At 37.7% G+C, this 57,105-nt stretch carries 57 protein-coding genes and 2 tRNA genes (1 of these 59 only partly in view); 42 read left to right on the forward strand and 17 right to left on the reverse strand.

The genetic code is table 11. From position 1 onward, the window contains the following. Positions 1-90: 90 nt before the first annotated feature. The 4 genes from DUT68_RS00005 (at position 91) to DUT68_RS00020 (ending at position 3,597) form a co-directional block, all read left to right on the forward strand. Positions 91-969, forward strand: a complete 879-nt coding sequence (locus DUT68_RS00005; protein ID WP_113634614.1) for a DUF5017 domain-containing protein — start codon at positions 91-93, stop codon at positions 967-969. Positions 970-1,087: 118 nt separating this feature from the next. Further along, complete coding sequence (locus DUT68_RS00010) at positions 1,088-2,491, forward strand: sialate O-acetylesterase (protein WP_157960731.1); 1,404 nt, start codon at positions 1,088-1,090, stop codon at positions 2,489-2,491. A gap of 30 nt (positions 2,492-2,521) precedes the next feature. Next, a complete protein-coding gene (locus tag DUT68_RS00015; RefSeq protein ID WP_113634618.1) occupies positions 2,522-3,403 on the forward strand; it encodes an SGNH/GDSL hydrolase family protein in 882 nt (293 codons plus the stop codon). 5 nt (positions 3,404-3,408) lie between these two features. Further along, positions 3,409-3,597: a hypothetical protein gene (locus DUT68_RS00020; protein WP_113634620.1), complete on the forward strand. Its 189-nt coding sequence runs from the start codon at positions 3,409-3,411 to the stop codon at positions 3,595-3,597. A gap of 81 nt (positions 3,598-3,678) precedes the next feature. Here the strand turns inward: DUT68_RS00020 and DUT68_RS00025 are convergent, their stop codons facing one another. After that, positions 3,679-4,371, reverse strand: coding sequence for a Dph6-related ATP pyrophosphatase (locus tag DUT68_RS00025; protein WP_113634622.1), 693 nt, complete (start codon positions 4,369-4,371; stop codon positions 3,679-3,681). 156 nt (positions 4,372-4,527) lie between these two features. Between DUT68_RS00025 and DUT68_RS00030 the strand changes: the two genes are divergently transcribed. Then, positions 4,528-4,974: a DUF1572 family protein gene (locus DUT68_RS00030; RefSeq protein WP_198659502.1), complete on the forward strand. Its 447-nt coding sequence runs from the start codon at positions 4,528-4,530 to the stop codon at positions 4,972-4,974. A gap of 174 nt (positions 4,975-5,148) precedes the next feature. Next, the gene (locus tag DUT68_RS00035) at positions 5,149-6,003 is read left to right on the forward strand and encodes a fumarylacetoacetate hydrolase family protein (RefSeq protein WP_113634625.1); all 855 of its coding nucleotides are present in this window, start codon (positions 5,149-5,151) and stop codon (positions 6,001-6,003) included. Between the two features lie 22 nt (positions 6,004-6,025). Here the strand turns inward: DUT68_RS00035 and DUT68_RS00040 are convergent, their stop codons facing one another. After that, complete coding sequence (locus DUT68_RS00040) at positions 6,026-6,640, reverse strand: hypothetical protein (RefSeq protein WP_113634627.1); 615 nt, start codon at positions 6,638-6,640, stop codon at positions 6,026-6,028. Between the two features lie 253 nt (positions 6,641-6,893). On the opposite strand from DUT68_RS00040, the gene DUT68_RS00045 reads away from it, so the two are divergent. Then, the gene (locus DUT68_RS00045) at positions 6,894-7,259 is read left to right on the forward strand and encodes an SPW repeat domain-containing protein (RefSeq protein ID WP_113634629.1); all 366 of its coding nucleotides are present in this window, start codon (positions 6,894-6,896) and stop codon (positions 7,257-7,259) included. 16 nt (positions 7,260-7,275) lie between these two features. On the opposite strand, the gene DUT68_RS00050 is transcribed toward DUT68_RS00045, so the two are convergent. Further along, entirely contained in the window at positions 7,276-8,394 is a 1,119-nt protein-coding gene (locus DUT68_RS00050; protein WP_113634631.1) for a sensor histidine kinase, read from the reverse strand. 162 nt (positions 8,395-8,556) lie between these two features. On the opposite strand from DUT68_RS00050, the gene DUT68_RS00055 reads away from it, so the two are divergent. The 4 genes from DUT68_RS00055 (at position 8,557) to DUT68_RS00070 (ending at position 15,028) form a co-directional block, all read left to right on the forward strand. Continuing rightward, positions 8,557-8,961: a response regulator gene (locus tag DUT68_RS00055; RefSeq protein WP_113634633.1), complete on the forward strand. Its 405-nt coding sequence runs from the start codon at positions 8,557-8,559 to the stop codon at positions 8,959-8,961. A 62-nt stretch (positions 8,962-9,023) separates the two neighbouring features. Then, positions 9,024-9,425, forward strand: coding sequence for a hypothetical protein (locus DUT68_RS00060; protein ID WP_198659503.1), 402 nt, complete (start codon positions 9,024-9,026; stop codon positions 9,423-9,425). Positions 9,426-9,538: 113 nt separating this feature from the next. Continuing rightward, positions 9,539-13,870, forward strand: a complete 4,332-nt coding sequence (locus DUT68_RS00065) for a CusA/CzcA family heavy metal efflux RND transporter (protein ID WP_113634636.1) — start codon at positions 9,539-9,541, stop codon at positions 13,868-13,870. Positions 13,871-13,897: 27 nt separating this feature from the next. Continuing rightward, positions 13,898-15,028: an efflux RND transporter periplasmic adaptor subunit gene (locus DUT68_RS00070; RefSeq protein WP_113634637.1), complete on the forward strand. Its 1,131-nt coding sequence runs from the start codon at positions 13,898-13,900 to the stop codon at positions 15,026-15,028. A gap of 78 nt (positions 15,029-15,106) precedes the next feature. On the opposite strand, the gene DUT68_RS00075 is transcribed toward DUT68_RS00070, so the two are convergent. Both DUT68_RS00075 and DUT68_RS00080 read right to left on the reverse strand, forming a co-directional pair. Continuing rightward, positions 15,107-15,652, reverse strand: coding sequence for a M15 family metallopeptidase domain-containing protein (locus DUT68_RS00075; protein ID WP_113634639.1), 546 nt, complete (start codon positions 15,650-15,652; stop codon positions 15,107-15,109). A 225-nt stretch (positions 15,653-15,877) separates the two neighbouring features. Beyond that, positions 15,878-16,549, reverse strand: a complete 672-nt coding sequence (locus tag DUT68_RS00080; RefSeq protein WP_113634641.1) for a response regulator transcription factor — start codon at positions 16,547-16,549, stop codon at positions 15,878-15,880. A gap of 235 nt (positions 16,550-16,784) precedes the next feature. Between DUT68_RS00080 and DUT68_RS00085 the strand changes: the two genes are divergently transcribed. Genes DUT68_RS00085 through DUT68_RS00095 form a run of 3 tightly spaced genes read left to right on the forward strand, consistent with a single transcriptional unit; the run spans position 16,785 to position 18,673 of the window. Further along, positions 16,785-17,195: a hypothetical protein gene (locus DUT68_RS00085; protein WP_113634642.1), complete on the forward strand. Its 411-nt coding sequence runs from the start codon at positions 16,785-16,787 to the stop codon at positions 17,193-17,195. Further along, positions 17,192-17,857 carry a hypothetical protein gene (locus tag DUT68_RS00090; protein WP_113634643.1) on the forward strand — a complete coding sequence of 222 codons (666 nt, stop codon included), beginning with the start codon at positions 17,192-17,194 and terminating at the stop codon, positions 17,855-17,857. The genes DUT68_RS00085 and DUT68_RS00090 overlap by 4 nt, the downstream gene beginning before the upstream one ends. Positions 17,858-17,893: 36 nt before the next feature. Further along, positions 17,894-18,673: a sensor histidine kinase gene (locus tag DUT68_RS00095; protein ID WP_113634645.1), complete on the forward strand. Its 780-nt coding sequence runs from the start codon at positions 17,894-17,896 to the stop codon at positions 18,671-18,673. Between the two features lie 4 nt (positions 18,674-18,677). On the opposite strand, the gene DUT68_RS00100 is transcribed toward DUT68_RS00095, so the two are convergent. Continuing rightward, complete coding sequence (locus DUT68_RS00100; protein ID WP_113634646.1) at positions 18,678-19,799, reverse strand: trans-sulfuration enzyme family protein; 1,122 nt, start codon at positions 19,797-19,799, stop codon at positions 18,678-18,680. A 144-nt stretch (positions 19,800-19,943) separates the two neighbouring features. Here DUT68_RS00100 and DUT68_RS00105 point away from each other — a divergent pair, with 144 nt between their 5' ends. Together DUT68_RS00105 and DUT68_RS00110 are read left to right on the forward strand one after the other, a co-directional pair. Then, entirely contained in the window at positions 19,944-20,435 is a 492-nt protein-coding gene (locus DUT68_RS00105; RefSeq protein ID WP_113635424.1) for a lipocalin family protein, read from the forward strand. A gap of 158 nt (positions 20,436-20,593) precedes the next feature. Further along, positions 20,594-21,478, forward strand: a complete 885-nt coding sequence (locus DUT68_RS00110) for an SDR family oxidoreductase (RefSeq protein WP_113634648.1) — start codon at positions 20,594-20,596, stop codon at positions 21,476-21,478. Here the strand turns inward: DUT68_RS00110 and DUT68_RS00115 are convergent. After that, positions 21,471-21,962 carry a CinA family protein gene (locus DUT68_RS00115; RefSeq protein ID WP_113634650.1) on the reverse strand — a complete coding sequence of 164 codons (492 nt, stop codon included), beginning with the start codon at positions 21,960-21,962 and terminating at the stop codon, positions 21,471-21,473. The two genes, DUT68_RS00110 and DUT68_RS00115, sit on opposite strands and share 8 nt — an antisense overlap. A 188-nt stretch (positions 21,963-22,150) precedes the next feature. Here DUT68_RS00115 and DUT68_RS00120 point away from each other — a divergent pair, with 188 nt between their 5' ends. From DUT68_RS00120 to DUT68_RS00130, 3 genes are all read left to right on the forward strand, one after another. Continuing rightward, the gene (locus DUT68_RS00120; protein ID WP_113634652.1) at positions 22,151-22,687 is read left to right on the forward strand and encodes a DUF892 family protein; all 537 of its coding nucleotides are present in this window, start codon (positions 22,151-22,153) and stop codon (positions 22,685-22,687) included. A 129-nt stretch (positions 22,688-22,816) separates the two neighbouring features. Beyond that, the gene (locus DUT68_RS00125; RefSeq protein ID WP_113634654.1) at positions 22,817-23,935 is read left to right on the forward strand and encodes a sensor histidine kinase; all 1,119 of its coding nucleotides are present in this window, start codon (positions 22,817-22,819) and stop codon (positions 23,933-23,935) included. After that, positions 23,922-24,614 (forward strand): response regulator transcription factor, encoded by a 693-nt coding sequence (locus tag DUT68_RS00130; RefSeq protein ID WP_113634655.1) that lies wholly within the window; start codon positions 23,922-23,924, stop codon positions 24,612-24,614. The genes DUT68_RS00125 and DUT68_RS00130 overlap by 14 nt, the downstream gene beginning before the upstream one ends. Here DUT68_RS00130 and DUT68_RS00135 read toward each other — a convergent pair. Next, complete coding sequence (locus tag DUT68_RS00135) at positions 24,611-24,856, reverse strand: hypothetical protein (RefSeq protein ID WP_113634657.1); 246 nt, start codon at positions 24,854-24,856, stop codon at positions 24,611-24,613. The genes DUT68_RS00130 and DUT68_RS00135 overlap by 4 nt on opposite strands. 200 nt (positions 24,857-25,056) lie before the next feature. On the opposite strand from DUT68_RS00135, the gene DUT68_RS00140 reads away from it, so the two are divergent. Continuing rightward, the gene (locus tag DUT68_RS00140; protein ID WP_113634659.1) at positions 25,057-26,535 is read left to right on the forward strand and encodes a glycoside hydrolase family 130 protein; all 1,479 of its coding nucleotides are present in this window, start codon (positions 25,057-25,059) and stop codon (positions 26,533-26,535) included. 67 nt (positions 26,536-26,602) lie between these two features. Here DUT68_RS00140 and DUT68_RS00145 read toward each other — a convergent pair whose 3' ends face one another. The 3 genes from DUT68_RS00145 to DUT68_RS00155 form a co-directional block, all read right to left on the reverse strand. Beyond that, positions 26,603-28,876 (reverse strand): glycosyltransferase family 4 protein, encoded by a 2,274-nt coding sequence (locus DUT68_RS00145; RefSeq protein WP_113634661.1) that lies wholly within the window; start codon positions 28,874-28,876, stop codon positions 26,603-26,605. A gap of 61 nt (positions 28,877-28,937) precedes the next feature. After that, complete coding sequence (locus tag DUT68_RS00150; RefSeq protein ID WP_113634663.1) at positions 28,938-29,516, reverse strand: DUF4142 domain-containing protein; 579 nt, start codon at positions 29,514-29,516, stop codon at positions 28,938-28,940. 289 nt (positions 29,517-29,805) lie between these two features. Then, positions 29,806-30,318: a ferritin-like domain-containing protein gene (locus DUT68_RS00155; protein ID WP_198659504.1), complete on the reverse strand. Its 513-nt coding sequence runs from the start codon at positions 30,316-30,318 to the stop codon at positions 29,806-29,808. A gap of 186 nt (positions 30,319-30,504) precedes the next feature. Here DUT68_RS00155 and DUT68_RS18435 point away from each other — a divergent pair, with 186 nt between their 5' ends. Then, positions 30,505-30,678 carry a DUF6496 domain-containing protein gene (locus DUT68_RS18435; RefSeq protein ID WP_198659505.1) on the forward strand — a complete coding sequence of 58 codons (174 nt, stop codon included), beginning with the start codon at positions 30,505-30,507 and terminating at the stop codon, positions 30,676-30,678. Between the two features lie 36 nt (positions 30,679-30,714). Here DUT68_RS18435 and DUT68_RS18260 read toward each other — a convergent pair whose 3' ends face one another. Beyond that, positions 30,715-30,879, reverse strand: coding sequence for a hypothetical protein (locus tag DUT68_RS18260; protein ID WP_157960735.1), 165 nt, complete (start codon positions 30,877-30,879; stop codon positions 30,715-30,717). 113 nt (positions 30,880-30,992) lie between these two features. Here DUT68_RS18260 and DUT68_RS00160 point away from each other — a divergent pair, with 113 nt between their 5' ends. From DUT68_RS00160 to DUT68_RS00180, 5 genes are all read left to right on the forward strand, one after another. Further along, the gene (locus DUT68_RS00160) at positions 30,993-31,193 is read left to right on the forward strand and encodes a KTSC domain-containing protein (RefSeq protein ID WP_113634666.1); all 201 of its coding nucleotides are present in this window, start codon (positions 30,993-30,995) and stop codon (positions 31,191-31,193) included. 212 nt (positions 31,194-31,405) lie between these two features. Further along, entirely contained in the window at positions 31,406-31,534 is a 129-nt protein-coding gene (locus DUT68_RS18590; protein ID WP_262510286.1) for a hypothetical protein, read from the forward strand. 23 nt (positions 31,535-31,557) lie between these two features. Next, the gene (locus tag DUT68_RS00170; RefSeq protein WP_113634669.1) at positions 31,558-31,926 is read left to right on the forward strand and encodes a hypothetical protein; all 369 of its coding nucleotides are present in this window, start codon (positions 31,558-31,560) and stop codon (positions 31,924-31,926) included. After that, positions 31,916-32,368, forward strand: coding sequence for a ferritin-like domain-containing protein (locus DUT68_RS00175; protein WP_237088220.1), 453 nt, complete (start codon positions 31,916-31,918; stop codon positions 32,366-32,368). The genes DUT68_RS00170 and DUT68_RS00175 overlap by 11 nt, the downstream gene beginning before the upstream one ends. 17 nt (positions 32,369-32,385) lie before the next feature. Beyond that, positions 32,386-32,640 carry a hypothetical protein gene (locus DUT68_RS00180; protein WP_113634672.1) on the forward strand — a complete coding sequence of 85 codons (255 nt, stop codon included), beginning with the start codon at positions 32,386-32,388 and terminating at the stop codon, positions 32,638-32,640. Between the two features lie 62 nt (positions 32,641-32,702). On the opposite strand, the gene DUT68_RS00185 is transcribed toward DUT68_RS00180, so the two are convergent. After that, the gene (locus tag DUT68_RS00185; RefSeq protein WP_113634674.1) at positions 32,703-36,215 is read right to left on the reverse strand and encodes a PAS domain S-box protein; all 3,513 of its coding nucleotides are present in this window, start codon (positions 36,213-36,215) and stop codon (positions 32,703-32,705) included. Between the two features lie 295 nt (positions 36,216-36,510). Here DUT68_RS00185 and DUT68_RS00190 point away from each other — a divergent pair, with 295 nt between their 5' ends. From DUT68_RS00190 to DUT68_RS00205, 4 genes are all read left to right on the forward strand, one after another. After that, positions 36,511-37,161 (forward strand): response regulator transcription factor, encoded by a 651-nt coding sequence (locus DUT68_RS00190; protein ID WP_237088221.1) that lies wholly within the window; start codon positions 36,511-36,513, stop codon positions 37,159-37,161. A 91-nt stretch (positions 37,162-37,252) separates the two neighbouring features. Then, positions 37,253-38,017, forward strand: a complete 765-nt coding sequence (gene ku, locus DUT68_RS00195; RefSeq protein WP_113634678.1) for a non-homologous end joining protein Ku — start codon at positions 37,253-37,255, stop codon at positions 38,015-38,017. A gap of 1 nt (position 38,018) precedes the next feature. Beyond that, on the forward strand, positions 38,019-40,460 hold the full coding sequence (gene ligD / locus DUT68_RS00200) for a DNA ligase D (RefSeq protein ID WP_113634680.1): 2,442 nt from the start codon (positions 38,019-38,021) through the stop codon (positions 40,458-40,460). Between the two features lie 4 nt (positions 40,461-40,464). Next, on the forward strand, positions 40,465-41,511 hold the full coding sequence (locus DUT68_RS00205) for a glycoside hydrolase family 130 protein (protein WP_113634681.1): 1,047 nt from the start codon (positions 40,465-40,467) through the stop codon (positions 41,509-41,511). Positions 41,512-41,559: 48 nt separating this feature from the next. Here the strand turns inward: DUT68_RS00205 and DUT68_RS00210 are convergent, their stop codons facing one another. Further along, positions 41,560-41,820: a hypothetical protein gene (locus DUT68_RS00210; RefSeq protein WP_157960736.1), complete on the reverse strand. Its 261-nt coding sequence runs from the start codon at positions 41,818-41,820 to the stop codon at positions 41,560-41,562. A gap of 77 nt (positions 41,821-41,897) precedes the next feature. Between DUT68_RS00210 and DUT68_RS00215 the strand changes: the two genes are divergently transcribed. From DUT68_RS00215 to DUT68_RS00270, 12 genes are all read left to right on the forward strand, one after another. Further along, positions 41,898-43,934: a vWA domain-containing protein gene (locus tag DUT68_RS00215; RefSeq protein ID WP_113635426.1), complete on the forward strand. Its 2,037-nt coding sequence runs from the start codon at positions 41,898-41,900 to the stop codon at positions 43,932-43,934. Positions 43,935-44,025: 91 nt separating this feature from the next. After that, entirely contained in the window at positions 44,026-45,285 is a 1,260-nt protein-coding gene (locus DUT68_RS00220; RefSeq protein ID WP_113634685.1) for a dihydroorotase, read from the forward strand. Positions 45,286-45,439: 154 nt separating this feature from the next. Then, a complete protein-coding gene (locus tag DUT68_RS00225; protein ID WP_113634686.1) occupies positions 45,440-46,114 on the forward strand; it encodes a hypothetical protein in 675 nt (224 codons plus the stop codon). An 8-nt stretch (positions 46,115-46,122) separates the two neighbouring features. Then, positions 46,123-46,695 (forward strand): DUF4199 domain-containing protein, encoded by a 573-nt coding sequence (locus DUT68_RS00230; RefSeq protein ID WP_198659506.1) that lies wholly within the window; start codon positions 46,123-46,125, stop codon positions 46,693-46,695. 169 nt (positions 46,696-46,864) lie between these two features. Beyond that, positions 46,865-47,815, forward strand: a complete 951-nt coding sequence (locus DUT68_RS00235; RefSeq protein ID WP_113634690.1) for a glycosyltransferase family 2 protein — start codon at positions 46,865-46,867, stop codon at positions 47,813-47,815. A gap of 11 nt (positions 47,816-47,826) precedes the next feature. Then, the gene (locus DUT68_RS00240) at positions 47,827-48,792 is read left to right on the forward strand and encodes a glycosyltransferase family 2 protein (protein WP_113634692.1); all 966 of its coding nucleotides are present in this window, start codon (positions 47,827-47,829) and stop codon (positions 48,790-48,792) included. Positions 48,793-48,936: 144 nt separating this feature from the next. Further along, positions 48,937-49,827, forward strand: a complete 891-nt coding sequence (locus DUT68_RS00245; RefSeq protein WP_113634694.1) for a hypothetical protein — start codon at positions 48,937-48,939, stop codon at positions 49,825-49,827. A 79-nt stretch (positions 49,828-49,906) separates the two neighbouring features. Then, positions 49,907-51,409: a GH3 auxin-responsive promoter family protein gene (locus DUT68_RS00250; RefSeq protein ID WP_113634696.1), complete on the forward strand. Its 1,503-nt coding sequence runs from the start codon at positions 49,907-49,909 to the stop codon at positions 51,407-51,409. 49 nt (positions 51,410-51,458) lie between these two features. Continuing rightward, positions 51,459-52,604 (forward strand): 1-deoxy-D-xylulose-5-phosphate reductoisomerase, encoded by a 1,146-nt coding sequence (locus DUT68_RS00255; protein WP_113634698.1) that lies wholly within the window; start codon positions 51,459-51,461, stop codon positions 52,602-52,604. Positions 52,605-52,647: 43 nt separating this feature from the next. Then, positions 52,648-54,048, forward strand: a complete 1,401-nt coding sequence (rseP, locus tag DUT68_RS00260) for an RIP metalloprotease RseP (protein WP_113634700.1) — start codon at positions 52,648-52,650, stop codon at positions 54,046-54,048. Positions 54,049-54,112: 64 nt separating this feature from the next. Beyond that, a complete protein-coding gene (locus DUT68_RS00265; protein ID WP_113635428.1) occupies positions 54,113-54,634 on the forward strand; it encodes an iron-sulfur cluster co-chaperone HscB C-terminal domain-containing protein in 522 nt (173 codons plus the stop codon). Positions 54,635-55,100: 466 nt separating this feature from the next. Continuing rightward, positions 55,101-55,649, forward strand: coding sequence for a Riean_0653 family protein (locus DUT68_RS00270; protein WP_113634702.1), 549 nt, complete (start codon positions 55,101-55,103; stop codon positions 55,647-55,649). 328 nt (positions 55,650-55,977) lie between these two features. On the opposite strand, the gene DUT68_RS00275 is transcribed toward DUT68_RS00270, so the two are convergent. The 3 genes from DUT68_RS00275 to DUT68_RS00285 all read right to left on the reverse strand — a co-directional run. After that, positions 55,978-56,050 (reverse strand) — tRNA-Lys (locus DUT68_RS00275). Positions 56,051-56,714: 664 nt separating this feature from the next. Then, positions 56,715-56,794 (reverse strand) — tRNA-Leu (locus DUT68_RS00280). Between the two features lie 112 nt (positions 56,795-56,906). Continuing rightward, positions 56,907-57,105, reverse strand: the 3' portion of a protein-coding gene (locus tag DUT68_RS00285) for a DUF3817 domain-containing protein (protein ID WP_113634704.1). Its footprint extends 101 nt past the window's final position; only the last 199 of its 300 coding nucleotides appear in the window; its start codon lies beyond the right edge, outside the window; it ends in the stop codon at positions 56,907-56,909.

Consider the following 57,105-nt stretch of genomic DNA (forward strand, 5'->3'; position numbering starts at 1 on the left):
TACTGAACAGTTTGGAACGTACAGGGATGGATAGTATTTCCGAAATACACACTAAAATGGTTCAAAACCTAGGATATTAATTAATTAGAAATGAAAAAAATAAATTTAATAGCAGGATTAATTTGCGTTACAATTTTCGGATGTGAGAAATACAAGCTGGACGATCTTCAGTTTGAAGTTACCACTATAAAATCTAAGGTAAAAGTTGGTGAGGAAATAGTATTTAACTTTACGGGTAATCCGGATAACATTACTTTTTTCTCTGGAGAAGTTGGTAAACAATATGAATTTAAAGATCGTACGTCTGGTAATGGTAAAGCAGAGTTGCAATTTACCACCTATTTGCAGAACAATAAACCAAATACTTTAAAGTTCTTGGCATCAAAAAATTTTACGGGAATTGCGGATTCTTTAAATATAGTAAACGCTACTTGGGTAGATATCACAAATCGTGTAACACTATCTTCTGGGTTGGATAATACGCCATCAGGTGTGGTTGATGTAACTGATTTAAGAGAGCCCAATAAAAGTGTTTACTTTGCCTTTAAGTATACTGATAATACAAGTGCCACTGCGCAAGCTACTTGGACTATTAGAGATTTTGTGGTTAGAAATACGTTTAATAATAGAGTATTTGAAATATTAAACTTAGCTGATGCAGGTTGGGGACGATTTAATATGATTAATAAATCCAATGTGTGGACTGTTTCTGCAACCGGCTTAAGGTTTACTGGCGGTGGTGCAAACGCTCCAAGTAATGATACTTGGGTTATTGCCCGCCCGGCTGATTTGAGTTTTGTTACAAGGGACGCTGGGGAGGCTATCAAGGATATTAATCAGCTGCTAAATCCTAAAAAATATGTATTTACTGCGCCAGGAACGTACAAAGTTTCTTTCTTGGCCTCCAAAGGAAATATAGAAACTTTTAATACTGTGTTAAAAGAAGTTACAATTGTAGTCGAGCCTTAAATGCCTCATTGCATCGCTAATCCAATAGCGGCATAAGCATATTATATCAAAAGCATAATCAATCCACCTCATGGTATTTGTTAAAATCAAAGTGTTTCTACTGCTAATACTTTGTAGCATGGTTGTAGCTAAAGCTCAATTAGCTGTAAGTAGTATTTTTACTGACCACATGGTGTTGCAACAAAATGCGAAGGTAAAAATTTGGGGAAAAGCAGCAGCAAAGGAAGCAATCAAATTAAAACTTACTTTCCTTAAAAAAACGATCAATTTGGTTGCTGATGATAAAGGTAATTGGCAAACAGACATCGCTACACCACATCATGGTGGGCCTTATGAGATGGTAATTGAAGGAGCTAAAAATACCATTAAAATAGAAGATATTTTTTTAGGTGAAGTTTGGTTAGCATCGGGGCAGTCGAATATGCAATTTCCTTTAGATAGCAATTCTAAAGGATACAATGGCCCTTTTAATTTTAAAGAAGAAGTGAAAAATGCTAATTACCCCTCAATTAGACAATTTGTGGTGAAAGGCACAATTTCACGTACAACGAGTGATGCTCAGCAGGGCGAATGGCTGGTATGTAAGCCCGAAAATGCCAAAAAAATATCTGCTTTAGCTTTTTTTTATGCTCGTAATTTACAACAAAACTTAAAGGTGCCTATTGGTATTATTAACTCTAGTTGGGGTGGTACCAATATTGAGGCGTGGATGAGCGCTAAGGATTTGAATGCCTTTGAAAGCGAACATGAAAAGCTCAAAAATATCACTGTTGAAAGCGTAAAAGTCAATGAAAATTACCCTTCGGTATTGTTTAACGGGATGATTTTTCCATTTAGAAAATACAACATAAAAGGCGTGATTTGGTGCCAGGGAGAAAATAATATAAATGACCCTAGGAACTACGCTAAGAAAATGGAAAGCTTAATTAAAGGTTGGAGGATGATTTTTGAACAAAGAGATTTGCCATTTTTATATGTGCAAATTGCACCTTTCAACTATATGGGAAGATCAAAGCAATATTTCTGGGGAAAAGATAATTCATTAGGCTATTTAGTAGAGGAACAGGTGAAAGTTTTAAAGATAAGCGATGTATTTATGGCCAGAACGGGTGATATTGGAGATGTTAAAAATATTCATTACCGGAACAAACAAGAAGTTGGCCAGCGTTTGTCATCTATTGCGTTAAAAGAAGTTTACAATAAAAATATAGCCATAACAAATGGACCAAATGTAGTCAAGGTAAAATATCTGGCAAATAAGGCTATTGTTTATTATGATAATATTGGAAACGGTTTAATTATTAAAGGAAAAACTATAAACGGTTTTGAACTTAGTGAAGATGGAATTAATTTCTACCCAGCTGATGCAGTGTTGGAAGGGAAAAACATATCAGTTTCATGCAGTCAACTATCAAGGATTGCGGCGGTTAGATACTGCTTTAAAAATACTCAAGAAGTAAACCTTTTTAATTCTGCCAGCTTGCCAGCTTTGCCTTTCAGGACCGATCAGTTGGCCTACTAGCGTAAAATAGTTTATCAACTAAATACGATAATGAAGCGATATCTTATATTAACAATACTTCTATTTAATTTTGCTGCCAAAGCACAACTGAATATTAAACCCAACCATTCTGGAATATCATATCAAGGTAGGGTTGTCGTAAATTCGGATTCTGCTTCAATTTATTGGCCAGGTTCCAGTATAAGTTTGAACTTCAAAGGTGCTAGCGTAGACGCCAAACTTAAATCGGCAAAAGAGGATGCTTATTTTTATGTTATTGTTGATGATTCTATCCGAACCAAAATTGAAATTTTAAAAGATAAACCTACACAGTTGTATCGTTTGGTTTCAAATCTTGATGACAAGCAACACCGTTTAACACTGTTTAAATTATCCAACAGTACTTCGGCCAATAAGTTTTATGGATTTATTTTAAGTGGTGAGGCTAAAGTTTTGAAGACAAGTAAATTGCCAACGCGTAGAATTGAATTTTATGGCAATTCTATAACCGCCGGACATGGTGTTGACACGCCCACTGAACAAAAGGATTCAGGAGAACCTAAGTATTTTAATAATTATTACACCTACGCAGCAATTACAGCAAGGCATTTTAACGCTCAATATTACAATACATCACGTAGTGGAATAGGGGTTATGGTGAGTTGGTTTGCTGAAACTATGTCAGAAACTTATAATCGCATAAATCCGCTCGATAGTACCAATCGTTGGGATTTCAATAAGTACCAGCCTCAGGTTATTGTTGTAAATCTTTTTCAAAACGACGCTTGGTTAGTTAACAATCCAAGTAATCCGCAGTTTAAAGCAAGGTTTGGAGCACGAAAACCAAATGAAGAATTTATTGTCAACTCCTACAAATCTTTCATCGCAAAATTAGAAAATGTAATCCAAAAGCAACTATTATATGTGCACTAGGAAATATGGATACAACAAAAGAAGGTTCTAAATGGCCTGAATATATAAAAATGGCTACCAGTCAATTGAATGATCACAACATTTACAATTTGTTTTTTCCATACAAGAATACGCCTGGTCATCCAAAACGAAACGAACAATTGGCCATGGCAAAACAACTCATATCTTTTATCGAAGCTAATGTAAAATGGTAGTATTCTCTGTAAAAACAAAACGCCAAAATTTTAAATCTAAACCGGTTCCTTTTAGGTAAAAGCGAAAAAGGATAAAGGTTGCTATCCATCCACCAAATCTACGTACCAGTAGCCTTGTTCAGCATTTCCATCAGGTGAAGGGAAGCTTCTGAATACCTTTTCACCTAAGCTAAATTTAATAGGTTTTTTGAAAATTGGTCCATCAAATACAAAGGTGTGAAACTCGCCGTTTTCGCCACACGGATCTATACCTTCGGGCAAATCATCTATAAATTGTTCGTCAATAACACGTCCGCAAAAGTCTTCCAGCCCTTGTTGAGCACATACCACAATCGTTTTGTAGCCTAGCGAGAGAAACTCATTCAATACTTCTGTTGTGTCTCTCTTCCATAGTGGAAACTCGGCTATCAGGCCTATTTCCGCTAATTTACTTTCGCGATAAGCCCTTAAATCCTCTAAAAACAGATCTCCGAAAATGGAATGCGTGATACCTTGCGCCTTAACTGCAGTTAACTGTGTATACATGGTGCGGTCATAAGTATCCATATCGGGCATCTCAGGTAAATTAACCTGATAAAGCGGAAGCCCAATGCTCTCCGTTTGTTGAACCAAAAGGCTGCTGCGTACACCATGCATACTTATCCTGTCGTAGGTTTCACTAACAGAGGTAAGTAAGTATCTGATATCGAAAAGTTGATGCTGCAAAATATGATGCAGTGCCAAACAGCTGTCTTTCCCGCCACTCCAATTAAATATACTTGGTGCAATGCTCATTTGATAACGATGATTGTTTTGTGGTAAAGATATTGATTGTACGGTTGTAAATAAGATTTATTTAACGATTGGCATTTCTAGATTTTTTACTCAAAACTATTTTCGATTATTTATAGTGAAAAATAATATGCCTAATTTTCCAAAAATGAATAACAAATGATCAGCAAAACCTTAACCACGCTTTTTTGTCGAGATCTTAATAAATTAAAAGATGAATTAGCATTGTACCAAAATGAAGAGAACATTTGGCTTATAGACAAGCACATATCCAACTCGGCTGGAAACCTTTGTCTGCATTTGATTGGAAATCTAAACACCTATATTGGTGCCGAGTTTGGCGGAACTGGTTACATTAGAAACCGACCTGAGGAATTCGCCAAAAAGAATGTGCCAAGAAGCGAGCTCACGAACGCTATAACGCAAACTATCTTGATGATCGAAAACACGTTGCCAACGCTTACGGAAACACAAATTAAAGGTGAATACCCCATAAAGGTGCTGGAAGATCATGTAACTACTGAGTTTTTTCTTGTGCACCTGGTGATGCATCTCAGTTATCATTTAGGCCAAGTAAATTACCACCGACGGATGTTGGATTGCTAATCATCAATTGATAAATTACTATTGTGGATTTGATAAGTTGAGCGTTTTTAAGTTTTAAACTCTATTTATAACTAATAATGGTTAATTTGTGGAGCCGATGCAAACAAAGCATTTCTGCTTTAGCTTGCTTAGGAAATCTTATTTGCATCAGTTCATCTTTAACCCAAACAACAAATGAAATTAATTCGTCACGGCGATTTTGGCAAAGAACTTATAGGCGTACAAATCGGGGATAAAAACTTTGATCTATCAGCTTTCAACGAAGATTTCAACGAAATTTTTTTCGCAAGTAACGGTTTGGATAGGCTGAAGCAATACATTGAGCAGAATAGAACAGGTTTGGCGGAAATTGCGGCTGATAGTAGGTTAGGAGCACCAATTGCTAGGCCATCTAAAATTGTATGTATCGGTTTAAATTATTTAGATCATGCGAAGGAAACGGGGGCAAGCATTCCTAAAGAACCGATTATTTTTTTCAAAGCTACTAGCGCTTTAGTTGGCCCTTTTGATGAAATTATGATCCCCTTAGGCGCTGAAAAAGTGGATTGGGAGGTGGAGCTTGGTGTGGTAATCGAAAAGAAGGCAAGGTATGTAGACCAATCTGATGCGATGGATTATGTAGCGGGTTACGTACTAGCAAATGATGTTTCGGAGCGTGAGTTTCAGTTGGAAAGGGGAGGTACTTGGGACAAGGGAAAGGGTTGCGATACCTTTGCGCCAGTTGGACCATACCTAGTTACCAAAGATGAAATTGCCGACCCGGCAAATATTAACCTTTGGCTGAAAGTAAACGGCGAAACTTACCAAAATAGCAGTACTAAAAACCTGATTTTTTCGATAGAAGCACTAGTTTCTTATGTATCTAAATTCATGACCTTGCTGCCAGGCGATTTGATTTGTACTGGAACGCCTGCTGGGGTGGGCCTAGGTTTAAAACCGCCAGTTTATTTGAAAGCAGGTGACGTAGTGGAGCTGGGTGCCGACGGTTTAGGCGTAGCACGCCAGCTGGTAGTGCCTTTTAGCTTGTAGTAAGTGTTTACTAAAACCTCCGTTAACTATTTGGAGGTATTAATTTAGTGATGTTTGGAGGATTGTTAAACCGCTGCCATATTTTATAAAGTATAAAGGCGGTAATGCCTCCACCAATTAGTAAAACACCTATTTCTCCTAGTAACTCAATGATGTTATAAAATGCCCTTCCCTTACCGCTAGTAGGCACGGAAGCAGTTCCGTTTGCTATAGCAACCGCTTCATAATGGCAGAAAACTGTAAACGCTAAGGTTATTGCCAACCCTAAAAAATAATTACTTGCTGCCGCCAATGGGGTTAGCGTCTCAAATCGTCTTTGATAATATCTTTGTTTTTCAAAAAAATCGAAGAAAATTTCATAATCGTTTTTGTTAAAAAAGGAAAACTCGCAAACGGTAACTATCCCTATTTTTGTTTTGTATCTGATCACTACATTCGTTTCATCTTCTTCTTTTTTAATCACTCTGATTTTCTCAAAATTGATTTTAGTTTTCGTAGCAAGCGATAGTTTTTTATCCCAAGCTTCTTTAAATTCATTGGAGGTGTGATATCTATTGCTAGAGAACTTAAGTGAATCGTGATCAATTAGTAGCGTGCTAATTTTGCTTCCACTCACTGGGAATAGGTTTTCGTTCATATGTTTAAAAGGTAAATGCCGCTAATGCTATTTTCAATTTGCTGGCCAAGTGAATAGTTGATGTTGTGAGCATTAAATAGTGTTTATGCAAGGCAATATAATAATGCTTTAGCTAATTCGCAACAGTAGCGTATATAGATTTTTTCATGCACATTATACCCAATAACAGGCAGTAAGTACTTGATTATATTGCTTGCGCCAACAGTTTGTGTTTATTGATGTTTCGAAGGTAGTTTAATCTTCAAAAAGAAATATGATGATAAGTAGAATAGCGCATGCTTGGTTGGATTATCTATCTGCATTAGTTTTAATTTTTGCGCCTTGGGCCTTTAAATTTAGTAACTCCGATGAGGCAACGGCAGTTTCAGTTGGTAGTGGGTTTGTGGTGCTTTTGCTATCGGTAGCAACTAAATATGAAGGTGGACTTTATCGAAGAGTTTCTATGTCAATGCATTTAAATCTAGATGTGTTTCTTGGTGTATTCTTAATTGCTTCACCCTGGTTATTCTCATTTAAAGATAAAGTATATCTACCTCATTTAGTAATAGGCGTTATTGCCATCATAGCGGGTTTATTTACTGAAAGACAATCTACCACAAAGCAATCAAGTTGGCAATAGCAATAAACAGCGCCTGCTACTTAGTTGAGATTGGGATGTTGATATCAATTTCTGTTCTTCCGGCTCTGGAGCTTACTTTCATAAAACCTTTAAGCAAGCTAATTTTATCCCTAATTGAACGTAATCCTATCCCTTTGTAGCCATTTTTGTTGATATCAAATCCAATTCCGTTATCGCAAACGTTGATATAGATGAGATGCGGTTTTACCTTTAACGTTATCTTGGCGTGAGTGGCTTTTGCATGTTTACCAATGTTTAGCACTAGCTCTTGTACCGTACGGTATACCGCTAATTCTAAATATTTCGGTTTTAGCAATGCCAAACCTTCAAAATCAAAGGAAAACATAATTTTTGCTTCCATTTTATGGCAAACATCCTCAATAGCGGCTCTAATCCCAAAATCGTTTAATACGGTAGGCATCAATTGATGTGATATTCTTCGAGTTTCCTTTATTCCTTCGTCTAACAATTGAGAGGTGTACTGTTTGGTGTCCAAAAAACTTTCTGGATTTGCTGCCGCCAGTTGTATATTCAATGTCGAAAGGTTCAGCTTTACCCCATAAAGCAGCTGGCCCAATCCATTATGTAAGCTCTCAGAAATTCGTTGCCGTTCCTCTTCTTGCGTACTCAATATTGCCCTAAAAATTTCTAGCTGTTTTTCTTCCTTCAATAGGCGTTTTTCCTCCTCTAATTGAGCTTTCAATTCCATCAGTTCCATTTCTCTGGACACATCTTGCGATAAGCTAATTACATGCGTAGGCTTGCCATGATCATCTGTTTTGTAGATGGTTCTCCTGGTACGCACCCATGTTGGTCGCCCGGCGGCATTAAGTAATCGGAAGGTAAGTTCTTTCACATCGCCAGGCTCTGATGACAACAAATCGCTAATGTGGGCATCAAACCTTTCTCTATCCTCATGAAATACAAATTTGTCGAAGAGTTTAACACCCATTTGGCTCAGTTCCTCTAAGGTTTTTCCAAAAAGACTCAACACTTTTTCGTTGGCGTAAACCATTTGCATGTTTTGCAATTCAATTACATAAAGCATTCCAGGAGCAGCGTCAACAATGCCCTGAATTAAATCGATATCTCCTAAAACGTTATCGTTATTAATAATATGGCCTTTGTTTTTCATAACCCATTACTTTACTTCAGTAAAGCATTTAAGCTCATCATTTTGTTTTAAATTGATGAAAATACTTGCCAACAATAAGTGTTTGACCATAGATATTAAGTAATTATCCTAATTCACGTATAAATCGCATTTGCCATATTTGATAAAATAGAAGTGGGGATTATGGCTGTAGCAAAGGCAAATACCATCGAAAGATTGGTAAAAGTATTAGTAGTTGAGAGTGATATTGACTTAAGGCATATCCTTTCAGAACTTTTCGATTTAGAAGGTTATGAGTTCGTAATCCATTCTCATTCTTGTGATATTGTAAATCAAGTTTCTAATTACCAACCAGATGTAGTATTGCTAGATTACCGATTACCTACAGTGGACGGAAGCGATTTATGTGATAGCCTAAAGCATGATCCGCAAACTAGCCAGGTTCCTGTTATCATTTATTCTGTTGCTCCAGTTTCGGTTTTCTCACAGTTAAAAATTAAATACGACGCTTTCCTCGCAAAACCTTTCGACTTAAACGAGCTTTTAACCAATATCGAAAACTTGATAAGATGGCGAGCCACCACGTAGTGGAAATGTAACATTTGAGCTTGCTGTTTGCAATTTTAACGCAATGTGCTAATTTTGGTGCGTTGAAAAAAGCTTTACACATACTACTATTAACGTTTTATTTGCTTTCTAGCACCGATATGCAGGAGCTTACCAAGCTTCCTGTGCTTTTTCAACACTACTTCGAGCACAAAAACTTAGATAATTCCATAACCTTTTTCGGCTATTTGGAACACCATTATAACGATTTAGGGCATGGAAATGATGGCGATGCGGCCAGAGATAAACAACTGCCGTTCAAAACACATGAGTTCTGCAATGTATCTTTCATCAGCCCTGCTTTGCCACCTACCACTGGACTAACTATTCAAAAATTTTCGCAGGTAATTGCTAAGCAGCAAATGCCTATCGTTAATGAGCCTAGTTCATATTCGGCCTATGCCGGAAAAATTTGGCAACCGCCAAAGATAATTACTGTTTCTTAGTAAATTTTCACTTGTAGCTGCTCTTATGTCATTGGTGTCCATCAACACTAATCGATTTTATTAAAAAGTAAGCTGCAATTAAATGAATTAGAAAACACTTATTATCATATTTCATGTTAAACAAAATCATTGAGTTTTCTATCAAGAATAAACTCATTATCGGACTGTTTACACTCAGTTTGATTATATACGGTAGCTTTGAACTCACCAAACTACCCATTGATGCCGTACCTGATATTACAAATAATCAAGTACAGATTATCACTATTGCTCCTTCTTACGGTGCCACGGATATTGAGCGTTTAGTAACTTTTCCTGTGGAACAAGCTAATAGTAACATTGCTGGAATTAAGGAAATTAGAAGCTTCAGCCGTTTTGGACTATCACTAGTAACTTTGGTTTTTAACGATGATGTGGACGTGTACTGGGCAAGGCAGCAGGTTGCCGAACGCCTACTGATTGTACAGGAACAAATACCTCAAGGCATTGGCAAACCCGAAATGGGACCTATTTCTACAGGTCTGGGAGAGATTTACCAGTATGCCGTAAAGCCCAAGAAAGGTTACGAGCATCGTTATGATATTACTGAATTGCGTACCATCCAGGATTGGATCATTAGGCGCCAACTTTTAGGCGTTAAGGGCGTTGCCGAAGTAAGCAGCTTTGGTGGTAAGCTGAAGCAATATCAAGTGACTATCGATCCTAATAAACTGGTGGCACACAACGTCACCATGTCTGATATTTTTGATGCTTTAGAAAGTAATAATCAAAATACTGGCGGTGCTTACATCGAAAAGCAGTCGAGTGTATTGTATATCCGTAGTGAAGGCTTAATTGGAAATAAAGAAGATATCGAAAACATTGTAGTGAGGAGCGAAGCTGGAGCTACTCCGCTACTAGTTAGAGATGTGGCCAATGTGGAAATAGGCTTTGCTACAAGATATGGTGCCTTAACTTTCAATGATGAAGGAGAAGTATCAGGTGCTGTGGTGATGATGCTAAAAGGTGCCAATAGCAACGTTGTGATTGATAACATCAAAGCTAAAATCAAGCAAATTGAACAAACCTTGCCAGAGGGCGTTGAAATTGTTCCGTTTTTAGATAGAACAAGCATGGTGAACAATGCCATTAAAACGGTAGAAACCAACTTGCTTGAAGGAGCGCTTATTGTGGTTTTTGTGTTGGTGATCTTCCTAGGTAACTTAAGAGCTGGTTTTATTGTAGCATCGGTAATCCCTTTGTCTATGCTTTTCGCCATTATCATGATGAATATTTTTGGCGTTAGCGGTAACTTGATGAGTTTAGGTGCTTTAGATTTTGGCCTGATTGTAGATGGTGCGGTGATTATCGTTGAAGCGGTGATGCACCAATTAAGTCACAATAAAAAGTTTGCCGGCATCAGCATACTGAAGCAAAACGAAATGGATTTGGAAGTAAAGAGTGCTTCCTCAAAAATGATGAACAGTGCCGTGTTTGGTCAAATCATCATCCTAATTGTTTACCTGCCTATATTCAGTTTACAAGGTATTGAAGGAAAGATGTTTAAGCCAATGGCGCAAACAGTAGCCTTTGCTTTATTGGGCGCATTTATCCTTTCGCTAACCTACATTCCAATGGTTTCCAGTCTGTTTTTGAGCAAAAAAATCAAAACTAAACCTAATATTTCTGATAGGGTGATGGCTAGGGTAGAAAAAGCTTACGCTAATACCCTTCAAAAAGTGATGGTTTTCCCGAAAACCATTATTGCTGTGGTATTGGGCATGTTTGTGGCAGCTATTATTTTGCTTACTCATTTGGGTGGTGAGTTTATCCCATCTATTGAGGAGGGCGATTATGCTGTAGAAACTAGGGTGCTTTCAGGAAGTAGTTTAACCACTACGGTAGAGAACGTACAAAAGGTAGCTGGCATTTTAAAAGCTCGTTTCCCGGAGGTTAAAAACATCGTCACTAAAATTGGAAGCAGCGAGGTGCCAACTGATCCTATGCCAATTGATGTTGGTGATATGATTATAAACTTAAAGCCTAAAAAGGAGTGGACTTCCGCAAAAACTTTCGAAGAGCTATCCGAGAAAATGGGTGAAGCAGCAAGCGAAATTCCTGGAGTTACCACGAGTTTTCAGTTCCCGGTACAAATGCGTTTTAACGAGTTGATGACTGGCGCTAGGCAAGATGTGGTTTGCAAAATCTTTGGAGAAGATTTCGATACCTTAGCGCTGTACTCTAAGAAACTTGGGAATATCGTCAGAAAAGTAGACGGCGCTACAGAGATTTATGTTGAACAAATTTCGGGGATGCCTCAAATTGTAATCAAATACAACAGGGCAATAGTAGCGCAGTATGGCTTAAACATTGCGGAAATTAACAGGAATGTAAATACGGCATTTGCCGGACAAAGTACCGGGCTGGTTTTCGAAGGTGAAAAACGTTTTGACCTGGTAGTGAGATTACAAAATGACAAGAGGTCTAGCATCAAAGACGTTCAAAATCTGCTGATTCCAACGCCTAACGGTGGCCAAATTCCTTTATCACAAGTGGCTGATGTATCGTTGGTTAATAGCCCAAGTCAAATTCAACGAGAAGATACCAAACGCCGAATTTTGGTAGGTTTTAACGTTAACGGAAGGGATGTGGAAAGTATCGTAAATGAGCTTCAAGCTAAAGTACAGTCGGAAATTAAACTTCCTACCGGTTACAGCATTACTTACGGTGGTTCTTTTGAAAATTTAAACGAAGCAAAATCTAGGTTGATGATTGCGGTTCCAGTATCGTTGGTGTTGATTTTTTTACTGCTTTATTTCGCCTTTGGCTCCATAAAATATGGTTTGTTAATTTACACGGCAATTCCCCTTTCGGCAATTGGCGGGATATTTTTATTGGCCTTGCGTGGTTTGCCATTTAGTATTAGTGCAGGTGTAGGTTTCATTGCTTTATTTGGTATCGCTGTGCTCAACGGAATTGTACTGGTGGCCGAATTCAATAACATCAAAAAATCAGGAGAACAAGACATGAAAAAAGTAGTGCTTAAAGGTACAAATACGAGGCTTAGGCCAGTATTAATGACTGCATTTGTAGCTTCGTTGGGCTTTTTGCCGATGGCTTTAAGCAACGGAGCAGGCGCTGCGGTTCAACGTCCGCTAGCTACGGTGGTAATTGGCGGTTTAATGATAGCCACATTGCTTACGCTTTTTGTACTTCCAATTTTATATGTGAGTTTTGAAAAAGGCTTAATTAGAGGTAAAAAAATTGCTTCAATTGCTACAATAGTGATATTAGTCTTCTGCTTTTCATCAGTTTCTGCGCAAAAGCCAATTACTTTAAATGCTGCGCTTGATAGTGCTTACCAGCATAACAGAAGTTTGAAAAGTGCACAACTTAAAGCAAGTTACGGCGAGCAATTGACAAAAACGGCCACTACCATTTCGCCAACTAATATCAGCGGCGAATATGGAAAGTTTAATAGTAACTTGATGGACAATAAAATTAGTGTTAACCAAAGTTTTAGCTTGCCTGGAGTTTATGCAAAACAGAAAGATAGATTGTTAGAGGAATGGAAAATTGCAGTAATTCAGCAAGAGTTGAGTAAAGCTGAAGTCACTAAACTTACCTCCGAGGTTTTTTACGAACTGCTTGCTATTCAGCAGTACGAACAATTGTATCAGCAGGCAGATAGTACTTATCAAAAGCTCCAAAAATTAGCAGAAGTAAGGCTGAAAACAGGGGAGAGCAGCATGTTGGAGAAAGCAAGTGCGCAAAACCAACTTCTTCAAATTGATACCAAGCTGAAAAATTTGTTGGTACAAAAGGCACTTAGACAACAACAACTTTCATTTTTGTTGAACACAGATGATATTTTGCAGCCGGTAGCCGAAAGTTTGATAGCTACTGTTAAAATGGCCGATACAATTTCGTGGGTCAATCATCCACTGATTAAAATACAACAACAGGAAGAAAAACTGGCGCAATCTCAAACTGCGCTTGAAAAAGCTAAACTACTGCCCGAATTTAACGTTGGCTATAATAATACAACGCTAAGGGATGGCGTCAATTTTACCCCAAGTGATCGGTTCCAATCTGTGCAATTGGGCTTAAGCATTCCATTGCTAGGTGGTTCGCAGCGCAATAAAGTGAAATCTGCCAAAGCCTATGAAGCTTATAGAAAAGCTGAAACGGCTCAGGTAACACAGCAATTGAGTACACAGCTAAAATCGGTTTACCAGCAGTACCAGCAGCAACGGGTATTGGTGCAAAACTTAAAAAGCAATGGTTTGGCTACAGCAAATGCCATCACTAATACTTTAAATCTGCAACTCAAAAACGGCCAAATCAATTATTTGGAATGGACAATGCTGAATAATGAAAGTATCGCAATTAAGGAAAGCTATTTTGAAGCCATCCGACAATTAAATAAAAGTGCAATAGAGCTTAATTACCTTTTGGCACTGTAAATCATTTATTGCTTTGATAAATTTAGAATGAAAAAGTATTTATATATAACTATGATAAGCGCTACCGTAGCATTAGCTTGCAGTAGCGATAAGCCTGAAGCCGAAACACCGCAGGCAGTAAATGAAAACGAGGTGTCCTTAACACAACAGCAGGCTAAAAACATTAACTTGGAAGTTGGTAAAGTTGGTTTTGGAAATGTTAACGAAACGCTGAAGCTACAGGGTAAAATTGATGTACCACCTCAAAATTTAGTGTCGGTGAGCATTCCTTTGGGCGGTTACCTCAAATCAACTAAAATGCTGCCAGGCACTCATGTAAATAAGGGCCAAGTAATTGCGGTGATGGAAGATCCGCAATACATTCAATTACAACAAGATTACTTGAACGTAAGCAATAAATTGAGCTATGCGTCAAAAGAATTGGCCCGTCAGAAAGAGTTGAATGTGAGCAAGGCAAATAGTGATAAAACCTTGCAACAGGCAGAAACAGAGTATAATAATTTGTTAGTGGAGCAAAACGCATTGTCCGAAAAACTTAAACTGATCAACATCAATGCGGCTCAGCTGAAGGGCGGAAAAATTTCTAAATCGGTAAATGTATACTCGCCAATTAACGGTTATGTTAGTAAAGTAAATGTAAACATTGGGAAGTATGTAACGCCATCTGATGTGATTTTGGAACTAATTAACCCAACTGACATTCATTTGAACTTAACTATTTTTGAAAAAGATTTGAGCAAAATTAGGGTTGGACAGCACGTAATTGCCTATACCAATGTGGAGCCTGCAAAAAAATACGATACCGAAGTAATTTTGATAAGCCACAACGTTAGCGAAGGTGGAAGAGGCGAAGTGCACTGTCATTTTGAACAGTACGACCAGCGTTTGATGCCAGGTATGTATATGAACGCGGAGCTACAATTTGGTAATCAAAAGGTGCAAGTACTACCTGAAGATGCCGTGGTGAGTTTCGAAGGTAAAGATTATGTTTTTGTGGAAAATAAGCCGCTGAACTTTACTTTAACGGCAGTAAATATTGGCGAAACTGCGGATGGTAAAATCGCTATACTTACCGATTTAAAAGGAAAGAAAATTGCCACTAAAGGTGCTTATTCTTTACTGATGAAACTTAAAAATGCTGGTGAAGACGAGGAATAGGATGTGTTAAAAAGTATAAAGCCCCGGAAGGGGCTTTATTTTGTTTCAGGCGAAACAAAGTGGAGAGCTAATCCAGGATCAATTAGTTGCAGTTGCCGTGAGTAAGCTGCAATTAGCCAATTTTCTACGGTATAATTCATTCATCATTTCATTGTCGCTAATGTTTCTAGCCCATTCAGGTCTAAATTCGAAGTACCTCAGGTTAGGCATAGAAGCTTGTCGGCCAGCCCAAGTAAACCCAATAGATTCTCCTAGTCTGGCTACTTGATTATAGATTACCTCGTGATCTACATATTTCAGCTTGCCAGAGGCAGAACTTTCATAAATGCCGATACCAAATGCTAGTCCGTGGTTGTGATAAGAAAGCCTAATTTGCTCACTAGCTTCCTTTGCAGCTACAAAATCAAATGCCAGTTGATCCATCAAAAACTTTCTGATAATGGTATTTCTGTTGATGATTTTTACGTAAAATCCATTTGCGGCACAAAGGCTAATTAATTTTTTCACCATCGGGATGATTTCCTCGGCAATGTTATTAAAATCAGAAGCTGAGGCGTAAAATTGTGTATCAACTGTCAGGTCCAATGTAGCATCGCTCAGTTGTGGGCTAGGGTAACTATTCACTTCGTTTTTGTTTAATGGTTTATGAGCACTGTTAATTCGACAATGCTAAGTGACAAAAAAAGTGAAGCAGTAAATAGGATGCTTTTGCTGATAATAACAATCAGGTAAAAACGCTTAGGTAACCAGGTATTTTTACCTAGTTTGTTTTTTGAGCTTTGGGGAAGTGTGAAAAGTTTGCGCCAATGCGCTACTGAACCAATAGTTTTTTAAAAATGCACTTGGTCTTTAATTGCTGAAATGATCAACTTCAATCAGTTTATGCTTAAGGGCATAAAGCACCAATCCTGCGGTGTTTCTGCTGCCGGTTTTCAGTAAAAGGTTATTCCGATGACCTTCTACGGTGCGGTTGCTTAAAAAAAGTTTTTCGGCAATTTCTGCACTGCTGAACTGTTTACAAATCAACTGTAGCACTTCTTTCTCCCTTGGTGTGAGCAGGCTCTCGTTTTCATCTAAACTTGCTGCCTGAGGTTTTTTAATCAAGCCTTTACGCATAATCTCCAACATTGGAAGCGTAAAATAAAAATCATTTTTAAACACTTCCCTAATCGACTTTTCTACTTCTTCAGGTTCTGCATTTTTTGCCAAATAGCCGTTAGCCCCAGCTTGTATGGTCGAAAGGATGTGATGTTCTGCTTCGTGGATAGTTAAAATAATTACACCAATGTTGGGATGGCTTTGTTTGATGATTTTAAGCGCTTCCAGTCCATTCATTTCAGGCATCGATAAATCCAATAATATGATATGGATCTCTTCGCTTTCTGCTTGTAAAAGATCAACGAGTTGTTTGCCATTTTCGGCCTCAAAAATAATTTTTACGTCGTCAAAGGAATTTACCAATGCGATCATTCCTTTTCTAAAAAGCTTTTGATCATCGGCTATGGCAACGTTTATCGTCATTTTTGATCGTTAATTTGGGTTTTTTTGATACTTATCGTGCAACTAACGTTAAAGCATTAAATAAATAGTTTGTGTTTCTTCACCTTCTGAAATTAATATGCTTGAGAGACAATGCGAAACGCACAAATGTTGCTTTAATCATTATTACAAATATCTTTTTTTTACTAGATTCGACCAAATAAAACTATTAGGAATAAATAAACCATTCAATACTCACAATTTTAAATGCAATTAAATGAAATCAAAAATTAACGTACCAACAATTCCTGTTGATGAGGCAGTAGATCGTGTTACCCGCTTTCGCAATCAGCTGGTGTTACAAGTACCAGAATCCAATATTCCTAGGGCAGTATTTATTCCAATCAGCGATTTACTAGCGATTATTAATAGCTATAATGTAATAGGTGCAGATGGTGCTGACATTAATCAACTATCGGGAGTTAGGGCGTATTTCGCAGTAAAAGAAACCGATACTGATTTACCAGATGATGTAACCGCGGTAATAGTTCCCGTAGATAAAGCAGGAAAAGATATCATCTATCAAAATAATCGCGGCAATGGGGAAGGTGACGATACAGAAATTTACGATTTTACTAAGCCTTGTCCAACAGAATGTGATAAAACAAGCCCTTTATATGTGCCATGATGCTTAAAAATATTTTAATAGGCATTGTAGTTCCATTAAGTATTCTTCTACCTATCGGTGTATTTATCTTCAAATATAAATATGCCGATAGGGCCATGAAGACCATATTTTATTACCTAATTGCTGCTGGCATAACCAATTTGACTGCTATTTTGCTCATAGAAATGGGGATGCGTAATTTGCCACTGCTCCACGTTTATACTGTTGTTGAAACGCTCTTTTTTTTAAGTTATTTCAAATCAATTTTTAACAGCCAAAAAATTAGCCGCTATCTGAATTTATTAATGGTCGTATTTCCAATTATTTGTATCATAAACTTCTTGTTTTTGCAGGATATTTTTTCGTTCAATACTTATACACGTCCACTTGAAGCGCTGATTATTACGGCAATCTGTTTATTTTATTTGTACAGAAGTGGATTTGTGGAAGATTTAATGAAAAAGCCAGTTAGTTGGGTTAACATTGGCATTATGGCATACTTTCCAGCGGCGAGTATTATTTTTTTAATGTCCAATTATTTCGTGTTTAAGTCGTACAATAAAGAGCTAAATACATTGGTTTGGAATATACATTCGCTGTTGGTTTTAATAATGTATTTAGCTTTTACCAAGGCATTTACTTTAATTCCGAAAACTAAAAAAGTTAACGGTGCAGCAAAATAGTAGAATTGAACAATGGAAATTTGGGAATAATTAAACATGGTAGATAATGTTTATTTGCTGATATTTTACGGCGTAGTGTTGCTGCTAATTCTAGTTGCGTCATTTTTGTTGTTCTACATCAGAAATCAAAGTGTGGTATGGAAACAAAAGCGCCAACTACAAGAAACGCAGCTAGCACAACAAAAAGAGTTGTTAAATGCAGTTATTGATTCTCAAGAGATTGAGCGAAAACGCATTGGTCAGGATTTACATGATGAAATTGGCGGTACACTATCAGCGATCAAATTAATGCTTAATTCGCTGAAAAAACAGGTGCCAACAGAACATGTTGAAACATTAACCGATGCGAAGGAATTAATTGATAAAATGATTGTGGATGTGCGTCATATCTCACATGACTTGTCTCCTCCTGGACTTTCGGTATTTGGTTTGTTCCCTACCATTGAGGCTTTTGTTACGCTCATCAATAACACCGGGCAAATTAAAATTAGGTTGTCGCAACAAGGTGACGCTGACGCCGTACCACTACCTGAAAAAACTGCATTGGCATTTTTTAGGGTAATTACTCAACTGGTTGATAATACCATTAAGCATGCTAAAGCAACAATAATTGATATTGATTTTAACTTCGCAGAAAACCTTCATATCCACTATAAAGACAATGGTAAAGGTTTTGATTTAGCTGTTTTGAACGAAAGAACCGGAATTGGCATGCAAAACATCCAAAGCAGGCTACAAATGGTTAATGCCCACTACCAAATTACTACTGCTGTAGGTAGGGGCTTTCAAATTGCTATTGAACTAGAAGCGCACTAGCTATTTATTTTGCCGCTAAGGCTGCGTCCAAATCAGCAATTAAATCATCAATATTTTCTAGTCCTACTGAAATTCGAATAAGGTTTTGTGGCGTTTTGCTAGTTGGTCCTTCAACCGAAGCTCGGTGCTCAATTAAACTTTCTACTCCGCCCAAACTTGTAGCCTGACTGAAAATTTTTACGCTATTTACTACTTTTCTTGCAGCGGCGGCATCACCTTTGGTTAAAATGGAAAGCATACCTCCAAAGCCACGCATTTGCGCTTTGGCAATTTCGTGCTGCGGGTGGGAAACTAATCCAGGGTAGTAAACCGCTTCTATTTGAGGATGATTTTTAAGATAATTGGCCAGTTTTTCGGCATTGCCACAATGTCCTTTGATACGATAGGCCAAAGTTTTAATGCTTCTAATCAGTAAAAAACAATCGAAAGCAGAAGGCACTGCGCCACCTGTTTCCTGTATATTTTTAACCTTTTCCCAAAACTCATTCTTTGCTGCAAAAGTTAACGCTCCACCCAATACATCACTATGGCCGCCAATGTACTTAGTGGTTGAATGCATTACGATGTCAGCCCCTAATGCAATTGGATTTTGTAAAATAGGAGAGGCAAAAGTACTGTCTACGGCAAAAATCAGCCCGTGTTTTTTTGCGATTTTGGCAATTGCTTCAATATCACAAATTTTAAGCAAAGGGTTGGATGGCGTTTCTACCCAAATTAAGCTGGTATTTGGTTTAATGTACTGTGCTATGTTCTCGGTAACGGTTAAATCAATGAAGTCAAAAGTTAATGTTCCTTCAAAAATGGTCATTAACTGCTTTTTAAATCCCCAATACATGTCATCTGGAGCGATGATATGACTGCCCGGTTTTAAGGCCTGAAAAATGGCCATCCCTGCTGTATTTCCAGAAGAAAAGGCACAGCTGGTTTCGCCGCCTTCCAAGGCTGTAAGTACTTGTTCTAATGCTGTTCTGTTAGGATTGCTTACCCTACTATACATGTGACCACCTGGGTAGCCACCATCTTCGCCTCTAAAAAAAGTTGTAGATAAGTGTATAGGAGAGGTAACATCTCCGGTGGTAGCTTTTACTAGGTTTGCAGCGTGTATAGCGGTAGTTTCTGGGTTCATTATTTTTTATTTTACTGTTAGATAAACAAATGTATGGTAAAAGGTGTAATTATAGGATATTTGGCAAGATTTGTGCGAAGAGTTCACAAAAATTATACAATTGGCGATACAGCCATCCTCATAATTAACATTAAAATTACGACAATGAAAAAACTACTTTTAGCTATCGCTTTATTTTCGGCATCACTACTGGTGTTGGAAAGCTGCTCTCCAAAAACTTCAACTGGTGCCGCTGCTGTAAGAAGAGGCAATGTTACTGGCAACTGGATGTTAAACAATATCAGTTTCGAAGGTATTCCTGATGTGGCTGTACGCTCATTTTTGGGTGAGAGCTCGTACAAATGTTTTGTAGGCAGTACTTGGAGCTTAACCAACAGCGGTAATGGTACGTACAATTTACCTGCTAGCGCTAACTGTGGTGCAAAATCGCAAAATATCTTTTGGTCTGTGAATAATGCCGATGGCACTTTCCAATTCAAAAAGCTATACGAAGGAGATAAAGCTAAAAACGTAACTGAAGGTTATCGAATGATGCTAACCAATGCTGACGATAACACGATGACCATTAAATCACCTATTGAATACAGCGGTAATACTGCTTATGTAGTATTGAACTTTGTGAAATCTGTGAAATAAACTCAGTTTAACAAATCATTTTTAAAGCCACGAATAAGCTTTCGTGGCTTTTTTAGTATAAATACTTGCTTTGTTGCGTATTTGTTCCTGAAAATCAATTATTAGGAACTTTTCTTTTTACCATTCGTTCAGCATAATATCATTTAAAAGGAAAAGCTATGAATGAACAACAATATCCAAAAGATTTATTTCCGGCACCACCGTTTGATACACCGAAGCAGCAGCATCCAGGTACCGAAGCACTCATGAACCCAAAGGCAGATCATGGTGAAGATAGCTATGTAGGGTATCGTCGGTTTGAGGACAAGAAAGTAATAATTACGGGTGGAGATTCGGGTATTGGTAGGGCAGTGGCTATTGCTTTTGCCAGGGAAGGGGCCGATGTGCTCATCAGCTACCTATCGGATGAAGAGGATGAAGATGCTGAGACTACTGCTAATTATGTAAGGGAAGCTGGTAGAAAGGCCGTTTTGGTTAAAGGCGACCTGACCAGCGAAGATCATTGCAAGGCAGTAGTAAACAAAGCAGTTGAAGCATTTGGAAAAATAGATGTGTTAATCAACAATGCCGCTTTTCATATCAGTCGCAAAACCATTGAAGATATTCCAACGGAAGAATGGGATTATACCTTTGATACTAACGTTAGAGCTATTTTTCATTTGTGCAAAGCGGCAATACCTCATATGCCAAAGGGCAGTAGCATTGTAAATACTACTTCTGTAACCGGATTTGAACCTTCTGACGACTTATTGCCGTACTCCGCAACAAAGGGAGCAATAATCAACTTTACATCTAACTTAAGCCAAATTTTACTGAAACAAGGCAAAGGAATTAGGGTAAATGCGGTAGCTCCAGGCCCAGTATGGACGCCCTTGATTCCTGCTACCAAGTTCAACGTAGAAAATTTTGGAAAAAATACGGCTATGGAGCGCCCTGGTCAGCCTGTAGAAATTGCTCCTGCTTTTTTGTTTTTGGCATCTGCCGAGGCAAGCTATATTTCAGGTGCAGTATTGCCTGTAACCGGCGGCCGTATCACTATTTAATTCCTTCTAGGTAAGAAAGTACCTCGGTAACCACTTGCAGTGCATAATCTTTTTGCGCTTCGGCTGCCGAGGTTTCTTTACTGTGTAGCTTGTAGCTATGAACAACCTTGCCATTGAGTGCTATGGCCATGTAAGCATGCAACTCCTCCACACCTTTTTCTGGTACCGGGCTGGCATAGCCTGTAATTGCTATCCCCATTTTACTGTTAAAGCTTTTAGCTACTTCTAAGGCCATTATTTGCGCTGTATTTTTAGATACGCAGTTGCATCTAGCGGCATCAGTATAATCTAAATTTAAATGTTTTACCTTCTGTCCAATATTATAAGTGGTAATTCCACCGTTAAATATGTCGAGTGCGCTTGGCATTTGGCTCAGTAAAAACTGAAGATATCCAGCGGTTACGCTTTCGGCAGCCGCAATTGAAATTGATTCGTTTTTGCAGCGTTTGCTAAGTTCATCAAGGGTTAGTTCAGTAATGTTCATATGCAAAAAACATATTTATAATTGTGTTTGTTTTTTGTTCGATACTGAAATAACTCGTTTTAAAACAAGTATTTATACTTAACTTTTGAGTATTAATATCCTTTTAATGACAGATATGTTGTCAGATATTAGATTTACTAAATCATCGCTTTTAGGAATTGTTAATGTTTGATTTATAATGTTTTATTATGGTGAGTTCAACAAATTCTAACGCTTCTATTGAAAATAAAAACAATGTACTAGTCGGCGATTGCCGCTCGTTAATTGAAGGGTTGAAATTGGTTTATGACGCTGAGCAACAGTGGCTAACCGTATTGCCAATTATCCAATTAGCAGTAGGCAGTGATGATTTGTTGGATTTGTTGGAGAAATTCCAAAAAGACGAAAAAGAACATTTAGCTCGCTTTGAAAGCATGTTTGAACTACTACAGGTTGAAATAGCTGGTAGCGATAATAAAGACATGGAATACCTAATTGATGAGTGTTACGATATTATTGATGTTACCCCACGCCATAGTTTCATTAGGGATGCTGGTTTAATTGTTGGTATGCAACAGGCACAGCAATATCAAATTACAGCGCTTACGTCGCTTTTAGCGCAGGCCTTGGAATTGAATCAGGAAAAAATAGTGAACTTGCTTAAAATTATTATTCATAGTAAACAACTTGAGGAAGAGCAGTTGGCAATGGCTGATGCTGGTACCATGCTTGATGAAATTGTGTAATTTCTCCATTAACACAGGATAAATTCCCGCGTTTTATCTTTTAAAAGCAATTGAGCGCCTACAAAATCACTCCTTTAATGATTATAATAATTATGGCTATATTTAGGCTCTCAATTGCAATTAGCGCTTATGCATAAAGAAAATGATTTACAGGTGGTAGAAAGCCCGTCTAGCAAGATATTGATTGAAGATTTCGAACTAGATGCGGTAATTTTTTCGAAAATTGCGGATGCCGTGCCTGATATGATTTACGTAACTGACGTTCAGCAAATGCGTAAAATTTATACCAATGCAGCCATACATAACTTGTTTGGACTCAATCAACAACAAATAGAGGAGTTAGGTTTGCGTTTTTTTGAAAGGACCATCCATCCGGCAGATCAGGAAATGTACTTTAAAAGTTTAGATAGACTCAAATACTTGAACGATAACGACCTAGATGAACTTACTTACCGTGTAATTGACCTGCATGGCAAAACACATTGGATAGCCACCAGAAGAAAGCTGTTGAAGCGTGATGTGTTTGGTCTTCCGCTGCAAATTATTGGAATTTCTCAAAATATTACGCCGCAGATTGAGCTGGAGCAAGATAAGCAACGCTTGATTGATGAAAAGGCAAAAGCGGAACTAGTACAGCAGCAACTTATATTTAAAGCAATTATTGATGCGCAAGAGGAAGAACGTAGAAATATTGCTGAAAATTTGCACAATGAAATTGGTCAACTGCTGTTTGCTGCCCAACTTAAATTAGGCAACGAGGATACAGAAAGTAGGGCGCTGTTGCAAAAGGCCATTAAAAAAGTTAGAGAGGTTTCTTTTGAGCTTACGCCTGTATTATTATCAGACATGGGACTCGAAGAAGCTTTGAAAGATTTGTTGGAAAGAAAACTTGATCCTCAGCACATCTCATTTAACTTAAGTTTCACCATTAACGAATTCCGTTTGAATAGAAATTTGGAGGTAATTGTGTACCGCATTATACAGGAGCTTTTAAATAACACCGTAAAACATGCAAAAGCAACCCATGTAAATGTGTTAATTATGCAAAAGGACGACCAGCTTTATGTAAGTAAAACCGATAATGGCCTGGGTATGGACAAAAATATTTTATCGGATACTAAAAAGGGCTTCGGTTTAAAAAGTATTGTGAACAGAATTAGGATTTTAAATGGTGTTTTCGAAATTTTTTCGACGCCAAATAAAGGAACCAAAGTTTTAATGAATATCCCTCTAAATGGCGCAGAATAGTACTAAACAAATTAATATTTTATTGGTTGATGACCATCACTTAGTGCGAGATGGAATTAAATCTTTATTAGCCAAATACCCAAATTTTAATGTTATTGGCGAAGCTGCCGATGGCTTAGAAGCTTTAGAAATTATAACACATGGCGAACATCATGTAGATTTAATTCTGGCTGATATCAACATGCCCAACATGGGAGGTTTAGAACTGTGCAAAAAAGTAAATGAGGTATTTCCTGCCATACGGGTGCTGATTTTATCAATGCTTGATCACGAAAAGTACATTTCCCAAGCACTACAAGCCGGAGCTAAGGGTTATTTGCTTAAAAGTGTTAACGAAGAGGAGCTGGTGTTTGCCATCAGGCAAGTAATTTACAATTCATTTTATATCTGTACCGAGCTTAGCTACCATTTATTAGGAAAGTTGTTGTTGGGGACTAAAATCGTAAGTAGGCCGCAAAATAACGTTCCAAAAGTGGAGTTTTCATCAAGGGAGGTTGAAATTTTAGCGCTAATTGCCGAAGGTTATACCAATTTGGAAATTGCAGACAAGTTATTTACCAGTAAAAGAACGGTGGAAGGGCATCGCCTGCAAATGATTAATAAAACTGGTGTGAAAAACACGGCAGCGTTAATTAAGTATTGTATTGTTAACGGTGTGCTTCATTACCAAATGGACTAAGGCGGCGTTACCTGTTTTGCTATTTCCTGTCCTATTTGTTCTACGGCTTCTTTAGGTAAGTCGCCCCAAAGTTGTTCCCAGCCGCCATAAGTTTCTTTACGCACCTGACTGATTTCGCTTTCCCCAATTAAACAGGAATAGTAAGGCACACCATCAGAGGTTTCCAAACCGATAACTTTGATGTGTTTTTTCTGTTGATCTATTTCGGCAATGATGTAAAATTCTTTGTTTGATGATTCCATGTTGCTTTCTTTTAAAACGGTAAAGCTATTTTGACCTAGCTATTTTAATACAATTGAATGTTCAATCTGATACAATAAATCATCCTGAATCACATTATCTTTATAAGTAACAGTTCATCACATTTTTGGTTTACCCAGAGTTGAGCTATTTGCAAACATCTTCCTTTTAAAAGTGTTATTTTCTAAAATCAAATTCAATTATGAGGATTACAGTTTCCAGAAAACCCGTAAAAGTATATCCAGATCCGAGCAGAGTAATAGCGAGATTTTTTTATAATGGCGATGAAAGAGCCAAAGATGTGATATCGAAGGTGATGAGCCTTAACGAACGCCAAGTATTTGAAATTGTGTCGCCTTTATTGCAGGAATTTTCTAAACGACATCGGAATATCACTAGGGTGTTTTTACGTCATTGCAAAAAGGTACAATGGCTAATTGAGGAGATGGGCTATGCTTATGATGAAATGGATGAGTTTGTGAAATACCTGATAGGTTCATACTTTACCCATGAATATTCCATCGAGTCGGCAGCGTTTTTTAACCCGTCCATTATAGAAGACCCCGATCAAACCAACTTGGTGGAAGGCGAAAAACGAGTGATTATTAGTTTTAGAGCAGTAGGTGAGGGCCATATTTCTTCTGTTGTATTTAGAAGGGCCTTGATTGATGCGCACAACAATATTCAAGTGTTGCCTGCCGGCATTTACATTGATGAAGCTGATGTAGTGAAGAATGCCATTTATAACAAAAGCCTGTTCCTTAAAAAAGCAGAAGATGCTGGCGTATCTGCAGAGGTTATTTCCAACATCAACCAGCATTTGGGCGATAAATTTGACTATACGCAATTGCGGAGGTTGGTAATAGATGAGAAGGAAAAACAACAGGAGGATGCAGATCAGTTAGCCTATGATAGGATTTTGTGGCTATCAGATACTTATCACGAGATTTGTTTCTCAAAGGACACCGATATTTCAGATCGCGTAATTTTTCCAATTTCGGAATTTGAGCGTAAAGGGATTGAAGATGCCAGGTTTGTTCGTTTTACAAAAGAAGATGGCAGCATCACTTACTATGCTACTTACACTGCTTTTGATGGCGCATTTATTATTCCTAAGCTAATGCAAACAGACGACTTCTACGATTTTAAGGTGAGTCCGCTGCATGGCAAAGGAGCACAGAACAAAAACTTAGCGCTGTTCCCTAAAAAAATTAAAGGTAAATATGCGATGATGTCGAGAATTGACGGATGGAACAATTACCTGATGTATTCGGACAAAATTACAGTTTGGGAAGAACCAATTAAATTACAGCAGCCACTTTACCCTTGGGAGTTTATTCAAATTGGAAATTGCGGCTCACCCATCGAAACAGAAGCTGGCTGGTTAATTATTACGCATGGCGTTGGTCCAATGCGGAGATATTGCTTAGGTGCCAGTTTGCTTGACTTGAACGATCCATCCATAGAAATTGGTAGGTTACATGAGCCGCTGCTAGTTCCAAACCCCGATGAAAGAGAAGGTTATGTGCCAAATGTATTGTACTCTTGTGGTTCAATTATCCACAACGGCGAGTTGATTATTCCTTACGGTTTGTCAGATTATTGCTCATCGTTTGCTACAGTAAACTTAAACCGTTTGCTAGAGCGCATTATGGAAACCAATAACGGAAGTTCGGTTTAGTGGAACTTTACTGCAAAAAATAAGTCCCGAATTAAAAACTCGGGACTTTCTTATTTAACGCCTCACGTTATTTTGTTATAAAATCTGCTTTAAATTGTTGGTCGTCCTTTAAATATCGATATTCAATTTCTAAAGCCTTAAAAACTACCAGATGTGAAATTAGATAGGCTAATGTACTCTCTGCACCTTGGTTTCTATTCACACCGTTCGATTGTAATCCATCAGCGCAGCCTTTAGTTTCATCATCGTACAATGGTAAACTCAAGCTGTTTTCGCCTAAGAACCAACGGTAGCTTTGATAGAGGTGTTTCATGTATTTCACCTCGTTAGTAACCTCGTAAGCCTTAAAGTACACCAACACCATCGCCATCGTTTCTATAGCCTGTTGATCGTATTTGGCCATTTCTTGATTTTTCTGCAGCCAGCCATCATTTCCAACTGGATTTAAAAAGCCAAAACTTAGGGTTTTTTGAGTCAAGAAATCTAAACTTTCCAAACCAATATTTAATGCTTGTTGGTTTTTGCTGATATCATAGTGGCACAACAAGGCCAGTGGAAGCATCGCATTATCATAGGTCATTTGTTGCTCAAACCAATGCCAATTTTGGTCTTTATTATTTTGATAGGCATTAATTAGCTTAGCCGACAAATCATTTGATATTTCATGCAAATAAGTTTCGTGTGGATTAGCTTTTAAGTAATGATTAATACCGATGATGGTGTTCGCTACGCCTCTCAAATGCTCAAGTTTACTGAATTGTGCAGTAGATTTGATGAACAATTCGTTAGCGAATTCTTTGTAAGAGTTATTTGGAGCGAAATTAACCAAGTAACCTAAAGCCCAAATTGTTCTTCCAAAAGCATCTTCTGAACCTACTTCATCTAGGTAATTTCTATTGAAACTTAAGAAATTTCTAAAGCTGCCATCTTCATTTTGCATGTACTGAATGTAGCTTAAATAAATAGGTAATAGGTCAAGTGCTTCTTTGCTTTTATATTGATCAAAAGCCATTAAAGCCATCATTAATGCCCTTGCATTATCATCTAGGCAATATCCTTCTTTAAAATTAGGTATGCCGTATTTAGCGTGTTGGATGATTCCAGTATCATCTGTTAATAAACGGATATGATTTAAACTAAATGCTGGTATGCTATCTACATCAATCATGCTTTTATTTGCTGCATCAGCTTTTTGCTTATCTGAAATGGCTCGTTCCATTACTTTAACATAACTTTTGCCAATGCTAGGCCAACGTAACGATAGTCCGTATTGATAAGCATTATATTTCAGTTCGGCAAGATGATCTGGATTTTCGAACAAATCATTAACTAGGGTGCTCAACTTTTCGCTATCTCTAAAATCAAACAATAAGCCACGTTTTTGAGCAAGCAATTCTTGCGCATGCCAGTAAGGGGTAGAAATTACCGCTGCACCAGCACCCACCGCGTACGAAAGCGTACCGCTAGTGATTTGAGCTTCGTTAAGATAAGGCGTAATGTAAATATCCGTAGCCGATAAGTAGTGGTGTAACTCCTGTTCGTCCACGAATTTGTTTACAAACACCAAATTTTGCGCTACATTCAGTTTCTTAGCTAAAGCGGTTAAGCTATCTCTGTACTCTTCACCATCATTTTTAACCACTCCTGGATGCGTGTTGCCCAAAATAACGTACTTAACATCTGGATGCTTTTCCACTATTTTTGGTAAGGCTTCTACTACAGTTTCTAGTCCTTTACCACGACTAATTAAGCCGAACGTAAGCAGCACTTTATTGCCTTTAAATGGGGCTGTAGCTTTGATAGGATTATCTATAGCCGGCTCCAAATCAGGCACACCGTGCTCAATATATTGAATTTTATTTTTTGGGATTTGATAAATACTAGTTAAAAACCCGATTGCTTTTTGGCTCATTACCACAATACGAGATGAGCGCTTAGCAATCTGTTGAATAATCGTTTGCTGCACATAGCTCGGCTGTTTCAGTACGGTATGTAAAATGCTAATCATGGGAACATTTACATTTGCCATTAGCGTAAGCAAATACAAACCGCTATCGCCGCCGTAAATGCCAAACTCATGCTCAATTACGCAAGCATCAACACCGCTGTTGTTAATATAATCAGCAGCTTGCAGGTAATCATCTTGGTTGTTTTTACGAATAATGTATTTCACCTCTTCTGGGTAGTTGTACTCGTTGAGGTTGTCTGTATCATTCATTGCAACTACAAAACTCTCTTTTGAAATAGCTTTGTGTTGATTGATGGCAGTGGCAAGGTTGGCATTAAATGTAGCAATGCCACATTCGTTAGGTAATGAGGTGCTGATATAAGCTATTTTCATCGTTTTTAACTTTTAATAAGAATTTTCTGCATTGATATGCATGGCAAGTAATGCAAGTTGACTACTTTAATTTTTCTTTGATTTTGCGAACTGCATTTAAGTGCGCATTAATTACTGGAACAGTTTTGCTGGCAAAAGCTTTCAAATCCGGGTCGGTCCCTTCTCTAGCCTCATGCTCCATAAATGCCAACACCTTTACATGATCTTTTTCCATTAAATCCAGGTATTTTTTATCGAAATCTGCTCCGGTTTTTTCCGCCAATTCATTGCGATTTTTTTGATGTTCGCTACTCATGCTAACTGGCAAACTAATGTTTTTACTTTTTGCCAATGCAGTTAGCTCATCGTTAGCAGCGCCGTGATCTTTAAGCATCATATTGGCGTACATTTTAACATCGGCATTGTTGGTTTTGCTAATGGCCAAATTGGCAAAATTAATTTCCGCAAGTCCAGCGTCTGCCGCATTTGTAGCAAATTCTGCTTCGTTTTCTCTAACGGTGATAATATCTCCACTGTTAGTTGTAGTGTCTTTGGTCGCGTTAACACTGTCCGCTAATTCTTTTGCATCTTTAGGTTGCGAATTGCAGGCAATCATCACCGTGAAAGCCACACTATAAAGGAAAAAAAGTAAGTTTTTCATGCTATATAAATTATTTTTACGATCAAATTGTTTTAGCGTTCGGAAAATATTTTAGGTATCAGTTGCTAGGGGTAAGGTATCAGTTGCTAGGTATTAGGTATTAGGTATTAGGTATTAGGAACTAGGTATCAGGTATCAGTTGCTCTAGGGTTTAGCTAGTTTTCGTAATCGCAGCAATTAATCATTAACCAAACAACCAAACAACCAAACAACCAACCATCCAAATAACTAATAAATCAAGAAAAAGCCGATGTTGACATCCGCCAACACCGGCGCCAAACAGAAAAACTTATGCCATTACGTTAGCTTCAGACATAGCAATGTCCGTAAGCTTAGTGTCCGTTTCTTTTTCTTGCTCTAGTGTCATAGCTAAAAGGTCTCTTGCTTCGGTATGCTCCATTAAAGTAGCATAGGTCACTAAACAACCATAGCTAGCAATTTCGTAGTGTTCTACTTTTTGAGCTGCAGCAATTAAAGCGGCATCCAAAGCATCATCTCCCTCAAACTCATCCATAATTTCTTCAGCCTCATTAAGCAAGCCTTCCATAGCTTTACATTTTTTAGCTCTTGCAGTAAGATTGATACTCGCAAAAACCTGTTTTAAACGCTCAATTTGTTCTTCCGTTTCTGCGTAGTGAGCGGTAAAAGCATCTTTAAGATTAGCTCCAACTGCTTTATCGGCCATTTTTTTCAATCCTTTAAGTAGTTGTTTTTCCGCACCTAGTACGTCTCTCAATTCATCTACAAATAATTCGTGTAAGTGATTGTTAGGCATGCTACCTGTATCTTTCTGATTTTTCATAATAATTAAGTTTTAGTGATATGTTTTCGATTTTGTACCTAATAAAGAAAACCAAGCACACTATTGTTTTTGCAGGGAAGAAAACAGGTATTTTGCGAATTTTTGAGAAGTACAAATACCTATTTTACAGGATTAAAGAACATTTTTTTTGCGTAGCGCTTTAATAGTTGATTAAACTTTGATACAATGGCAAAATATTCAAAAAAAGCTGGCGAAAAAGTAGGTGAAGCCATGCATGAAATGAAAGAGGGCAAACTTAAAACAGGAACCGGTAAAAAAGTAACCTCTAAAAAGCAAGCGGTAGCCATTGGCTTATCCGAAGCTAAAGAAGCTGGTGCAAAGGTTCCTAAAAAGAAGTAATTACGGGAAAAAACTAAACTAAAAGGGAGAACAGCACTAATTCTCCTTTTTATCTTTATCTGTGCCGGGATGAATAAATTCTTCCAGTTTAGCTTTTAAGGCATTGAATTTGTCGCCAGTAGCTTTAGATTTTTCTCGCAGCTCTTTCGATTTTTCCAAAAGCTGATCAGTAACCAGTTTGTTTTTATTCGACTTTTCCATGCTTATTGTGTTTACTCAAATATAACTATTAACGGTGGCTAAAAAAGCCATATTGGAAAAACGGGTAGTATAACCACTTTTATGGGTGTTTCTACCTATTAGTATTGAACAAAATGCCTTCATCAGTTATTGCACATATCCACTATGAACTTTCCCGTCAAGAATTGAAGGTGGTTTTCAATTCCGGAGATGTCTACTTATATCGTAACGTGCCGGAAAAAATCTACAAAGAATTTAAAGCATCCATATCTAAGGGGACCTATCTCAATAGGAAATTGAAGAAACTTTTTAAAGGTGAAAAAGTTGAAGCTTAACCGGTTAAATATTACGGTAAATACCTAAGTGCAGCATTTTAATACCTGAAATGCCGGTATAACTAAACTTTTCTGAAGGTTTAACTATTTATATCATGTTAACCAATTTCTAAACATAAAATAAAGGAACGATGAAAAAAATAGTTGGGTTATGCCTTTTGGCAATAGGTTCGATTGCCTTCGGCTGTAGTTCAGAGAATAAGCAAGATGAAATGAAAGATACATCGATGACGGTAGATACCAGTTTCATGGATATGGACACTACTACGAATACAGACACGTCAGGAATGGACAGCTTGCATAGAGATAAATCAGTTAATGCAGATAGCGTTAGGCAATAAAAACCTAATTAAACATTTTTATCATGGAAATACAATTTGAACAAAATAGGGATTTTAACCAACGCCATAGGGACGACCAAGAGCCTGTAAGCGATACGCAGGAAGGCCAAAAAGGTGAGCCACAAGGCGAAGAAGGTAACCCTAACCAACGCTTTGCAAACCGGGAAAGTTATCAAAAAGACCATCCCGAGTTAGATAGACGCCCGGCTGATGTTGCCAATGGAAATGCTGCAGATACAGGTAGCGAAGATTCATCAGCAGTGGCAGGTGTAATGGATGACACACCGCTTTCTGTTAGCAAACAGGCTACGGAAAAAGGTGAGGATCCTAATCATAATGCAGATTTAGAAAACAAAGAAGATACGAACAGCGATGAAGACAATGAGCAATAGAGATGTAATTGAAGACTTAAAAGGACTTGTAAATATCTTAAATGATGGGAAAGAAGGCTACATGTCGGCAAGTGATGTTACTAAAAGCATTGAGTTGAGGGATTTGTTTTTGCGATTTGCTTCGCAGAGGATAGGCTACGCAACCGAATTGAAAAGTCATATTGCGCTGCATGGTGGTGATAGTGAAAACGAACAAGGCGGTTTGCTGGGTGCTTTGCATCGTACCTGGATTGATATTAAGCAGGCGTTATCCAGTAATGAAGATGAAGCGATACTTTCTGCTATTGAAACTGGCGAGAAGGCAGCAATTGAAAAGTACGATGAAATATTAGCCGAACCGGATGCGCATGCAGATCATTTAGAGTTACTGCAAAAACAACGAACTGGAATTTTGGAAGCGCTCAAAGAAGTTGAAACCTATAGAATGCGATTAGAAAGATAAACTTAAATTGAAAAGACATGGAAAAGAAAAGCCAAATTTCTTCAAAAGGAGAGAGCAACGAGTTTGGATTTATTCCGAAATCACAAATGAGAGGAAGCGATGCCGATTTTGACAGACAAGGAAAATCGACTATTGAAAGCTTTAAAAACATAGGCAAGGGAGCAAATGATGAAGAGCTCAAGGGGCAATCTCTTTTCCGCAAACGAAGAAATACGTGGAATTCGGTAAATTTTGAAAACGAAGATTTTTTAACCGGATTTACCATTGCTTAACCGCAAAATTGTGTAGTTGGCACTTAGGATCAATAGCGAAACTAAGTGCCTATTTTTTTGCCTCAAATTGGAAATTGAATGTGTACCGTGGTTTGTTGCGGCAAAGAGCTGATTTCCATTTTACCATTCAATAGTTTCACTTTCGATTCAATCGTTTTTAAGCCTATTCCCTTATTTTTTCTGGCATCAGTAGAAAACCCCAAGCCGTTGTCTTTAGCAGTAATGTGTACTTGGTTTTTATGTATCGTTACATCAATATGCGCTGTTTTAGCGCTAGCGTGTTTAGCGATATTAAGTGTAAGCTCTTGAGCAATCCGATAAATAGCTAGCTGTAAATATTTTTCTAGCGGAACATCCACACCTGAAAATGTGCAGTTAAAATTGGTTTCGCCTTTCATTTGTTCGCAGATGTCTCTAATGCTCGCTTTCAATCCAAAGTCTTCCAAAATAGAAGGCATTAGCTCGTGGGATATTTTCCGACTTTCTGTAATACAGAGTCCAAGTAACTCTTTTGATCTGTTGAGTGCCTTTGCATCGTCATCGGCAGGTGTTTTTTGATCCAGTTTTACGCGTTCTAAAGTAGCCTTAACGCCATACAATACTTGTCCTAAACCATTGTGCAAACTCTCTGCAATCCGTTGTCGTTCCTCTTCTTGGGCGTTTAACGTGGCCTTTAAAATCTCTCGCTGCTGTTTTTGTTCTAATAGCTGTCTTTCTTTGGTCAGCTGTTTATTTTTCTCCTCTAAATTGCGCTGTTGGGTTATATCTTGTGAAATACCAACTATATGCGTAGGATTCCCGTCATCATCACGCATATAAACCGTACTCTTTGTAGTTATCCAGTGTATTTCGCCTTTAGCGTCAACCAGTCTGTAGGTTAATGCGTTGATTTCTTTCTGATTTTTGTGCCTTAACTCTTCTAAATTGGCGTAAAAGTTAGCCTTATCGTCACGATGGATGAAGCGCTCAAAGAAAATTTTGCCCATTTTCTTAATTTCTACCTGTGATTTTTCTACTAGCTGTTCAATCCGGTAATTAGAGTAGAATTGTTGCATAGTTTCTAAATTAATAGCATACAACATATCTGGAGCCGAATTGGCAATCCCTTGTATCATCGCAGAGTTTTCGGTGAAAAGTTGTTCAGCAATTTTACGTTCGGTAATATCCAATACCGTTGTAAGTAGCCCGTCGCCCATTTTTACGAACATGCAAGAGTACCATTTGTTGAAGTCTTCGTAAGGGTAAAAATACTCAATACTGGCAGGCGTTCCGGTTTCCATTACCTTCAGCATCATGTCAAAAACTCCAGTTTTAACAATGCCAGGATATTCTTCCGTATAAAGTTTATTAATCAAATCCTTACGGCCAGTTTCTTTCTCCAAAGCTCTATTCACCAAAGCAAATTTGAAATCTAAAATTTTTCCATCGTCATCGCGTATAGCGCTCAAAACAGATATCGACATCAGCGTGTTATTGTAGATTGCCGCCAATTCGTCTCTACTTTCCTTTAGTTCCTTTGTTCTAAGATTCACATCTCGTTCCAGCTTAACCAAATATCTTTCTTCCGCTTTTTTAATTAAATCGGCCTGCTCTTTTTGGGCGGTGATGTCCCAATGGATCCCTCTAACCTCTAAAATCCCGCTGTGCGGATGAAAAATTCCCTTCCCTCGTTCCTCAATCCAAGCCAGTTTGCCATCTACAGGTCTGATGATCCTATAAATATGGTGGAACTCCTTTTCATCCTTACAAGCTTTTTCCAATACATTCAAATGGTTTTGCCTGTCTTCAGGATGAATCATAAAAAAGCCCTCACTATCGCTATATGAGGAACTATTGTTTTTCAATCCGAACACCACTGAAGATAGCGGCGAAACCACTACATTTCCATTTTTTGAAAGCCAGTGGAAAGTACTCATGTTAGAAGCCGTCAATGCTACTGCAAGCTGTTCCTGCGAATGATCCAGTTCTTTGGCAATACTTGCCTGCTCCACGTACGCCCAGGTACGTTCAGCTGTTTCTTCAATTAAGGAGATTTGATTTTCGGTCCAGGTATATGGCTGTTCGTGCTGTACCATTAGCACAGCTACCAGTTTTTCATTTTTGATCAAAGGGACTGCTACCCAAGCAAATGAATTTAAAATTTGATGCAGCGACACCTCTTCCATCATATCCTCGCCAGTCGCATTTTGCCGAGATATAATGGTTGTTTCTCCGGTCTTTAATTCCTCTACTTTGATGCCTAAATCTGAAAAAGGATACAGGTTAGGCTTAAATGGCGCATTTTCATTCCTTTGGTATAAACGTTCAATTTGAATGTGCTCCAATTGGTTTACCGAAACTACGTGACCATAAAATGCATAGTTGGCATTTAAATGCTCTCCAATTGCTTTTGCTGCGGCTTCTTGTATATCCAACGGGTCCGAAATGAACCTAATCGCATCGGTTAATTTCAGTAAATAGCCCTGCTTTTCATCACTATCAATCAGGATTTTCTCAGCTTTTTTGCGTTCCGTTACATCGTTAAATAGAACACCAACAAAGTCGTTGCCCATTTCTGCAATAGGAAATGCTTCTACCTCAAACCAGCCGTTAATTAAAGTAGTATGAAATTCAAAATGTCCTGACTGCTTGGTTTTGGCAATGTTACCGTAGGTTTCAATCCAATAATGTTCAATATTTGGTTCAAAATCCAGTATGGTTTTGCCCTGAGCGTTGATCATCCCTGTTTGTTGTTCAAATGCAGGGTTAGTTTCTATAAATCGATAGTTGATAGGCTCACCTTGCTCGTTCCATAGCATTTCAATAATGCAAAAACCTTGATCAATGGAGTTGAACAGAGATTTATATTTGTCGTTAAGTTGTGCGTTATATGCTTCTTGGTGGCACTTCAGTTCGGTAATATCACGTCCAATAGCAATTACTCCTTTAATTTTTTCATTAACTGTAAATTCGGGTGCGAGCTTAATATCGTAAAACAAATCTCCTTCTGGAGTGCTGAACTTAGCTATTACATTTTGAATCTCACCGGTTTCAAATACTTTACGGGTCTTTTTAATAAGTAGTGGCAAACTATCTTGTTTCCACATTTCGCTGTGCGTCTTTCCAATCGCATCTTCTAACTGTAAGCCACTTCTCGCTATAAACGCTTTATTGGCATAGGTTAGTTGAAAATTGCTGTTCCATTTGGTAACAATGTCAGGTGTATTTTCTACTAAGGTTTGATAAAGATTTTCATTATGCTTGTCTTTTTCAATACAATCGAAGGTAACCACTACGCCATTTTCTAAGGGGTTGATAACGAGTTTAATCCAAGTTTTGGTAAATACGGAGATATATTCGAATTCACTCCTCTTTTTCTTAGTAATGGCATCGTTTACTTTTTCAAAGTAGTTGGTGCTTTTACTTTCTGGAAATAGCTCCCAAACATTTCTGCCTAGCATATCATTTTTGTTCCGCTTAAAATATTGTTCGGCTTGCTTGTTAATGAACGTAAAATTACCCTCGTTATCTAAAGTGTAACAAGCTAACGAAATGGCATTTAAAATATCAGCAGTGTCTGGATGTGTAGCGTTCATTCAATTGATGATTTTTTACCAAACAATTTAACCGGTTGTTGGTTCGGTGTTAGGGTTTGGGAAAAAAGGAAATTTTTAAAACAAAAAGTTGATTTTATGCATTACCTGTTTATAAGTAATACATTGAAATAACGGCTCTTTTATCGTATTAGCGAAATGTTTTTAAAGAAACAGTATTAGTACTTGCTAACTTTTGCGCTATATACCCCAAAGTGTCAAATAGTACCCAATTTAATCTACCCGAAAGACATTGTAGTGCCTTTGTTGTTTAAGCTTGTAGCACATAAATGAAATTATGATGATACGTATTTTATTAGCAGAAGACCATAACATTGTTAGAAATGGAATTAAGATGCTCCTCGAAGCCGATGAGCAGATTAAAGTAGTGGGAGAAGCGGTGAACGGTCTCGAAGTGATGAAACAAATTGCTGCTCATCCTATCGATATCATTTTGGCCGACATCAACATGCCGGAAATGGACGGCATGCAGTTATTGCGTGAGTTAAAGTCTAAATATCCGGAAATTAAGGTTGTGCTGCTATCAATGCATGACCACGAAAAATACGTAATGGAGGCTTTTAAAAACAATGCCGACGGCTATTTATTGAAGAACATTGGTGCCGATGAACTGATATTTGCGGTGAAATTTGTTAACCAGGGTCGTAAATATCTATGTTCCGAACTTACCATGTTGTTGATGGATAATCTACTGAAAAGTAAGCAGTATTTGATGGCAATGCCTGATAATGAAATCGATTTTTCATTGCGGGAGTTGGAGATATTGCAGCTTATCGCCGAAGGCCTAACTAATTTAGAAATGTCTGAAAAACTCTTCCTTAGTAAACGTACTATTGAGGGTCACCGACAAAGCTTGTTAGATAAAACTGGTTCCAAAAACTCCGCTGCCTTAATACGTTACGGTGTGTTGCATGGCTTAATTCAGTAATTCTAATGCTAAACTATTGTACTGTTCAGGTGTTTATCTAATGCAAAAGCTGTTTTAAAAGGCTTTATTCTTCTAACTTAAAACGATAACGATGAAGTCAATTTGGAAAGGTGCCATTGGTTTTGGTTTAGTTAACATTCCAGTGAAGTTATACTCCGCAGTTCAAAATAGTAACTTGGATTTAGATATGTTGGATAGCAAAGACATGTCTAAAATCAAATATCAACGCATTAGCGAAAGAAGTGGAAAAGAAGTGCCATTTGATCGCATAGTAAAAGGATTTATGTTGAATGAAAGCTATGTGGTATTGGAAGATGAAGATTTTGAAAGCGCAATGCCCGAAAAAAACAAGCTGATAGAATTAGAAAATTTCGTAGATATCTCTGCCGTTAACCCAATTTATTACGAAACATCTTACTATACCCAGCCTGAGCCGCAGGGCAAAAAAGCCTATGCTTTACTTTTAAAAGCACTGCAGAAATCAAAAAAAGCTGGAATTGCCAGATTTGTTTTGCGGAGCAGCGAACATCTTTGTGTTATTCATCCCTTAGGTAATATGCTGGTAGTTACACGCATACGTTTTGACGAGGAAATTAGAAGTCCCAAAGAACTGGAAATTGATGCGCCAACAGTTAAGCCCAAAGAGCTAGAAGTGGGCATGGCACTTATTAAACAATATAGCAGCGATTTTGATATTTCGGCATTTAAGGACGAATACAGCAAGGAGCTGATGAAAATCATTAGGGCTAAAGCGAAAGGCAAGAAAACAGTGGTGAAGAAAATGCGCCCTGAAAAACGTGTGAGCGACGATTTATACGAACAATTAATGCAGAGCTTAAATAAGAAAGGAGCTTAACATGTCTTTAACCAAGTACGCCGAAAAACGAAACTTCGAGAAAACTACAGAGCCTAAGGGTGGAAAAGGTAAAGGTAAAAAACTGGCTTTTGTAGTGCAAAGGCATCATGCATCGCATTTGCATTATGATTTTAGATTAGAGTTGGACGGCGTACTGAAAAGTTGGGCAGTGCCAAAGGGTCCTTCCTTAAATCCTAAAGATAAGCGCTTGGCCATGATGGTGGAAGATCATCCATACGACTATAAATCGTTTGAAGGCGTAATCCCGAAAGGCAATTATGGTGCAGGCGTGGTCAATATTTTTGATGAAGGTACTTATGAGCCAATTAGCGAAAAGGATAGCTTACACAAAGGCTTACACGAGGGTAATTTGAAATTCAAGTTGAATGGCAAAAAACTAAAAGGTGAATTTGCCTTGGTGCGAATGAAAGATAGTGAGCATAACGCTTGGTTACTCATTAAACACGACGATAAATATGCCGTTAAAGATCAATACAGTGCAGAAAATGAGGTTTCGGCGAAGGTAAAAAAGGCAGGTAAGGACTTTAAAAAAGAACCTGTAGAAGAAATTAAGCTTCCTAAAAAGACTACAACATCTAAATCGGAAAATTATAAACCTATGCTCGCTAAATTAGTGAAGCATGTAACCACCGATGAGGACTGGATTTTTGAGGAAAAGCTGGATGGCTATCGGGCCATTGCGCAGGTTAAAAAAACAAAGGCCTCTTTAACTTCAAGAAATGGTAACGATTTATCTGCAGATTATCCGCCAGTAGTAGAAGCACTTAAAAAATTAGGAGTAAACGCCGTTTTAGATGGCGAAGTGGTAGTGCGTGAAAAGAACAAAAGCAATTTTCAGGCATTACAAAACTATAATCCTGACCAGAAAAAAGTAAACTTACATTACGTAGTTTTTGATGTATTGGAGATTAACGGCTCTGATGTGCGTGATATGCCTTTACATCAAAGAAAGCGCTTACTTGAAATGCTTTTATCTAATAAAAAGGTTGATGAAATTGAGCTGGTTAGTGCCAGTAAGGTAAAAGGCAATGAGTTTTTAGAGGAGGCGAGGAAAAACGGTTGGGAAGGCATTATGGCCAAAAATGCCGAAAGTATCTACGCAAGCGGAGCACGAAGCAACAACTGGCAAAAAATTAAAATTCAGCAGTCGCAAGAAGCCATTATTGCGGGATATACGCAACCTTCAGGAAGTCGAAATCACTTTGGTGCATTAGTGTTGGGAATGAAAAATGAGCAGGGAGATTTGGTGTATATCGGCAACTGCGGTACTGGCTTTAATGAAAAATCGTTAAAAGAAATAGCTTCCTTACTTAAGCCTATAGCAACTAAAACTAAGCCTTTTTCCGAAAAAATCCCCCAATCCAGAAACATCACTTGGGTAAAACCAACCATCGTTTGTGAGGTTACCTTTTCGGAATGGACGGAGAATGAACATTTAAGACATCCCGTGTTTAAAGGTATCAGAGATGATAAAACAGCGGACGAAATCAAGCAGGAAAAGCCTATGGTTAATTCTGGTAAAAAAGTTAAAGGTGCAGATGAAAAATCCTTGAAGTTTGGCAGAAAGACGGTTAAGCTAACTAATTTAAACAAAGTTTATTGGCCCGAGGAAAAAATAACAAAGGGTGAAGTAATTGCTTATTACCAACAAATGGCTGATTATATTTTACCGCATTTAAAAGATAGGCCACTTTCGTTAAATAGACATCCCAACGGTGTTAACAAACCAGGTTTTTTTCAAAAGGATTTAAATACAGAGCAAATTCCAAAATGGATCAAGTATGCTTCGTTAACTTCGGAACACCTAAATAAAGATATTGATTACCTTATTTGCAACGACGAAGCAACTTTGCTTTGGATGGCCAATTTGGGCTGTATAGAAATTAACCCATGGATGAGCACTTATCGCAAGCCTGAAGTACCTTTGTTTGCCGTACTGGATTTGGATCCTCACGGAGTTGATTTTACCGATGTTGTTAAAGTTGCACTCACCGCTAAGGAAGTATTGGATGAGCTAAAAGTGGTTTCCTTCGTGAAAACATCAGGTTCAAAGGGCATACATATTGTAATTCCGTTAGCAGCTTATGATTACGACGTTTCCAAAAACTTTATTCACTACGTAGCAGGTTTGGTTTATGAACAACATCCAGATATTACCAGTTTGGAACGTAGTCCTAGCAAGCGTAAAAACAAAATCTATCTCGATTATTTGCAGAATAGGAGAGGGCAAACCATTGTATCGCCGTATTCGTTACGACCAAAAGCTGGCGCAACAGTTTCCACACCACTACATTGGGATGAAGTTAATGAAGAACTTAGTATCGCTAAATTCAACATTTTTAACATTAAGGAGAGGGTAGAAAAAGTTGGAGATTTATGGGCTGACATTTACAAGGTGAAGAATAAAATCAAAATTCGTTAACGATATGGATTTAGCGCATCGATTCCCAGAAAATCCACTTTTATCACCTAAAGATGTTGCACCAAGTGCGGATAACTTGCAGGTAATTTGCTTGCTAAATCCAGGTGTGTTTAAATGGCAAAATAAGATCTATTTGTTGGTGCGTGTGGCAGAAAATGTGGCACCGCAAGAGGGTAAATTATTTGTACCTATGCGTAGCGAAGCTGATTTACTAGAAATCATGGAACTAAAGCTTGATGATCCTGATTTGCTGAGTGCCGACCCCAGAGTAATTAATTACAAAGGCCTCGACTATTTAACTACCATTTCTTACTTGCGTTTATTTAGCAGTGATGATGGACGAAATTTTAAAGCTAAACCTTTAGGTCTTCACGGAAAAGGATATTTAGAACGTTATGGCATTGAAGACTGCCGAGTTAGCCAAGTGGAAGATACTTTTTACTTAACCTATACTGCGGTATCAGCTAACGGCGTAGCTGTAGGTTTGAGAACTACTACAGATTGGCAAACTTTTTTAAGTCATGGCTTGATATTTCCGCCACACAACAAAGACGTAGCTATTTTTGAGGAGAAAATCAACGGTAAATTTTATGCCTTGCACAGGCCAAGTAGCAAGGATATCGGGGGCAATTTCATTTGGCTTGCCGAATCTTACGATGCCTTGCATTGGGGAAATCATCAGTGTGTTGTGAAAACCCGAGCCAACAGTTGGGAAAATACCAGGGTTGGCGCTGGTGCCGCCCCCATAAAAACCGAAAAAGGTTGGCTGGAAATTTACCATGCAGCTAACCAAGATCACCGCTATTGTTTGGGTGCTGTACTGCTTGATCTCAATAATCCGGCAAAAGTTTTAGCTCGTAGTGAAACGCCAATTATGGAGCCAAAAGAAAGCTATGAGCTTAATGGCTTTTTTGGATCGGTAGTTTTTACCAACGGCCACCTTGTAAATGGTGATGAATTGACCATTTACTACGGCGCCGCTGATGAATTAATTTGTGGTGCAAAATTTTCAATAGAAGAAATTTTAAAAAGTCTAGTTTATTTGGCTTAACTGCCTCCTTACTTTATACTTTCAACTTTCCACTTTTAACTTCGCATTCTACTTTCCGCTTTTCTTCCTTTGCCTTTCCTCCGCGGCTTTTACTTCATCCTTTTCTGCCAAAGGGCGTTCTGTTTTCAACGTAGATTTTGTACTGGCTGTTTTTTCTGATGTTGTTTTTTCTGGCTTTTTCATGGTCAAATCTTTATTGAAAATAACATCCTCGCTTTGCGTTTTGTTGCTACCAAGTGCTTCTTTTTGAAAAAGCAGTATTAATACCACATGGCTTTGCGTAAAATGCCTAGGCTTTATGCACATCATCCGTTTTGATAATTAGTCAATCTTAAAAACTGAAATGTTATGCTTAAATGCCAAATGTTTTGTACCTTTGGTTTTTAATGAATTTCCTCTATCCGGGCTTTCTTTTTGCACTTTTAGCGGTCTCCATCCCGATCATTATCCATTTATTCAATTTCCGGAAATTCAAGCGAATTTATTTCAGCAATGTTGCCTTTTTGAAAGAGGTAAAGGAACAAAATTCATCAAGGGAGAAACTTAAAAACTTGCTGATTTTAGCTGCTAGGATACTCGCCATTACTTTTTTGGTATTAGCGTTTGCAAGGCCTTTTATCAATTCAACTGAAAAGGCCAACCAAACTAGTGGAAATATTGTAAGTATTTATCTGGATAACTCGTACAGTATGGATGCCGTAAATAAAGAAGGGAGTTTACTGGATGAGGCCAAACGACGAGCGAAGGAAATTGTAAAAAACTACCAATTAAATGATAAATTTCAGCTGCTCACTAACGATTTTGAAGGTAAGCATCAGCGCTTGTTAAACCCAGATGAGTTTGTTCAAGCTGTTGATGAGGTTAAAATTTCTGCTGGCAGTCGTAACTTGCAACAAGTAATTAATAGGCAGCAAGGCGTCTTTACCGGTGCGGCTAATAGATTTTCCTACGTAATTTCTGATTTTCAAAAGAATTTTGCTGGAGATGCACCTATTAAAAAAGAGCAACAAACGCAATTAACGCTACTGAAATTAAGTGCTAACGAACTACCTAATCTTTCTGTAGATAGTGTTTGGTTTTTATCGCCAGTGCATCAAGCCGGAGCCTCAGAGAAAATTGTGGTACGTTTAAGAAACTTTGGTAACGAAGATGCCAAAAATGTGCCTTTGAAATTGAGCATCAATGGTCAGCAAAAGGCTATTGGTAGTGTTAACGTGGCTGCAAACGCTCACGCAATAGATACACTTTCATACAGCGGTTTAAGTTTAGGATGGCAAAAGGCAGTGCTCAGCATTAAAGATTTCCCGCTTACATTTGACGACGAACTTTATTTTACGTTCAATGTAAACGCCAGTCAGGAAGTGTTGAGCATAAATGGAAGTAAAACGGCAAAATACATCGAAGCATTGTTCAATGCCGATCCTTATTTCAAACTTACTTCCGTTTCGGAAAACAACATCAATTATACTTCTTTCGCTAATTATAGCTTAATTGTACTGAACGGGTTAAACGAACCATCTACAGGTTTGGCACAGTCGCTTAAAACCTATGTTAGCAATGGCGGCACCGTTGTAATTTTTCCTTCAACATTTACTGATCAATCGGTTTTTTCTGCATTTTTAAACGCCATCGGCTTGCCACCGGTTAATAACGTAGTAACTGAAGCAACAAAGGTGTCTCAAATAGAGCTGAAGCATCCACTTTTCAAAGGTGTATTTGAAACGCTTCCTAAAAATATTGACTTACCATCGGTTAACAGATATTTTATTTATACCGATAATAGTAAGGTGGCAAAAGAACCTTTACTACAATTGCCTGCCGGGAAAACATATTTAGCTCGTTATCCAGTTTCGGGCGGACAAGTGTTCTTATCCGCTACAGGTTTGCTCGAAGAGGAGGGCAATTTGTCCAAACATCCACTCTTTGTGCCGTTGATGTACAAAATTGCTTTTGAAAGCGCTAAAGATCAGCCGTTAAGCTACACCATTGCCAAGGACAACGTAATTACTTTGCCCGCAATTAAGCTAGGTGCAAATCAGTCGTTAAAACTTATTGGAGATGGATTTGACGTAATCCCCGACGTAAGTAACCAAAATGGAAATACCTTATTATTTGTTGCCGATCAAATCAAAAAGTCAGGTTTCTATCAGGTGAAAAAATCAGACTCTACTTTGGCTGTGGTTGCGTTTAATGATAATAGAAGCGAATCGAATATGGTTTACGATGACCAAAATACATTGGAAGAGAAGTTTGGTACACAAAAAATACTTTTTATTGATGCAAAAAAGCAGAACATTTCATCTGCTATTGCGGAAAAAAATAACGGAAGCGAGTTATGGAAACTTTGCCTAATTTTGAGCTTAATTTTCATCGCCGCTGAAGTAATATTGATAAGATTTTTTAAGCCACAGATGCACAAATAAATTGATTTTAATTTTGAAGACAGATCTAGGATGAAAAATCTGTGTATCTGTGGCTATAGATAAACGGAAATTAAAAATAAATATACAATTCATGAGCCTCTTAATTAAGGGAATTACCATTGCTGATGCCAGTAGCGAGTTTAACGGAAAAACTTGCGACCTGAGGGTTGAAAACGAATCCATTGTAGAAATTGGCAGTGGTTTGTCGGCTAAAAAATCGGAAACTGTTTTTGAAGCTAACGGAGCCGTTTTATCGCCAGGTTTTTTCGACTTGAACTGCTTTTTCGGTGAACCAGGTTTGGAAACTAAAGAAGACATTAAAACAGGTACTGCGGCAGCTGCTGCGGGTGGTTTCACTGGCGTAGCCATTATGCCCAATACTAAGCCGGTAATACAAAGCAAAAGTGAAGTGGAGTATGTAATTAATAAAACTAAAGGTAACTTGGTTGATGTACATCCAATTGGCGCAATTAGTCAGGGTTTAGAAGGTAAGGAGTTGGCGGAAATGTTTGATATGAAGCAGGCAGGTGCAGTTGCCTTTGCGGAAGCTGGAAAAGCAATTGCCGACGATGGTTTCATGAGCAGAGCTTTGCAGTACGCTTTAGGTTTTGATGGCTTGCTTTTTAGTCATCCAGAAAATAAATCGCTTGCTGGTAAAGCACATGTGAATGAAAGCGCAACTACGATTTTGTTGGGCATGAAAGGTATTCCGGCATTAGCCGAAGAGATACAGATTTCAAGAGATATCTTCTTGGCACAATACCACAATGCGCCAATTCATATCAGTAACATCTCTACTAGCGGTGCGGTGGCAATCATTAAAAAAGCCAAAAAAGATGGCATTAAAGTCACCTGCGACGTTGCTGCCCATCAATTGGTTTTTACCGAAGATTTATTGAATGATTTCGATAGTAATTATAAAGTTAAGCCGCCTTTACGCAGCAAAGCTGATAATAAAGCGCTTATTGCGGGGTTAAAAGATGGTACTATTGATGCTATTTCTTCACAGCATCGTCCGCATGAAATTGAGTTTAAAAACGTGGAATTTGAAATCGCTAGCTACGGTATAATTACTTTGCAAACGGTTTTGCCGTTGTTGTTGCAGGCTGGCTTAGAGGCTTCACTAATCGTAGATAAATTGGCTATTTCGCCACGTAAACTGTTGAAATTGCAGGTTCCCGAAATTAAGGTGGGAGCAAAAGCTAATTTTACCGTATTCAATCCAAATAAAACTTGGGAATTTAATAGCGAAACTAATCAATCTAAATCAGCAAACTCACCTTTATTTAATACTACACTAAAAGGAAAAGTGGAATTGGTTTATAATAACGGACAGTACAATATTTATTAAATTAACTCGTCATTGCGAGGCATTACTTGCTCGGATAGTTCGGAGAAGCAATCTCCAACTAATTATTTAGATTGATGTGAGAAGACAAATTCCTCCAAACGTAGGAATGGAAAAAATGCTTCACGCTTGGTAACGACGAAAATATTTGAAATACATGAACAACACAGTAAAAAAAACAATAACTGCAGCGCTGGCTAAATTCGGCGAAGTGCAAAAAGCAGCAAGCGTTGAACTTACGCATCAATTAATTGCTGTCTTCGAAACAGATACCGACTTCATGTCTAAGGCAGAGAAATTTGACGCTGTTTTCGATGAATTTCCGAAATTCGAAGAGTTGAGAGAAGTATTTTTCGATTTGCTGATGATTAATTTCTTCACTAGTGATGTAAACAAACTAGAAGAGGATTATCTAGAATCGAAAGAATGGGAAAAGATAGAAGACGAAACCATTGACAGGGGCACGGAGCTGCTGAATTTGCTTTTGTACATTAACGAATGTCACGACGAGCAAATTAAGCCTAGCTTAGAAGACTTCCTAAAAGAGTTCTTATTGGTGGAAGAAGATGAGTTCCAGGACGAATTTCATATTTACGAAGATTTGATCAGTAACCAACAGTTGGTAGAAACTAGTGTGCAGGAAATTTGCGAAAATTCAAAAATTTTGGATTTAGGTGAAGAAATGCAAGATATGTTTGTGCCGTTTATGGCTTTCTTCCATCAGCCACAAGCTAATGATGCTGTTTATAAAGATTTGGAGCGTTATAGTAACAATAAAGCTTTTGATGCGTCTTTATACAGTCTAATCACTAGTTTTAATCAAAATAGGTAATCATGAGTATGGAACAACAATTAACTGAGGAGCAAAAAAAGCCGAATGTGTTAGCTTTTCAATTGGCTTTGTTATTCGCCTTTTATAACATGGCAATGATTTATGTCTCCGAGCTAATGGGTTTGGGCGGTGCGAAATACGAAACCGCCTCTGTAGGTATAAAAATGCTTTCCACAGCTTTAACTTATGTCCCTTTTATAGGAGTAATTTATTACGTTCAAATTAAACATAAAGCTGACCTAGGTGGATTTATTTCTTTTAAAAGAGCTTTTTCAGCTGGTTTCAAATTGGCTGCATATGCTGGATTATTCATTGCTTTATTGACTGTTCTTTACTATAAGGTTCTTAGTCCTAGTTCGATGACTGCGGTTATTGATGCAGCAATTCAAAATGCTGGAGATGATCCACAGAAGTTGAAAGGTGTTGAAATGATGAGTAAGTATATTATTTTGTTCATGGTTTTTGGTTTAGCTGTTACGTTTACGATTTCCGGCTTAATTATTAGCTTGATTAGTGCTGCTATTGTGAAAAAAGAAAATCCAAACCCTTTCGCAAATCAGAAAGATCCAAATTTTGGATAGTCGTAAGTACTTTTTGTCAAATTCAAATCAAGCAAATCGTACCCTTTAAAATAAATATGAAACGTGCAATTTTCTCAATATAATTGATGAAATTTGCACGTTGTTTTTTTATGGCGAGCTATTTTGAGATTGGTCTCAATATGCCATAAGCTACACTCAATACTTAAGAATGGATATATCAATTGTAGTACCGCTATATAATGAAGACGAATCGCTGCCCGAGTTGATTACTTGGATAGATAGCGTGATGCAAAATCACCAGTTTTCTTACGAGGCAATTTTTATTGATGATGGAAGTACCGACCAATCTTGGAAAGTAATTACCAGCCTAAAAGAACAATTTCCGAGCATACGAGCAATTAAATTTAGGCGAAACTATGGTAAATCCGCTGCGCTAAATGTTGGTTTTGCTGCTGCACAGGGTGATGTAGTAATTACCATGGATGCCGATTTGCAGGACAGTCCTGATGAAATTCCGGCGCTTTACCGCAGAATTAAAGAAGAAGGCTACGATGTCGTCTCCGGCTGGAAAAAGAAACGCTACGATCCAATTACTAAGACCATTCCAACTAAATTATTTAACGCCGCCACTCGTAAAATGAGCGGTATACAGTTAAATGACTTTAATTGCGGGCTAAAATCATACCGACACGATGTAGTTAAAACCATCGAAGTTTACGGCGAAATGCACCGTTATATTCCAGTATTGGCCAAATGGGCTGGTTTTACGAAAATAGGAGAGCAGGTGGTTGAACATAGGGCTCGTAAATACGGTGTAACTAAATTTGGCTTGAGCAGGTTTATCAATGGTTTTTTGGATTTGATGTCTATTTTCTTTGTAGGGAAATTTGGCAAGCGTCCAATGCACTTTTTTGGCTCGCTTGGTGTACTTAGTTTCTTCTTAGGAATTATCATGGCCATTTACATTATGGTAGAAAAGCAAATACATATTTGGAACGATTTACCTTATCGCAACTCAACTGATCAACCGCTGTTTTATTTGGCTTTGGTGGCCATCATTGTTGGGTCGCAAATGTTTTTGGCCGGTTTTGTTGCCGAGCTGGTAGGACGTAACGCACCAGAAAGAAATCAGTATTTAATTGAAAAAGAAATTAATTAGCTAATTGGTTAATGTTTTTCTCCATTATCATACCACTTTACAATCGTCCGCAAGAAATTAAGGAACTGCTATCCACTTTGTGCAAGCAAACTTACATGCAGTTTGAGGTGCTTGTTATCGAGGATGGTTCGGTGCATAATGCAAAGGATATTGTTGAAAGTTTCAGCAATAAGCTGGATATCAAGTATTTTTTTAAGGAAAATTCCGGTCAGGGCTTTTCTAGAAACTTTGGTTTTGAGCGTGCCAAAGGCGATTATTTCATTATTTACGATTCAGATATTTTAGTGCCATCTAACTACTTGGAAATCGTGAAGAACTATCTTTTTGAACACCAATTGGATGCTTTTGGCGGACCAGATGCGGCACATGAAAGTTTCACGCCCATACAAAAGGCAATCAGTTACGCCATGACCTCTCCATTCACAACAGGTGGTATAAGAGGTAATAAAAAACATATCGGACAGTTTCATCCACGCAGTTTTAACATGGGTGTTTCCAGAGAAGTTTACGAAAAAGTAGGTGGTTTTATTTTAACTCGTTTAGGTGAGGATATTGAATATAGCATTCGTATTCACGAAAATGGCTTCAAAATAGGCTTAATTCCGGATGCTAAAGTGTATCACAAGCGCCGCACTAGCTTTAAACAGTTTTATAAACAATTACACTTTTTTGGTAGGGCACGTATCAATATTTACAAACATTTTCCTGCCGAGTTAAAAGCAGTCCATTTTTTTCCGGCAATCTTTACTTTAGGCTTAGGCTTTACACTGCTTTGCAACATGTTTTACAGGCCCTTAGCTTACGTTTGTAATTTCTTTGTATTGTTGTACTTTTTGTTGATATTTTTTCACGCTTGGCAAAGCAACAAATCAATAAAAATTGCATTTTTGAGTGTAGTGGCTTCATTTATACAGCTTACCGCTTATGGCCTAGGTTTTATACAAGATTTTGTGAAAAGGGTAGTGTTTGGAAAGTAAAAATTCAAAAGTAAAAAGTTGATTTTCATTGAGCATTTGCCTTCTAAGGAATGTACTAATGGCCCATTGAACTAATGAACTAATGAGCTATTGAATTAATGAACTATTGAACAAGTGAACCATTGAACTAATGAACAATAAAAGATGATCAATTATTTAAAAGAAAGTACGTTTGCAGTTAAAGATGTGGTTACGCAAGCATGGACGGTCACAAAAGAAAATTACTTTTCTATAGCCACCTTATGTTTTCTGATTTTCATCACCGCTTCAACCTCAACATTCATGGCATTTTTTATGGAAGAGGTTAATGTAGGCATTAAAATCATCATGCTTACCATTTTCATCTTCTGTTATTGTGTAATCGAACTTGGCTTAATCAAATACATTTTAAGGCTGCTGGATAAAGGCGATGCTGATATTCTGATTGTGGAAACTTTGCCTACACGTTCAGAGGTTTTTAAATTCTTACTTGCAACATTATATTTTGGCATTGCAATATTGGTTTCAATGTTATTTATCGTGCCAATATTGTATTTCCTACTGTATTTATTGGATTCGTTATTTAAGTACATGGTGGCGCAACACATGATTACCAGCTACGGACTAACTGGGGCTATTATTGTGCAGGTAGCTGTTAATATAACCGCTTTAACTGTGTTTTTAGCGTTCCTAAAAATTATCTTTTTCCCATTTTTTATCATTGATAAAGGGACATCAGCATTTGAAAGTATCAAGTTGAGTATGGCAGTTACAAAAGGTAACTTTATGAAATTGGTGTTTTTTCTTTTTGCTCAAGTAATTCTCCAGGCAATCGTTTTCTTCCTGTTCAGTTTCGGATTTTGGTTGATTTTTAGGGTAATTGGTTTTTTCTGGGATTTAGAGTTTTTTCAGCAATATTCTTCGCTAATTGTGGTGGTGTTCACTTCGTTCGTAATGGTGCCGTTTACTACAGCATTTTTGGCGGTGGCCTATCGTAAAATCATGAGCGATTACAAAGGAGACGAACATCCGGACATTATCCATAACATCGTTTAATTAGAGTTCTTCTCCACGATAAATCATTTCACATCAATCCCAACGATAAACAAAGCGCCTCATTAAAGGTTAAAGGTATATGGCTTTAAAATCTTTCTTAAGTAAAATATTCGCATCGGTAGTTGTTAAAGGTATCAACAAATGGAAGTTTGATGCGGTAGCGGCGCAGGAAGATACGTTGAGAAATTTAGTTAAAGAAGCGGCAAATACGGTTTTTGGAAAGGAACACCATTTTGGAGCTATCAAAAACTATCAAGATTTTAAAGCAAATGTTCCAATTAGGGACTATGAAGATTTGCGGCCGTACATTGATAGGGTTGTAGCTGGCGAGAAAGATATTTTGTGGAAGAATAAGCCTGCTTACTTAGCGAAAACCTCGGGTACAACTTCTGGTGTTAAATATATTCCCATTTCAAAAGAGTCGATGCCGGAACATATTAAAGCAGCTCGAAATGCTTTGTTAACTTATATCCATGAAACTGGTAATGCTAGTTTTGTTGATGGTAAGGTGATTTTTTTGCAAGGAAGTCCCATACTGAGTGAAAAAAACGGCATCAAAGTAGGTAGGCTTTCTGGAATTGTAGCGCATTTGGTGCCAGCATATCTGCAAAAAAATCGCATGCCAAGTTATCAAACCAATTGTATTGAAGATTGGGAAGAGAAGGTGGATGCTATTGTGGCGGAAACGATAAATGAGGATATGCGTTTGATTTCGGGAATTCCGCCCTGGGTGCAAATGTACTTTGATAAACTCACGGAGAAATCTGGTGGTAAGCAGATCAAGGAAATTTTCAAGAATTTTCAGTTATTTGTTTACGGTGGTGTAAATTTTGAGCCATATCGGGCGAAAATTGAAGCGAGTATTGGTAAGCGTGTTGATGCCATTGAAACTTACCCCGCTTCGGAAGGATTTATCGCTTATCAAGACAGTCAGACAGAAAAAGGATTGCTTTTACTTGCCAATGCTGGAATGTTTTACGAATTTGTTCCAACTGAGGAGTTTTATAATGAACATCCTACTCGCTTAAGTTTAGCAGAAGTGCAACTGGATAAAAATTATGCTTTGATTTTGAATACCAATGCAGGTTTATGGGGTTACAGCATAGGTGATACCGTAAAGTTTGTATCGTTAAATCCATACAAAATTGTCGTTACCGGACGAATAAAGCATTTCATCTCCGCTTTTGGAGAGCATGTGATAGGAGAGGAAGTAGAACAGGCATTGTTGTCGGTGGCAAATTCTGAAGGTGTTGAAATCACTGAGTTTACAGTTGCGCCACAGGTTAATCCGCCAGCAGGTGAATTGCCGTTTCACGAATGGTTTATTGAGTTTGCAAAAGAGCCTGCTAACTTAACTTCGTTTGCTTTAAAAGTGGATGAAGCATTACAGCAAAAAAACATCTATTATTTTGATTTGATTAAGGGAAATATCCTACAGTCATTAAAAATTACAGCCCTTGAAAAAGACGCATTTGTGAACTACATGAAGACACAGGGTAAATTAGGAGGCCAAAATAAGGTTCCAAGACTAAGTAATGATAGGAAGATAGCGGATGGATTAGAAAAATATATGAATGCATAAACATCTATCAATATAATACTTTGACAATTTTCATATTTAAAAATAAATTTTGAAACATATATCCATATTAGGTTCAACAGGTTCAATTGGTACGCAAGCGCTGGAGGTAGTTCGGGCAAATCCAAATTTGTACAAGGTTGATGCGTTAACTGCTCAGCGCAATGCAGATTTGCTAATTCAGCAAGCACTGGAGTTTCATCCAGAATTGGTAGTAATTTGTGATGAAACACAATATCAAAAGGTAAAATCGGCATTGCCAAAAGTAAAGGTGCTTGCTGGTGAAGCTGCTTTAATTGATGCAGTACAACTACCGAAAACGCAAATTGTACTGACAGCTGTGGTTGGCTCCGTAGGTTTAAAACCCACTATTGCTGCTATTCAAGCAAAAAAAGATATCGGCCTTGCCAATAAAGAAACCTTGGTAGTTGCCGGTGAATTAGTAATGAGTTTGGCGAAGGAACATGGGGTTAAAATCATTCCTGTAGATTCTGAGCATTCCGCAATTTTTCAATGCCTGGTTGGCGAAGAACAAAATGAAATCGAGAAGATTTTATTGACCGCTTCGGGTGGTCCGTTTAGAGGAAAGGACAGGGATTTCTTGGCTGGTGTTAGCAAAAATGAAGCATTAAAGCATCCAAATTGGGTAATGGGTGCTAAAATCACTATTGATTCGGCATCTTTAATGAATAAAGGTTTGGAGGCTATTGAGGCCAAATGGTTATTTGATTTACAGCCTGAGCAGATTGAAGTTGTAGTGCATCCTCAATCCATTATCCATTCGATGGTGCAGTTCGCTGATGGTTCAATTAAGGCCCAAATGGGTTTGCCGGATATGAAATTGCCTATCCATTATGCCTTAGCTTACCCTAACAGATTAAAATCAGATTTTGAACGTTTTAGCTTTTTGAAGTATCCAGAATTAACATTTTCCTCGGCAGATACAAAAACTTTTCGTAACCTTGAGCTTGCTTACAGCGCAATGGTCAAAGGTGGTAACATGCCTTGTATCATAAACGCCGCAAATGAAATTGTGGTAGAAGCCTTTTTAAAGGATAAAATTGGTTTTTTGGAGATGAGCGACGTAATTGAACAGTGCATGGAAGAGTCGAAATTTGTGACTACTCCAACTTTGACCGATTATATTGAATGTGATATCAATGCTAGGGCGCTAGCACAACAATTAGTAACAAAATAGATAAAGAAACATCTAAAAAAATAGAAATATACGACATTAACATATGGACGGACTGATTATGGCGGGCCAGCTCTTGCTGGGATTATCGATACTAGTAATATTACACGAATTAGGACACTTTTTAGCCGCTAGGGCATTTGGAATTAAAGTAGAAAAGTTTTATCTGTTTTTTGACGCTTGGGGATTCAAGTTGTTTAGTTTCAAGGTAGGAGATACCGAATATGGCGTAGGCTGGTTACCGTTGGGAGGCTATGTTAAAATTTCGGGAATGATTGACGAATCCATGGATACCGAACAAATGGCAGCTCCTGCTCAGCCTTGGGAATTCCGTTCTAAGCCAGCTTGGCAACGCTTAATTGTGATGTTAGGTGGTATCATCGTTAATATAATTGTAGGTATTTTTATTTTTTGGATGATGGCCTTCAAATATGGCGATACGTTTATTCCAAACGATAAATTAGCCTATGGTATCAGTCCTGGAATTGTTGGTAAGCAGATGGGCTTGCAGCCTGGCGACAAGATTTTGGCTGTAAATGGTCAGAAGTTGATTTATCTTGATGAAATCATGAGTTCAAAAGTGCTTCTGAACAACACCAAATTAACAATTTCTCGCAACGGCGAAACCAAAGATTTGCGTGTTCCAGAATCAGTTTTGGATAGTATTAGCAAGTACAAAATGAAGGCCTTCATAGGTCCAAGGCTGGTTGCTAAAAAAATAGATTCGGTAATTACACCAAAGGATTTAACGCCTAAGCCTAGTATTCTTGATAAATTAAAGGCATTATTCGTTAAGCCAAAACCAGTTGTAGTGGAAACCCCAGCTTTTGATGCAGGCTTTAAAAAAGGAGATAGTATCTTATCAGTAAATGGTAAGCCGGCTAAATTCCACGATCAAATAACTACTGAAGTATCGGCCAATCCGGGTAAGAAAATTGCTGTGGTTGTGCTACGAGGTGCTGAACAGCTTACGCTTACGCCAAAAGTATCTAAAGATGGTGTTTTAGCAATTAATATTCCGCCGGTTAAGCCAGCAATGGTTACCATTAATTATGGTTTTTTTGAAGCTTTTTCGGTAGGCATGGATAAAGGTTGGACCTCATTTACCGATAATGCGAAGGGCATTTGGAAAATGATTACGGGTAAATTAAGTGCTCGTAATATCAGCAGTCCAATTGGTATTGCCGGAGCATACGGAAGTGAATTCGATTGGGAAAGATTCTGGGGATTGACAGGTCTGATTTCTATGGCACTGGCATTTATGAATTTATTGCCAATTCCTGCCCTAGATGGTGGTCACGTAGTGTTTTTAATTATTGAAATGATTAAAGGTAAACCACTGAGCGATAAATTTATGGAACGAGCTCAAATTGTCGGTTTTGTGATCTTATTGTGCTTAATGGTATTTGCATTTGGTAACGATATCTTGAAAAAATTTGGAATATAAATTAGGAATTAGGAATAAGGTTTTAGTCCTAATTCCTAATCCCTTGTACCTGATACCCGTTAAAATGAATTACTTCGAACTATATAGCTTGCCTATTTCATTTCATCCTGATCAACAGTTGGTGAAGCAGCAATTCTATGCCCTTAGCAAAAAGTATCATCCAGATTTTTACATCAACGAAAGCGCTGAAAAACAAGAGGAAGTGTTAGAATTATCGACACTAAACAATAAGGCTTTTCAAGTGCTTAAAAACCAGCAAAAGGTACTGCAGTATGTGCTAGAATTGAAAGGTGTAATTAGTGAGGGAGAGAATTATGCCTTACCACAGTCTTTTTTAATGGATATGATGGATGTGAATGAAGCTATTATGGACCTTCAATTTGATCCTGATCCCGAAAAACAAAAACTTATTCAAGCTAATTTGGCTGAAATAGAGGAAGCGCTGCATCATGATTTGGAAAGTAACACAAAAGCTTTCGATCAACTAAATGAATCTGAGCAACAAATACACCTGCAGAAGATCAAAGATATCTATTATAGGAATAAGTATATCCAACGAATTAAAGATAGCTTAGCCAAGCTTTAATTGCCCCATTCCATCTTATTTTTATTTACTGGAGGTTGCTCACGTAGCTGGCGATTGATTTTTCCTGCTTGTTAGCTACGAATACAATTGATCATCGTACAAAACAAAAAAGCTTCGAATTGCTTCGAAGCTTTTTGTGAATCCTCCCATACAAAACTCGAACATTTTGTTGGCTGATTTGAGATATTAAACATTTTAAAGGAAACTAATAATTAAAATAAATATTTTTAGCCTTTGGACTGAAAAAGATAGCTTTTAGCAGCAAATGACGCATCGGTAAGCGTTCAGAAGCGTAGGTAATAACTTCATTTTTTAAGATGTTTTATCAGTCCATTCAATTTTTGCTGTGATGCCTGCTGAGGATAAAAAATATTAGAATCTTGGAATTATAGTTAACCTTAAAATAGTAACTTGTCCAGAAGATTATTTTGTTAATATCTATTTAAGTTAGTAAACTCCTTAAATTATGAACGCTTTTAAAAATATCCTTTTTTTATCATTTATCTTACTTATCATCGCAAATTCCGGTTGCAGGAAAATTTCCTACATTGAGCCTGACCCCGTGCTACCACCAGTTACACAGGTAGGTGCGAATACCTTTGGATTTATGTATGGAGATGCACTTTGGGTTTTTAACAGTGAAAAACCTAAAAATAATATAGACGCTTACATTACGGTTCGAGGCAAATATTGTGAGATGAGAGTGGAGCGTGCCGGAGCAAGCTATAATCCAAGACTTGACGTAATTACAATTTTTGCAGATAATTTCAACGGTGTTGGAAAGTACAGTATTGAAACTATACTTGGCGCTGAGCTAATTTTTGTCCAAAGTATCGACCCAAATAAGGATTTGATTTATAATATTCAACCAGGTTCTGAGCTGATAATCACTAAATATGATCCAGATAAAAAGATCGTTGCAGGCGAATTCTCATTTTCTGCAAAGAAAAAAGGAGGAGATGAGATTATAACAGTAACAAAGGGAAGATTTGATGTCATCTACAGAGGCGATTGACATTTACTTTAGTGCCTTTACGGATAAAAGCACTAATTGACATTAAAATAGTGGTTAACGTCTTTGTAAAGATTTTTTGATTTGAAATAAGCTCAAGTGATGGAAGATATTACGAGCCTATAATTTTTTTCTTGAAAATTGCCAAATGTTTGGTTTTTAAGGTCAGAAGGAAAGTCAAAGACGTAGATGGATCGATATTTCCACACAACCTACTGTGGAAGGATGCGTATTAAACAGTCTAGATTAGATTATATCTACTTATCCTTTTGGATTTAGCGAATGAAGAATAAAAAAAGCGCATCGGTTGATGCGCTTAAATTTTGATCTGTGATCCCGCTGGGATTCGAACCCAGGACCACTACATTAAAAGTGTAATGCTCTACCAGCTGAGCTACGGAATCTTCCTTTGTTCTAAGGAGGTGCAAATATAGAAATAGTTGTGATTACTTACAAGCTATTTTGTTAAATAATTTCATTTTTTTTGTATTTGCTTGATTTACAACTTGAAGATTTATCAAATAAAAAACGTTAGTTAATATTTTCATTTTTTGACTTGGTTGTTTACATTCGATTCTACAAAATACCGGCTTAATTTAACCGTTACGCTATCTAAGTACATCATAAACCTAACAAGATTGCGATATAGTGCTATAGCCTTGATTGGCTTCCTTTTTTTCCTATAAGCGCATCTCTGTTCACTTATTAAATTTTGACAGACAGGAATGAGTTGATTTAGTTTGTTATAACATATTAGCTATATCCTTGAAAAAGTTGTAACTAAATTCCTGTGGCCTATATCACTGAGAACCTATATTTCGTTGCCGGCAGCTAGCTTTTACATATTTCGCTTAGCGATGTGTACTAAGGTTGTTAAATGACGTGAGTAAGCGTTTTTTGATATTAGCCAGAAATTTAGCGGAGTAACTAATGATGGGTGTAATGTTAAAAAACAAAACAGTTGATTAATGTTTAAACAAACCATGATTACCAATTGAAAAAAAAATGACCAAACTGTTGCAGAATGGCCATTTTTACTTTAATTTTTCTCCCAATTTCTTGGGGTCGTACCCAGGGCCGGGATCGAACCGGCACGGTCTCCCACTAGTGTTTGAGACTAGCGCGTCTACCAATTCCGCCACCTGGGCATTTGCTTATAAGCGGGAGCGCAAATCTATAAAAAGACTTCAGATTACACAAGTTTTATTTAAACTATTATGAAATATTTTTACTTGCCGTAGCTTTGTTGCAGACAGTCAGCTAATTAATTTTTAAGTTTTCCTCTTGTTTTAATTTCTTTTCTACGTAAAACGGTACAAAAGGTAATAAGGAGGCTATAAATAAAACTACTACTTTCCAAAAGCTCCATTTTCGTTCTTGCCAAGCCATTAACAAAAAAGCAATGTAAAGCACAAATAAAAGCCCATGAGCCCATCCAACATATTTCACAGCTAACGGC

The organism is Pedobacter zeaxanthinifaciens (assembly GCF_003313335.1).
GTDB classification, from domain to species: Bacteria; Bacteroidota; Bacteroidia; order Sphingobacteriales; family Sphingobacteriaceae; genus Pedobacter; species Pedobacter zeaxanthinifaciens.

What these genes read in the sequence shown, in the direction of transcription:
- DUT68_RS00005 (WP_113634614.1), top strand. Translation starts at nt 91, where the DNA reads ATGAAAAAAATAAATTTAATAGCAGGATTAATTTGCGTTACAATTTTC.
- DUT68_RS00010 (WP_157960731.1), top strand. Translation starts at nt 1,088, where the DNA reads ATGGTTGTAGCTAAAGCTCAATTAGCTGTAAGTAGTATTTTTACTGAC.
- DUT68_RS00015 (WP_113634618.1), top strand. Translation starts at nt 2,522, where the DNA reads ATGAAGCGATATCTTATATTAACAATACTTCTATTTAATTTTGCTGCC.
- DUT68_RS00020 (WP_113634620.1), top strand. Translation starts at nt 3,409, where the DNA reads ATGGATACAACAAAAGAAGGTTCTAAATGGCCTGAATATATAAAAATG.
- DUT68_RS00025 (WP_113634622.1), bottom strand. Translation starts at nt 4,371, where the DNA reads ATGAGCATTGCACCAAGTATATTTAATTGGAGTGGCGGGAAAGACAGC.
- DUT68_RS00030 (WP_198659502.1), top strand. Translation starts at nt 4,528, where the DNA reads ATGATCAGCAAAACCTTAACCACGCTTTTTTGTCGAGATCTTAATAAA.
- DUT68_RS00035 (WP_113634625.1), top strand. Translation starts at nt 5,149, where the DNA reads ATGAAATTAATTCGTCACGGCGATTTTGGCAAAGAACTTATAGGCGTA.
- DUT68_RS00040 (WP_113634627.1), bottom strand. Translation starts at nt 6,640, where the DNA reads ATGAACGAAAACCTATTCCCAGTGAGTGGAAGCAAAATTAGCACGCTA.
- DUT68_RS00045 (WP_113634629.1), top strand. Translation starts at nt 6,894, where the DNA reads ATGATGATAAGTAGAATAGCGCATGCTTGGTTGGATTATCTATCTGCA.
- DUT68_RS00050 (WP_113634631.1), bottom strand. Translation starts at nt 8,394, where the DNA reads ATGAAAAACAAAGGCCATATTATTAATAACGATAACGTTTTAGGAGAT.
- DUT68_RS00055 (WP_113634633.1), top strand. Translation starts at nt 8,557, where the DNA reads ATGGCTGTAGCAAAGGCAAATACCATCGAAAGATTGGTAAAAGTATTA.
- DUT68_RS00065 (WP_113634636.1), top strand. Translation starts at nt 9,539, where the DNA reads ATGTTAAACAAAATCATTGAGTTTTCTATCAAGAATAAACTCATTATC.
- DUT68_RS00070 (WP_113634637.1), top strand. Translation starts at nt 13,898, where the DNA reads ATGAAAAAGTATTTATATATAACTATGATAAGCGCTACCGTAGCATTA.
- DUT68_RS00080 (WP_113634641.1), bottom strand. Translation starts at nt 16,549, where the DNA reads ATGACGATAAACGTTGCCATAGCCGATGATCAAAAGCTTTTTAGAAAA.
- DUT68_RS00085 (WP_113634642.1), top strand. Translation starts at nt 16,785, where the DNA reads ATGAAATCAAAAATTAACGTACCAACAATTCCTGTTGATGAGGCAGTA.
- DUT68_RS00090 (WP_113634643.1), top strand. Translation starts at nt 17,192, where the DNA reads ATGATGCTTAAAAATATTTTAATAGGCATTGTAGTTCCATTAAGTATT.
- DUT68_RS00095 (WP_113634645.1), top strand. Translation starts at nt 17,894, where the DNA reads ATGGTAGATAATGTTTATTTGCTGATATTTTACGGCGTAGTGTTGCTG.
- DUT68_RS00100 (WP_113634646.1), bottom strand. Translation starts at nt 19,799, where the DNA reads ATGAACCCAGAAACTACCGCTATACACGCTGCAAACCTAGTAAAAGCT.
- DUT68_RS00105 (WP_113635424.1), top strand. Translation starts at nt 19,944, where the DNA reads ATGAAAAAACTACTTTTAGCTATCGCTTTATTTTCGGCATCACTACTG.
- DUT68_RS00110 (WP_113634648.1), top strand. Translation starts at nt 20,594, where the DNA reads ATGAATGAACAACAATATCCAAAAGATTTATTTCCGGCACCACCGTTT.
- DUT68_RS00115 (WP_113634650.1), bottom strand. Translation starts at nt 21,962, where the DNA reads ATGAACATTACTGAACTAACCCTTGATGAACTTAGCAAACGCTGCAAA.
- DUT68_RS00120 (WP_113634652.1), top strand. Translation starts at nt 22,151, where the DNA reads ATGGTGAGTTCAACAAATTCTAACGCTTCTATTGAAAATAAAAACAAT.
- DUT68_RS00125 (WP_113634654.1), top strand. Translation starts at nt 22,817, where the DNA reads ATGCATAAAGAAAATGATTTACAGGTGGTAGAAAGCCCGTCTAGCAAG.
- DUT68_RS00130 (WP_113634655.1), top strand. Translation starts at nt 23,922, where the DNA reads ATGGCGCAGAATAGTACTAAACAAATTAATATTTTATTGGTTGATGAC.
- DUT68_RS00135 (WP_113634657.1), bottom strand. Translation starts at nt 24,856, where the DNA reads ATGGAATCATCAAACAAAGAATTTTACATCATTGCCGAAATAGATCAA.
- DUT68_RS00140 (WP_113634659.1), top strand. Translation starts at nt 25,057, where the DNA reads ATGAGGATTACAGTTTCCAGAAAACCCGTAAAAGTATATCCAGATCCG.
- DUT68_RS00145 (WP_113634661.1), bottom strand. Translation starts at nt 28,876, where the DNA reads ATGAAAATAGCTTATATCAGCACCTCATTACCTAACGAATGTGGCATT.
- DUT68_RS00150 (WP_113634663.1), bottom strand. Translation starts at nt 29,516, where the DNA reads ATGAAAAACTTACTTTTTTTCCTTTATAGTGTGGCTTTCACGGTGATG.
- DUT68_RS00155 (WP_198659504.1), bottom strand. Translation starts at nt 30,318, where the DNA reads ATGAAAAATCAGAAAGATACAGGTAGCATGCCTAACAATCACTTACAC.
- DUT68_RS18435 (WP_198659505.1), top strand. Translation starts at nt 30,505, where the DNA reads ATGGCAAAATATTCAAAAAAAGCTGGCGAAAAAGTAGGTGAAGCCATG.
- DUT68_RS18260 (WP_157960735.1), bottom strand. Translation starts at nt 30,879, where the DNA reads ATGGAAAAGTCGAATAAAAACAAACTGGTTACTGATCAGCTTTTGGAA.
- DUT68_RS00160 (WP_113634666.1), top strand. Translation starts at nt 30,993, where the DNA reads ATGCCTTCATCAGTTATTGCACATATCCACTATGAACTTTCCCGTCAA.
- DUT68_RS18590 (WP_262510286.1), top strand. Translation starts at nt 31,406, where the DNA reads ATGAAAGATACATCGATGACGGTAGATACCAGTTTCATGGATATGGAC.
- DUT68_RS00170 (WP_113634669.1), top strand. Translation starts at nt 31,558, where the DNA reads ATGGAAATACAATTTGAACAAAATAGGGATTTTAACCAACGCCATAGG.
- DUT68_RS00175 (WP_237088220.1), top strand. Translation starts at nt 31,916, where the DNA reads ATGAGCAATAGAGATGTAATTGAAGACTTAAAAGGACTTGTAAATATC.
- DUT68_RS00180 (WP_113634672.1), top strand. Translation starts at nt 32,386, where the DNA reads ATGGAAAAGAAAAGCCAAATTTCTTCAAAAGGAGAGAGCAACGAGTTT.
- DUT68_RS00185 (WP_113634674.1), bottom strand. Translation starts at nt 36,215, where the DNA reads ATGAACGCTACACATCCAGACACTGCTGATATTTTAAATGCCATTTCG.
- DUT68_RS00190 (WP_237088221.1), top strand. Translation starts at nt 36,511, where the DNA reads ATGATGATACGTATTTTATTAGCAGAAGACCATAACATTGTTAGAAAT.
- ku (WP_113634678.1), top strand. Translation starts at nt 37,253, where the DNA reads ATGAAGTCAATTTGGAAAGGTGCCATTGGTTTTGGTTTAGTTAACATT.
- ligD (WP_113634680.1), top strand. Translation starts at nt 38,019, where the DNA reads ATGTCTTTAACCAAGTACGCCGAAAAACGAAACTTCGAGAAAACTACA.
- DUT68_RS00205 (WP_113634681.1), top strand. Translation starts at nt 40,465, where the DNA reads ATGGATTTAGCGCATCGATTCCCAGAAAATCCACTTTTATCACCTAAA.
- DUT68_RS00210 (WP_157960736.1), bottom strand. Translation starts at nt 41,820, where the DNA reads ATGATGTGCATAAAGCCTAGGCATTTTACGCAAAGCCATGTGGTATTA.
- DUT68_RS00215 (WP_113635426.1), top strand. Translation starts at nt 41,898, where the DNA reads ATGAATTTCCTCTATCCGGGCTTTCTTTTTGCACTTTTAGCGGTCTCC.
- DUT68_RS00220 (WP_113634685.1), top strand. Translation starts at nt 44,026, where the DNA reads ATGAGCCTCTTAATTAAGGGAATTACCATTGCTGATGCCAGTAGCGAG.
- DUT68_RS00225 (WP_113634686.1), top strand. Translation starts at nt 45,440, where the DNA reads ATGAACAACACAGTAAAAAAAACAATAACTGCAGCGCTGGCTAAATTC.
- DUT68_RS00230 (WP_198659506.1), top strand. Translation starts at nt 46,123, where the DNA reads ATGGAACAACAATTAACTGAGGAGCAAAAAAAGCCGAATGTGTTAGCT.
- DUT68_RS00235 (WP_113634690.1), top strand. Translation starts at nt 46,865, where the DNA reads ATGGATATATCAATTGTAGTACCGCTATATAATGAAGACGAATCGCTG.
- DUT68_RS00240 (WP_113634692.1), top strand. Translation starts at nt 47,827, where the DNA reads ATGTTTTTCTCCATTATCATACCACTTTACAATCGTCCGCAAGAAATT.
- DUT68_RS00245 (WP_113634694.1), top strand. Translation starts at nt 48,937, where the DNA reads ATGATCAATTATTTAAAAGAAAGTACGTTTGCAGTTAAAGATGTGGTT.
- DUT68_RS00250 (WP_113634696.1), top strand. Translation starts at nt 49,907, where the DNA reads ATGGCTTTAAAATCTTTCTTAAGTAAAATATTCGCATCGGTAGTTGTT.
- rseP (WP_113634700.1), top strand. Translation starts at nt 52,648, where the DNA reads ATGGACGGACTGATTATGGCGGGCCAGCTCTTGCTGGGATTATCGATA.
- DUT68_RS00265 (WP_113635428.1), top strand. Translation starts at nt 54,113, where the DNA reads ATGAATTACTTCGAACTATATAGCTTGCCTATTTCATTTCATCCTGAT.
- DUT68_RS00270 (WP_113634702.1), top strand. Translation starts at nt 55,101, where the DNA reads ATGAACGCTTTTAAAAATATCCTTTTTTTATCATTTATCTTACTTATC.